Consider the following 55,835-nt stretch of genomic DNA (forward strand, 5'->3'; position numbering starts at 1 on the left):
CGGTGAGCGCGCTGTCGCCCGACAGGCTTTCGAGGCTGCGCCAGTCGGTGGACAGGCCGGAGTTCTCGAGGGCCTTCAGGAAGGCCGCGTGCAGCCGGTCGGAGCGCTCCTTGTTCATCGTCGCCGACACCTGCAGGAATTCGGTGTCGGGAAAGCCCGTGGCGGAGGTGTAGGGGATCGGCAGCGCCTCGGCATGGACGCCCACGAGATGGCTTTCGTGGCGTTTCGCCAGTTCGGTGGCGCAGGCAAGCGCGCGCTCGATGTCCTGCTCGCTCTGGAGAATGGTAACGATGGTCTTGAAACGCATGGGATACCCCTCCCTGCCCGGACACGCTTCCGGCTGACAGAATAAACGCCGGGCCGCCGTTTCGGTTCCGGTCGTGGCCGGGCGGGGTGCGTTGTCAGCCGGCCTCGGCGAAGCCCGCCACCATCGCCTCGACGGCGGCGCGTCCGGCATCGAGTGCCTCCTGGGTCCTGGCCCGCACCACCAGTTCGGTCCAGAACTTGCCGTCGCCGTATTTGGGATAGGAGCCGATGATGGTGTCGGGATGCGCCTTCTGGATTTCGGCCAGCGGCCCGCCGATCAGGCCTTCGCCGAACAGGCAGGGGACCATCGCCGACAGCATCCTGGTGCCCGTCTTCAGCGTCGGCACGACGTTGTCGAGCATGGCCTGGAAGATCGACGGCACGCCGGCCATCACATGCACATTGCCGATGCGGAAGCCTGGCGCCACCGAAATGGGGTTGTCGATGTGCTCGGCGCCGCGCGGCATGCGCGCCATGCGCTTGCGTGCCTCGGTGAATTCGAGGTCGCGCCTGGCGTAGCTCTCCTCCAGCATGGCGTAGGCCTTCGCGTCGTATTCACACGGCACGCCAAAAGCCTTTGCGATCGAATCGGCGGTGATGTCGTCATGCGTGGGGCCGATGCCGCCGGTGGTGAAGACGTAGGTGTAGCGGGCGCGCAGCGCATTCACGGCGGCGACGATCTCGTCCTCCTCATCGGGGACGATGCGCACTTCCTTCAGGTCGATGCCGATCGCCGTCATGATGTCGGCGAGATGGCCGATGTTCTTGTCCTTGGTGCGCCCGGACAGGATTTCGTCGCCGATGACGAGCATGGCGGCGCTGACGATCTCGGTCATGAAGGCACTCCGGCTGGACAATGGCAGAGCCATACTCCCGCACCGCAAAGCGGGCAATGGTTCCGGTATTGTGAACGAACTGTGCTCCAATATGCCACTTTCGATGAACGGCCTGATCGCTAGATAGGCGGTGACGGCGCGTTGCGCCGACTGGTTTGCACATCGAGACGATCAAGGAGATGAAAATGGCGAAGGTGCTGGTACTTTATTATTCGAGCTTCGGGCACATGGAGCAGATGGCCAAGGCCGCGGCCGAGGGTGCCCGTGAAGCCGGCGCCGAGGTGACGATCAAGCGTGTCCCGGAACTGGTGCCGGAGGCGGTGGCCAAGGCTTCCCACTACAAGCTCGACCAGCAGGCCGAGATCGCGACGCCGGCCGAACTTGAAAACTACGATGCCATCATCATCGGTTCCGCCACCCGCTACGGCGCGGTCGCCTCGCAGATGAAGAATTTCCTCGACCAGACGGGCCCGCTGTGGGCGCGCGGCGCGCTGCTCAACAAGGTCGGCTCGGTCATGGTCTCGACGGCCACCCAGCACGGCGGCGCGGAACTGGCGCTGCTTTCCACGCAGGCCGCGTTGCAGCACCACGGCATGATCATCGTGCCGCTGTCCTATGCCTATCAGGGCCAGTTCGGCAACGACGTGGTGCGCGGCGGCGCGCCCTATGGCATGACCACGACCGCAGACGGCGACGGTTCGCGCCAGCCTTCGGCGCAGGAACTGGAAGGCGCGCACTTCCAGGGCAAGCGCGTGGCCGAAATCGCCGCGAAACTGCACGGCTGATTTTCTGTGGGATAGTAGCGAAAGGGCGGCCCGCGGCCGCCCTTTCTTTTCAGGCGCTCGCCAGCGCGGCGCGGATTTTCTCGGCGTTGGCGGCCAGCACTTCCGGCTTTTCCATGGCGCCCGTATGCGGCTTCAGCGGCACGCCCTCGAAGCGCGGCAGGACGTGGACATGCAGGTGGTAGACGCTCTGGCCGGCGGCCGGCTCGTTGAACTGCTGGATGGTGACGCCGTCGGCCGAAAACGCCTTCTTGACCGCCACCGCGATCTTCTGGACCACCGCAAACAACGCGCCGAAAGTCGCCGGGTCGGCGTCGAGCAGGTTGCGCGACGGCGCTTTCGGCACCACGAGCGTGTGGCCTTCGCCCTGCGGCATCACATCCATGAACGCCACTACGGCATTGTCTTCATAGACTTTCTGGGACGGGATTTCGCCGCGCAGGATCTTGGCGAAAATGTTGTCGGTGTCGTAGCTCATCATTGTCCTTTCCAGGCGATCCGGCGCATCATCGCCCTGCCGGCAGCGGCGAATCAAGAGGCGCCTTCATGTTTTGGAACTATCTCTACCTGGTGATCGCCGTGCTGTTCGAGGTGATCGCGACCACCGCGCTGAAAGAGACGCAGGGCTTCACCCGGCTGATACCGTCGCTGGTGGTCGTCGTCGGCTACGCGCTTGCCTTCTATTTCCTGTCGCTGCCCCTGCGCGCGCTGCCCATCGGCATCGTCTACGCCCTGTGGAGCGCCGCCGGCATCGTCCTCATCACCGCCATTGGCTGGATCTGGTTCCGCCAGGCGCTCGACCTGCCGGCGGTCGTCGGCATGGGCTTCATCCTTGCCGGCGTCGTCATCATCAATCTGTTTTCGAGGACGCTGGCTCATTGAGCGCCGGGTCGCCCTTGCGGAAAGGCGTGTGGTCCTCGAGATATTCGCCCATCCGCTCTACCTCGCGGCGCTCGCGCACGAGGTAGTCGGCGATGGCCCGGCGCAGGCCGGGATGCGCGATATAGTGCGCCGAATGGGTAGTGACCGGGCGATAGCCGCGCGCCAGCTTGTGCTCGCCCTGCGCGCCAGCCTCGACGACCTTCAGCCCGCGCTCGATGGCGAAGTCGATGGCCTGGTGGTAGCAGACCTCGAAATGCAGGAAGGGGTGGTCCTCGATGCAGCCCCAGTTGCGGCCGAACAGCGTGTGCGAGCCGATGAAGTTGATCGCGCCGGCGATGTAGCGGCCGTTGCGCTTCGCCATCACCAGGAGGATATCGTCGGCCATGCGCTCGCCGACCAGCGAGAAGAATTCGCGGTTGAGGTAGGGCCGGCCCCATTTGCGGCCGCCCGTGTCCATGTAGAAGGCGAAAAAGTCGTCCCACACGCTCTCGGTAATCGCCTTGCCGGTCAGCTGGTCGATGGTAATGCCGTCGGCGAGCGCCTCGCGGCGCTCCTTCTTCAACGCCTTGCGCTTGCGCGAGGCGAGGGTGGCGAGGAAGTCGTCGTAGCTTGAAAAGCCCTCATTGAAGAAATGAAACTGCTGGTCGGTGCGGTGCAGGAAGCCGGCCGCCTCCAGGCCCGGCACGTCGTCTTCCGGCAGGAAGGTGATGTGCGCGGACGAGACGCCGAGCTTGTCCGTGACCAGCTTCAGCCCGGCGGCGAGCCCCGCCTTCACCGCGCCCGCGTCTTCGCCCTTCGCCACCAGCAGCCGCGGGCCGGCGGCGGGCGTGAAGGGAATCGAGCATTGCAGCTTGGGATAGTAGCTGCCGCCGGCGCGCTCGAAGGCGTCGGCCCAGCCATGGTCGAACACATATTCGCCCTGGCTGTGCGATTTGACATAGCAGGGTGCCGCCCCCAGCAGGCGGCCGTCCGGTGCTTCCAGCCGCAGGTGCTGGCCCTGCCACCCGGTCGCCCGCACGGCGCAGCCGGAGTCTTCCAGGGAGGTCAGAAAGGCGAAAGAAAGGAACGGGTTATAGTCGGTTTCTGAAGCCGCAGGCGTGGTTCCGCCGAGGCTTTCCCACTCCTGTTCGGTGAAGGCGCCGATGCCGGTGGCGATGCGCACCGCGTACTGTGCCTGTGTTCCGCTCCCGCCTGCGCCACCCTGATCCATGGGGCTTACTTAAGGTACGAGGGGGCCGGTGCAAGGCCACCGTCGGTGTCAGGCAAGGCGCGTGGCAGCATCGGGTTCGAAGCCTTCGAACGTCATCTGGTCGGCATAGCGGAACGTCAGGTCCACCGCCGGCTGGTCGAGGACCGTCCAGGTGATGACCGGCATCTTCAGCTTTTCGCGCACGAAGCTGACGAAAGGATTGGGCAGGTCGCCGGCGGCATAGGATGTGAAGGCGATGTCGTGGGCGAGCATGGAGAAATGCGCCTCGATCAGCGCGTTGTCGCGGCCATAGGCGGTGAGGCCGCCGGGAATGCCGGGAGCATATTTTGCGAAATCGCGGATCAGCCAGTGATCGAACGACATGATCGCCGCCTTGCCCTGGTAGCGCGTCAGCTGCTTGCCGACGCGCTCGACCAGTCCGGCATCCCGGCCGGGCGTGCCCTTGACCTCGACGACGACCGGCACCCGCCCGCCAATGCGCGCCAGCACTTCCTCCAGCGTCGGTACGTGGTCTTCGGTGCCGCCGATGCGCATCGCGCCGAGTTCGTCTGCCGTGCGCTGCCACACGAAACCGTCCTCGCCGGTCAGCCGCTTGAGGTCGTCGTCATGGATGACGACCGGCACGCCGTCGGACGACAGATGCGCATCGCACTCGATGGCATAGTCGCGCTCGATGGCAGCATCGAACGCCGACAGCGTGTTTTCCCACCGCGTCCTGTTCTTGTCGTGGAAGCCGCGGTGGGCGATAGGCCGGGCGATCAGCCAGGAAAGGTCGGTCATAGAGGGCTCGCTTACTCGACTTCGAAGATCGACTCGACCTCGACCGCCGCGTTGAGCGGCAGCGACGCCATGCCGACCGCGACGCGCGCATGCTTGCCGCGCTCGCCCAACACCTCAGCGAACAGGTCGGAAGCGCCATTGCCGACCAGGTGCTGCTCGGTGAAGTCGGGCGAGGAGGCCACATAAATGTTGATCTTGACCAGCCGGCGGATCTTTTCGAGGTCGCCGAGCGCGGCCTTGGCCTGGGCCAGCACGTTGATCGCGCAGTATTTCGCGGCTTCCTTGCCGGTCGCGGTGTCGAGGTCGCGGCCGAGCAGCCCGGTGAAGGCGAGCTTGCCGTCCTTTATCGGCAACTGGCCGGACGGAAACAGGAGGTTGCCGCTGCGCACGTAAGGCACGTAGTTGGCGGCAGGCGCGGCTGCCACCGGAAGCGTGATGCCGAGGTTGCTCAACCGGTTTTCGATTGTTTCGCTCATTTTATTTCCCTATTGCTGAATGGTGACGAAAGGTTGGGGCGAAAGTGCTATTTTTGCCTCGCTTCCGCCACGACTTTTTTCTAGCTGGACCATCTTTCCCCGGCGGCTGCCCCCAGCCGTTCCTGATCGGAGCCTGCCCATGCGCGTCAAGCGCCTAGCATTTTGTGCCGTCCTGGTGTCAAGCACTGCCCTGGCGGCTCCGGCCTTCGCGGTTCCGATCCTCCAGGCGCACCGCGCCGTCTACGACCTGTCGCTGGACAAGGCGTCGGACCGCTCTGGCATCACCGGCATCACCGGCCGCATGGTCTACGAGTTCAACGGCTCGCCCTGCGACGGATACACGGTGAATTTCCGCTTCGTCACCCAGATCGCCACCGGCGACAGCAGCCGCGTCAGCGACCAGCAGACGACGACCTACGAGGACGCCAAGGGCAAGACCTTCTCCTTCGTCACCAAGTCCTTCATCGACCAGGCGCTGGACAAGGAGGTGAAGGGCACCGCGACGCGCACGGATAAGGGCGTCGAGGTCGATCTCGACAAGCCGGATAAAAAAGTCGTCCAGCTTGCCCCGACCCAGTTTCCGACGCAGCACCTCGAGGAACTGATCGGCAGGGCCGAAAAGGGCGAGCATTTCTACGAGACGAACCTGTTCGACGGCTCCGAGGACGCCGACAGGGTGATGACCACCTCGATCGTCGTCGGCAACAAGGCCGAGGTCGACAAGGACGATCCGGAACTGCCGGCGCTCGCCAAGCTCGGCAAGGACAAGTACTGGCCGGTCGACATCGCCTATTTCGACCTTTCCCAGAAGGAGAGCGGCGAAGAGGTGCCGCAGTACCGCATCAGCTTCAAGCTGCATGAAAACGGGCTGACACGCGACCTGACGATGGACTACGGCGAATTCTCCATGACCGGCAAGCTGGTCAACCTGGCGCTGTTCGACAACGCGCCCAAGAAGGCCTGCAACAACAAATAGCGGCGCCATGGCCGTCTATGTCGATGCCGCGATCTGGAAATGGGCTGGCAAGCTGTGGTGCCACATGCTGGCCGACGAGGTCGAGGAACTGCACGGTTTCGCCCACAAGCTGGCGATCAAGCGCTCGTCCTACCAAGGGCCGCCGAAGACGTCGGCGCCGCATTACGACATCACCGGGCTGGAGCGGGACCGGGCGGTGAGGCTGGGCGCGGTCGAATGCAGCCGCGAGGAGATCGTCGCGGTGTTTCGCCGGGTGCGGGTGAAAAACGGCAAGGTGCCGCAAGGGTAGGGCGATATAAAGCTGTCCTGGGTTCCCTGCGGTGCTAAAGCCATGATCGGTATATTTTAAGCGGGAGATTGAACGATGTCGGGTGAGAAGGTTGCGGTCATTACCGCCGGTGGTTCGGGCATGGGAGCGGGTGCGGCGCGAAGGCTTGCGGCCGACGGCTTCAAGGTCGCCATCCTGTCGTCGTCCGGCAAGGGGGAGGCGCTTGCCGCGGAATTGGGCGGGATCGGCGTCACCGGCTCCAACCAGTCGAACGACGACCTGAAGCGGCTGGTCGACCGCGCGGTCGAGACATGGGGCCGCATCGACGTGCTGGTCAACAGCGCCGGCCATGGGCCGCGCGCGCAGATCCTCGAGATCAGCGACGAGGACTGGCACAAGGGCATGGACACCTATTTCATGAACGTGGTGCGCCCGACGCGGCTGGTGACCCCGCTCATGCAGAAGCAGAAATCCGGCTCGATCATCAACATCTCCACCGCCTGGGCGCTGGAGCCGTCGCCAATGTTCCCGACCTCGGCCGTGTTCCGGGCCGGGCTCGCCTCCTTCACCAAGCTGTTCGCCGACACCTATGCGGCCGACAATATCCGCATGAACAACGTCCTGCCGGGCTGGATCGACAGCCTTCCCGGGACCGAGGAGCGGCGCGAATCGGTGCCGATGCAGCGCTACGGCACGACGGCCGAGATTGCCGCGACCATCGCCTTCCTGGCGTCGGACGGGGCGGGCTACATCACCGGCCAGAACATCCGCGTCGACGGCGGCCTGATGCGCTCGGTCTGACGGCGGCTTGCGTTTTGTGCGGCGAGCCTTTATAGGCGCGCTCATTCCACACACGGACATTGGTGTCTGCCCGGGAGAAATCCGGCTGAAACCTCCGGTGGCGAACGGAAAATCCCTTCCTTTCGCCTCTTGTCCGTGGAGGCCAACCGGAAAGGAACTTTTTAGATGGCTCTGCCTGAGTACAGCATGCGCCAGCTTCTGGAAGCTGGTGTTCACTTCGGCCACCAGACCCACCGCTGGAACCCGAAGATGGCGCCCTACATCTATGGCGCGCGCAACAACATCCACATCATCGACCTGTCGCAGACGGTTCCGCTGCTCAACCAGGCGCTGCAGCAGGTGTCCGACGTGGTCGCCCGCGGCGGTCGCGTGCTGTTCGTCGGCACCAAGCGCCAGGCGTCGGATATCGTCGCCGATGCGGCGCAGCGTTCGGCGCAGTACTATGTCAATTCCCGCTGGCTCGGCGGCATGCTGACCAACTGGAAGACGATCTCCAACTCCATCCAGCGCCTGCGCAAGCTCGACGAGCTGCTCTCCGGCGGCGAGGCCCAGGGCTTCACCAAGAAGGAGCGCCTCAACCTCGACCGCGAGCGCGAGAAGCTGGACAAGGCGCTGGGCGGCATCAAGGACATGGGCTCGACCCCGGACCTGATGTTCGTGATCGACACCAACAAGGAAGCGATCGCGATCCTCGAGGCCAAGCGCCTCGGCATCCCGGTGGTCGCCGTCATCGATTCGAACTGCGATCCGGACAAGGTCGATTTCCCGATCCCCGGCAACGACGACGCGGCGCGCGCCATCCAGCTCTACTGCGACCTGGTCGCCAAGGCCGCCATTGACGGCATCGCCCGCCAGCAGGGCGCGCTCGGCGTCGACGTCGGCGCTGCGGTCGAGGCTCCGGTGGAACCGGCGCTCGACGAGACCCCGGCGGACGAAGCTCCGCAGGCGTAATTGCCAGGGCCGGCCCGGCCTTCGCATTTCCTACACCGTGACGCGCTAAGCGTCCGGCATGGCGCATCACCGAGACTTCGGTGGTGCGCATGCCCGTTTTGAACAAAGAGGCAAAAGATGAGCATTACAGCAGCACAGGTCAAAGAGCTTCGCGACCTGACCGGCGCAGGCATGATGGACTGCAAGGCAGCGCTCGCCGAAACCAACGGCAACATGGAAGAAGCGGTCGACTGGCTGCGCAAGAAGGGCATTTCCAAGGCCGACAAGAAGGCCGGCCGCACCGCTGCCGAAGGCCTGATCGGCGTCGATGCCGGCGTGCGCGAGGCCGCGATCGTCGAGGTCAACTCCGAGACGGACTTCGTCGCCCGCAACGCCGCCTTCCAGGAAATCGTCGGCAACGTCGCCAAGGTGGCGCTGGCCTACGGTGCCACCGAGGCGGTTGCCGCTGCCCAGTATCCGGGTTCGGACAAGTCGGTCACCGAGACGATCAAGGACGCCGTCGGCACCATCGGCGAAAACCTCGGCTTCCGCCGCTCGGCCAAGCTCAGCGTCGCCAACGGCGCGGTCGCGACCTATGTCCACAACGCCGTTGCCGACAACCTCGGCAAGCTCGGCGTGCTGGTCGCCATCGAGACGACCGGCGATGCGCACAAGGCCGGCGCCTTTGCCCGCCAGGTCGCCATGCACATCGCCGCGATCAACCCGCTGGCGCTGACGACCGACGAACTGGACCCGGCCGCCGTCGAGCGCGAGAAGGCGATCTTCTCCGACCAGGCGCGCGCCTCCGGCAAGCCGGAAGCCATCATCGAGAAGATGGTCGAGGGCCGCCTGCGCAAGTTCTACGAGGAAGTGGTGCTGCTGAAGCAGTCCTTCGTGCTCAACCCCGACGTCACCGTCGAGCAGGCGCTGAAGGAAGCGGAGAAGGAAATCGGCGCTCCGGCGAAGATTGCCGCCTATCTGCGATTCGCGCTTGGCGAGGGCATCGAGAAGGAAGAGACCGACTTTGCGGCGGAAGTCGCGGCTACCGTTAAAAAGTAACGGCGCTTCAAGCGCTTCGGCGCTGTTGGTCAACATGAACGGGGAGGGCGCCGCGTGACATCGCGGCGCCCTTCGTGTATCGCAACCAGCGAACGATCAGGACGGGCAGGCGTGGGGCGCTCCCGGCCGTCGGCGGCCTGTAACAGCGATGAGAAACCGATGACGTCAAAGCCTCTTTACCGCCGTGTGTTGCTCAAGGCGTCCGGCGAAGCGCTGATGGGCGAGCAGCATTTCGGCATCGACGTTTCCGTGGTCGATCGCATCGCCGCCGACATCGCCGAAGCGCGCTCGCTCGGCGTGGAAGTCGGCGTGGTCATCGGCGGCGGCAACATCTTCCGCGGCGTGGCGGTGGCCTCAAAGGGCGGCGACCGCGTCACCGGCGACCACATGGGCATGCTGGCGACCGTCATCAACTCGCTGGCGCTGCGCACGTCGCTCAACAAGATCGGCGTCGATGCGGTGGTGCTCTCCGCCATCGCCATGCCCGAATTGTGCGAAAGCTTCTCGCAGCGGCAGGCGACCGCCTACATGGACGAGGGCAAAGTGGTGATTTTCGCCGGCGGCACCGGCAATCCTTTCTTTACGACCGATTCGGCGGCGGCATTGCGCGCGGCCGAAATCGGCGCGGACGCCCTTTTCAAGGGCACGCAGGTCGACGGCGTCTATTCGGCCGACCCGAAGAAGGACCCGAGCGCGACCCGCTTCGAGCGCATCACCCATGCCGAGGTCATCAACAAGGGCCTTTCCATCATGGATACGGCCGCGATTGCGCTTGCGCGCGAAAACAACATTCCGATAATCGTCTACTCGATCCACGAGAAGGGCGGCTTCGGTGAAATCCTGAAGGGCGGCGGTCGCTGCACGGTCGTCGCGGACGACTGACGGGACCCGATCAACGATAAAAGCCCGGCAGAGCGGGCCGAGGAGACGAGATGAGCAATTACGACGATCTGAAACGGCGCATGGATGGCGCGATCGCCGCATTCAAGCACGACCTGGCTTCCCTGCGCACCGGGCGCGCATCGAGCAACCTGCTCGACGCTATCCAGGTGCAGGCCTACGGCACGGCGATGCCCATCAACCAGGTGGCCAACGTGTCGGTGCCGGAACCACGCATGATCTCGGTGTCGGTGTGGGACAAGGGCATGGTCAGTGCCGTGGACCGCGCGATCCGTGAATCCAACCTCGGCTTCAATCCCATCGTGGACGGCACGACGCTGCGGATACCGCTGCCGGAACTCAACGAGCAGCGCCGCAAGGAACTGGTCAAGATTTCCCACAGCTATGCCGAGAATGCCCGTGTCGCCGTCCGCCATGTGCGCCGCGACGGCATGGACGCCCTCAAGAAGGCGGAAAAGGACGGCGATATCAGCGAGGACGATCAGCGCAAGCAGTCCGACCAGGTGCAGAAACTGACGGACGAGACGATCGCCACCATCGACAGCCTGCTCGCCGAAAAAGAAACGGAAATCATGCAGGTCTAGGCGCGAGCCTCGGTTTCAGGCTGGCCCGGAAGCGAAGAGATGGCAACGCCCGCGCATGTCGCGATCATCATGGACGGAAATGGACGCTGGGCCAAGGCGCGGGGCCTGCCGCGTCTGGCCGGCCACCGCGCCGGCGTCGAGGCGTTGCGCAATGCGGTTCGCGCCGCGCCCGAACTCGGCATTTCCTACCTGACCGTCTATGCGTTCTCGTCCGAGAACTGGTCGCGGCCCAAGTCCGAGGTCAGCGACCTCATGGGCCTGCTCAAGATTTTCATCCGCCGCGACCTGGCCGACCTGCACCGCAGCGGCGTGCGCGTGCGCATCATCGGCGACCGCGAGGGCCTGGAGCCGGATATCCGCGCCCTGCTGGAGGAAGCGGAAACGCTGACGGTCGCCAACCGGGCGCTGACGCTGGTCATCGCCTTCAACTATGGCGGCCGCGACGAGATCGCGCGCGCCGCGCGCCGGCTGGCCATGGCCGTGCAGCGCGGCGAGCTCGATGCCGAGGCGATCACCTCCGACCGTTTTGCCGCGGCGCTCGACACCGCCGGGATTCCCGACCCGGAACTGGTGATCCGCACCAGCGGCGAACTGCGTCTGTCGAATTTCCTCCTGTGGCAGGCGGCCTATAGCGAACTGGTGTTCCTGCCGTGCTTCTGGCCCGATTTCAGCCGCGAGCATTTTGTCGAGGCGTTGCGTGTTTTTGCCGGGCGCGAGCGGCGCTTCGGCGGCATCGAGCCACAGGAAGCGGTGTCATGAGCAACCTGCAACTGCGCATCGTCTCCGCCATCGTGCTGGCGGCGGTCGTGCTTTCCCTGGCCTTTGTCGGCGACTGGCCGTTCAGGGTGCTCAGCGCGCTGATCGCCGGCGCGGTCTTTTATGAATGGTCGCGCATGGCGCGGCCGGCGCCGGCCTCCGGCCTCGACCTGTTTCCCGAGGCGCTGCTGGCTGCGTTCCTGGTCGCCCTTGTTGCCGGGCTGTCGGCGACGATTCTTTTGCCGTTGCTGCTCGCCATGGTCATTGCCACCGGTGTAATCGGCATCGCGCGCGGGGCAGGGCAGTGGGATTCGACGGGCCTTGCCTATGCGGGGCTGTCGGGGCTGACGCTGGCGCTGCTGCGCGACAGCGACCATTCCGGCCTTGTCGCCATCCTGTTCTTGTTCGCGGTGGTGTGGGCGACCGACATTCTCGCCTATTTCGTCGGCCGCGCCGTGGGCGGGCCGAAGTTGGCCCCGTCGATCTCGCCCGGCAAGACGCAAAGCGGGGCGCTGGGCGGCACGATCGGCGGCGTGGCGGCCGGGCTCCTCGTGGCGATCGCCTTCGGGGCGACGAACCTCGGCACGCTGGCCGTGGCGGCGCTCATCCTGTCCGTCGTTTCGCAGGCGGGCGACCTGTTCGAATCCTGGGTCAAGCGTCGGCACGGCCGCAAGGATTCGGGTGCGCTCATCCCCGGCCATGGCGGCGTCATGGATCGGGTCGACGGGCTTGTCGCGGCGGCACTGGCCATGTACGTGATCGGCGGCATCCTTGCCTCGGCCGATCATCCGGCGCAGGGACTGTTTCCGGTTTGACGGGAAGATTGGCCGGAAACCCGGCCGCAAAGGCCATCGATTTGCCCGCTTTGGCTCCGAAGCCACGGGGAAAGCGGTACCGCAAGGGCGTCAGGGGCTAGGAATTGAACGAGATTTTGCACGCTCTGGTCAGCCCGCAAGGCATTGTCGTGGGAACGCTGGTGCCTTTCCTGTTCGTGCTGATGGTGGTCGTGTTCGTGCACGAAATGGGCCACTACCTCGTCGGGCGGCTGTGCGGCATCGGCGTGCAGGCGTTTTCGGTCGGCTTCGGCCCGGAGCTTGTCGGCTTCAACGACAGGCATGGCACCCGCTGGAAGCTGTGCGCCATCCCGCTCGGCGGCTACGTCAAGTTCGTCGGCGACATGAGCGTGACCTCGAGCCAGGTGGATGCGCAGGCGATCGAGGCGCTGAGCGAGGCGGAGCGCAAGATCTCGTTCCATACGCAGCCGGTGTGGAAGCGCGCCGCCACGGTGTTTGCCGGCCCGCTGTTCAATTTCCTTCTGACCATCGTCGTCTTTGCCGTGCTGTTCGTAGCCTATGGCCGCTACGTGTCGGAACCGGTGGTGGCTGAAGTGACCGCCGGCAGCCCCGCCGAGGAGGCAGGCATCCGCCCCGGAGACCGCTTCGTCAGCGTGGATGGCTCGAAGGTGGAGAGCTTTTCGGATGTCCAGCGCCTGGTTTCGGGCCGCGCGGGCGACGCCATCACCTTCGTCCTGCTGCGCGACGGCAAGGACGTCACCGTGACGGCTACGCCGCGGCTGATGGAGCAGGAGGACGCCCTCGGCAACAAGATCAAGGTCGCGATCATCGGCGTCGTCAACAACCAGGAAGCGGGCCAGCCGAGGCTCGTCACCTACGGCCCCGGCGGCGCGCTGGTGGCGGCGGTGGAGGAAACCGGGCACATCATCGAGCGCACCGGCCAGTTCCTGACGCGGTTCGCGGTCGGGCGCGAGGACAAGTGCCAACTTGGCGGTCCGGTCAAGATCGCCGGCATGGCCGGGCAGGCCGCAAAGCTCGGTTTCGAATGGCTGGTGCAACTGGTGGCGCTGCTCTCGGTCGGCATCGGCATCCTCAACCTGTTGCCGATTCCACCGCTCGACGGCGGCCACCTGGTTTTCTACGCGGCCGAGGCCGTCATGCGGCGCCCGCTATCCGAGCGGGTGATGGAAGCGCTCTATCGCACGGGGATGTTCCTCGTTCTCGCCTTCATGGTGTTCGTGTTCTGGAACGATCTGTTTGGGTGCTGAAATCATGAACAAATTCGGCTCAGGCACCGTCTCGTTGAGAGCGCGTTTACCATGACGGGGCAATTGCGTGACGCGAATGCCACGCGATCGGGCGAAGTAAATACAAATTAACCAGAAGCCTTGCGTGTAGGGAAAATCCGGTTAATACGGTACGAGAAAATCATCCGATGGTCCGGCTTTCTCGCCGTGGGGACTTCGAGAAAAAAGGTTTTGTAGCCCGATGAAGGCAACATCCAAGTTCAAGAGCGCCGCGTCCGCGGTGGCTTTGTCTGCCGTGCTGGTGGTACCTGCCGCTTTCGCCGTTCAGTTCGTGGCGACCTCCGCTGCCGAGGCCGCGGTCGTGCGTAACATCGTGGTCAGCGGCAACCAGCGCATTGACGCCGACACCATCCGCAACTACATCGCCATCAAGCCGGGCAAGCCTTTTTCCAGCGCCGATATCGATGCGGCGGTGAAGGCCCTGTTCGGAACGGGCCTGTTCTCGGACGTGCAGATCAACCAGTCCGGCTCCTCGCTGGTGGTCAAGGTCTCGGAATACCAGGTCGTCAACCAGGTCCTTTTCCAGGGCAACAAGAAGGTCAAGGACGCGCAACTCGCGGGCGCGGTGCAGCTGAAGCCGCGCGGCGTCTACTCGCAAGCGGCGGCGGATGCCGACGTCGAGGCGATCAAGGCGGCCTACCGGCATGTCGGCCGCGACGATGCGACCGTCACCACCCAGGTCATGGATCTGGGCGACAACCGGGTGAACGTCGTCTTCAACATCAACGAGGGCGGCCGTACCAAGATCGCTGCGATCAACTTCGTCGGCAACCACGCCTATTCCAGCGGCCGCCTGGCCGACATCATAAAGACCAAGCGCTCGAACGTGCTGTCGTTCGTTATGCGCGACGATATTTACGACGAGCAGAAGCTGCAGGCCGACCAGGAACTGCTGCGCCGCTTCTACTTCAATCACGGCTATGCCGATTTCCAGATCGTTTCGGCCGGGGCCGAGCTCGATCCGGCGACCAACCAGTACACCATCACCATCACGGTGGATGAGGGCGCTCGCTACACCTTCGGCGATATCAGCGTCGACAGCACCATTCCCGAGGTCGACAGCAAGTCGCTGCAGTCGGTGGTCGAAACGCATCAGGGCGATGTTTACAACGCCAAGGATGTCGAGGATTCGATCATCAACCTCACCGAAAAGGTGGCGGATTCGGGCTATGCCTTCGCGCAGGTGACGCCGCGCGGCGACCGCAATTTCGAAAACCACACCATCTCGGTCGTCTACACCGTCGACCAGGGCGCCAAGGCCTATATCGAGCGCATCGAAATCCGCGGCAATTCGCGGACGCGCGACTATGTCATCCGGCGCGAGTTCGACCTGAGCGAGGGCGACGCCTTCAACCAGGTCATGGTCAAGCGCGCGAAGAAGCGGCTGGAAGACCTGGACTTCTTCCAGTCGGTTGATATTTCGACGGCGCCGGGCTCCGAGCCCGACCAGGTCGTCCTGATCGTGGACGTGGTCGAGAAGTCGACCGGCGAATTCTCGATCGGCGCTGGCTACTCGACGGGCGGCGATACGCCCGGAGCGTCGGTGCAGGGCTCGATCACGGAGCGCAACTTCCTTGGACGCGGCCAGTTCATCCGCCTCTCCGCCGGCGGCGGCAAGCGCTCGCGCGACTACGGCCTGTCGTTCACCGAGCCCTATTTCCTGGGTCGCCGCATCGCGGCCGGCTTCGATATCTTCAAGTCGACGCGCCAGTACAGCAAGTACGATTCGGAGACGACGGGCGCGACCGTGCGGTTCGGCTTGCCGATCACCGACAGCCTCTCCACGCAGCTTGCCTATAATATTTCGCGGGAGAAGTATAAGTTCGACAAGGGATGCGTTCCTCCGTCCGATGGCGGGACTTGCGATGTCTCGCAGGCTATTATCGATGGTGTGGAAGAGAGCCCGTGGATCAAGTCGTCGATCAGCGCCGGCCTGACCTACAACACCATCGACGACATGAAGAACCCGCGAAGCGGTATCTATGCGAACTTCAATACGGAGTTCGCCGGTCTTGGCGGTGACGCCAAGTTCGTGAAGGTTACCGGCCGCGCGTCCTATTACCAGATGCTTTCGGAGCAGCTTGACCTTGTCGGCCTGATTTCCGGCGGAGGCGGCTACGTCTCGAGTTACGGATCGGGTGATTTGCGCGTGTTCGACCAGTTCCAGAGCAACGACCGCATGATCCGTGGCTTCGAGTACAATGGCATCGGTCCATACGCGCTTACGCCGAAGGGTAAGTTCGACCATTTGGGCGGCACCACCTACTTCAATGCCTCGGCCGAGGCGCAGTTCCCGCTGCCGCTGATCCCCGAAAGCATCGGTCTCCGCGGTGCAGTATTTGCCGATGCGGCGACGCTGTATGGCAGCGGTATTAACCGCCACGTCGGTGAAGCAGATGAGTTCCAAGTTCACTCGTCTGGCCTGGAATGGCGCGCTTCGGTCGGTGTCGGCCTGATGTGGGCCTCGCCGTTCGGACCGCTGCGTATCGACTACGCGGTGCCGGTCAAGAAGAGCAAGGGCGACAAGGTCCAGGAATTCAACTTCGGCATGTCGACCCGTTTCTGATGCCGCTCACGGTTCTTGCGGGTCCCGAGTGGCCCGCAAGACGTTTTTCTCACTTGCTGGATAGCGCCCAGGTATGACTGATCCGGTGTTTTTCGTGCCTTCACGCCGGTATACGGTGGGCGAGGTCGCGAATCTTACCGGGGCCGTTCTGGCGGATTCCGGTCATTCGCACATCGTGATCGAGACGCTGGCTCCGGCGAGCGAAGGTGGCGAGGGCGCGCTCGTCTTCGTCGAGGGCAAGCGCAATTTCGCGCTGATGCAGGCGCTGAAGGCGGCGGCCATCATCTGCCCGCCCGAGGCTGCGGGCATGGCCCCCGCCGACGTGGCGGTGCTGGTCCACTCGCGTCCCCAGCAGGCGTTCGCGCTGGTCGGCCGGCTGCTTTTCCCGGTCGCGGCCACGCCCGGGCCGATGACATCGGAAACTGGCGTTTCGCCGGGTGCCCATGTGGATCCGACCGCCCATATCGAGGAAGGCGCGATCATCGAGGCCGGTGCGGTCATCGGACCGCGCGTCGGCATCGGGCGAGGCACGGTCGTCGCGCCGAACGCGACCATCGGCCAGTCCTGCCAGATCGGCCGCGACGGCTATATCGGGCCTAACGCCAGCGTCCAGTATGCGCTCGTCGGCAACCGCGTTATCGTTCACGGCGGCGCCAAGATCGGGCAGGACGGCTTCGGCTTCGTTCCCGGCGCCAAGGGGCCGGAGCGCATGCCGCAGATCGGCCGGGTCGTCATCCAGGACGACGTCGAGATCGGCGCGAATTCCACGGTCGACCGGGGTGCCATGTCCGACACCGTCATCGGCGAGGGCACCAAGATCGATAACCTGGTGCAGATCGGCCATAATGTGCGCATCGGGCGCGGCTGCATCATTGCCGGGCATTGCGGCCTTTCCGGTTCCGTGACCCTGGGCGACTTCGTGATGCTGGGCGGGCGCGTCGGTGTCGCCGACCATGTGTCGATCGGCACGGGGGCCCAGGTGGCGGCGTCGTCCGGGCTGATGCACGACATTCCCTCCGGCGAGCGCTGGGCCGGCCTGCCGGCGCAGCCGACGCGGGAGTTCTTCCGCGAGCTTTCGCTGATCCGTTCCCTGGCCAAGAGCAAGAAGGGCGACAAGAATGGCTGACACGGTCCACTCCACGCTCGAGACGGTCGACATTCTCGGCCTGATGAAGCTTTTGCCGCATCGCTATCCGCTCCTGCTGGTCGATCGCATCGTCGAGATCGACGGCAACGATTCCGCCATCGGCATCAAGAACGTCACCGTCAACGAGCCCCATTTCACCGGCCATTTCCCCGAGCAGCCGGTGATGCCGGGCGTGCTCATCATCGAGGCGATGGCGCAGACGGCCGGCGCCATCTGCATTCGCGCCGCCGGTGGTGCAAAGCCCTCGCTGGTCTATTTCCTCACCATCGACAACGCCAAGTTCCGCAAGCCGGTGGTTCCCGGCGACCAGTTGCGGATCCACGTCCGCAGGGTCAAGACGCGCGGCAATATCCACCGCTTCGTCTGCGAAGGCATGGTGGACGGCGCCAAGGTTGCCGAGGCGGAAATTTCGGCGATGATGGTCGGCAGCGACTGAGTTCAGAGTACTGATCCTTATGACAATCGAGACATCCATCCATCCCTCGTCGGTGATCGAGCCCGGCGCGCAGCTCGGTGCCGGCGTGCGGATCGGGCCGTTCTGCCATGTCAGCGCCGACGCGATCCTCGGCGATCACGTCGAACTGGTCAGCCATGTCTCGATCATGGGCGCGACGACACTGGGCGCTTCCAGCAAAGTCTTCCCGATGGCGACGCTCGGCGCGCCGCCGCAGAACACCAAGCACAAGGGCGGCCGCACCACGCTTGTCATCGGCGCCAACTGCACCATCCGCGAAGGGGTGACCATGCACCTCGGCACCGACGGCAGCCGCGGTACGACGACGGTCGGAGACAACGGCAATTTCCTCGCCTATACCCACGTTGCCCACGATTGCGAGGTCGGCGACAACGCGATCTTCGCCAATGGCGCGACGCTGGCCGGCCATTGCGAGCTTGGCGACAATGTCTATGTCGGCGGGCTGACGGCGGTTCACCAGTTTGTCCGCATCGGCGACAACGCTTTCCTGGCCGGCTGCTCGGCGATTACCGGCGACGTCATTCCCTTCGGGTTCGCGGGCGGCAACCGGGCCAGCCTGCGCGGCCTCAACATCATCGGCCTGAAGCGGTCGGGCATGTCGCGCGCCGAGATTCATGCGCTGCGCCGCTGCTACAACCTGATCTTCGACCGTTCGCGCACCGTGGCGGAGAATCTCGAACTGGCGCGGGCGGAGTTTTCCGACCTGCCGCGCGCCATGAAGATCATCGATTTCATTTCCCATCGCGGCCATCGCCAATATACCGTCCCCCGACTGAAGGGGACGGCGATCGACGATGACGACGACGAAGACTGAGAGCCGGCTACCGGTCCGTTTCGGGGCCGATTCGCGGGTCGGCGTCGTTGCGGGCGGGGGCAGGTTGCCGGAAGCCGTCGCCGACGCGTTGGAAGCGCAGGGAGCCCGGCCGTATGTCGTTCTCGTCGCTGGCGAGGCAGACCCCGCCGGCCCGCTTGCCGCCCACGACCACAGCTCGATGGAACTCGAGCATTTCGCCTCGCTGGTTCCCCTCCTGAAGCGCAACGGCGTGACCCATGTCGTGCTCGCGGGCGAGATCAAGCGGCGGCCGCGTCTGTCGAAGATGCGCATGAATTTCAGCCTTCTGGCCACGCTTCCGCGCATCGCGCTCGAACTCACGCTGGGCGACGACGGCCTGCTGCGCGCCGTCCTGCGCTACATCGAGCGGCGCGGGATCAAGGTCGTGGGCGCGCATGAGGTGGTGCCGGAACTGGTAGCGGCCGAGGGCTGTCTCACCAAGGCCCAGCCGCAGAAGCCGGACTGGCGCGACATCGACACGGCGCGCGAGGCTGCCGAGGCCATCGGAGCGCTCGACATCGGGCAGGGGGCGGTCGCCATCGGCGGCCGCGTGATTGCGCTGGAAGGCATCGAGGGAACGGACGGCCTGCTTGCCCGCGTCAAGGATCTGCGCAGCCATGGCCGCCTCGCGGGCAGGATGCGCGGCGCACTGGTCAAATGCGCCAAGCCCGGCCAGGAAGCGCGGGCTGATTTGCCGTCCATCGGCCCGAACACGGTAGAGATGGCGCATGCGGCCGGTCTGGCGGGGATCGCCGTGGAGGCGGGCCATTCGCTCGTCCTCGATGGTCCCGCCATGATCGAGCGGGCCAACGCGCTCGGCCTTTTCGTGATCGGCCTGCCGGCGAAAGGAAGTACGCCGTGAGCGACCAGCGTCCTCTCCTCATCGCGGTGGTGGCCGGCGAGGAATCGGGCGATCTGCTCGGCGCCGACCTGGTGCGGGCGCTGCAACGGTCGACCGGTCGCGACATTCGCCTGGTCGGCGTCGGCGGCAGGCACTTGCAGGAACTCGGGCTGAAGTCGCTGTTCGACGCCGGAGAGATCGCGCTGATGGGCATCAGCGCCATCGTGCGCGACCTGCCGCGGCTGATCCGCCGGATCGGCCAGGCGGCGAGCGCGATCGCCGATGCCCGGCCGGATTGCCTGGTCACGGTCGACAGCCCGGATTTCTGCCTGCGGGTGGCGAAGAAGGTGCGCGCCGCCGCTCCCTCCATCCCCATCGTCCACTATGTATGCCCGAGCGTGTGGGCATGGCGGTCGGGCAGGGCGGCGGCCATGCGCCCCTATATCGACCGTATCCTGTGCGTACTGCCGTTCGAGGTGAACGCGCTTGCCCGCCTCGGCGGGCCGCCGGGCACCTATGTCGGCCATCGCCTGACCCACAATGCCGGGGTGCTGGCCGCCGCCAAAGCGCAGGCTTTGCCGCGCAATCTTTCCGGCGAGCGGGAAAAGACGCTGCTCATCCTTCCCGGCTCCCGGCGCAGCGAAGTGCGCAAGCTGATCGCCCCCTTCGGCGATACCGTTTCCCTGCTCCTGGAGCGCGGACACCGGCTGCGCCTGCTTTTGCCGACCGTGCCGCATGTCGCCGACCTGGTTCGCCAGGCCGTGGCCGGCTGGAAGCAGCAGCCGGAAATCACCGTGGACCAGGAACGGAAATGGCAGGCCTTCGGCGAGGCCGACGCGGCGCTGATCGCGTCGGGCACGGTATCGCTCGAACTGGCGCTTTCCGGCGTGCCGATGATTTCGTGCTACAAGCTGGACCCGCTCGGCCGCATGATCTTGCGCCGCACGATCACCACATGGTCGGGCGCGCTGCCCAATCTCATCCTGGACAGCCCGGTGGTGCCGGAGCGCTATGACGATTTCGTCGATCCCGGGCCGCTGGCGCGCGAACTCGAAGCGCTGTGGTCGCAGACCCATTTGCGGCAATGGCAGAAGCAGGGCTTCGCCGAGGTGGCTGCGCGCATGGCCACGGAAAGGCCGGCCGGTGAAATGGCGGCCGGTGCGGTGGTGGAAGTGATGGAAGGGAGTAAGGGAGTAAGGGAGTAAGGGAGTAAGGGAGTAAGGGAGTAAGGGAGTAAGGGAGTAAGGGAGTAAGGGAGTAAGGGAGTAAGGGAGTAAGGGAGTAAGGGAGTAAGGGAGTAAGGGAGTGGTTTCCGTTGCGGCAGGCTGCTGTCCGTGCTGTTACCTATTCCCCTATTCCCCTATTCCCCTATTCCCCTATTCCCCTAGATTCCCTTATCGCTTTGCGATCGGCACGTAGTCGCGCTCGGTGGCGCCGGTGTAGAGCTGGCGCGGACGGCCAATCCTCTGGTGCGGATCCTCGATCATTTCCTTCCACTGTGCGATCCAGCCGACGGTGCGGGCCACGGCGAACAGCACGGTGAACATGGCGGTGGGGAAGCCCAGCGCCTTCAAGGTGATGCCGGAATAGAAGTCGACGTTCGGGTACAGCTTCTTTTCGATGAAGTACTCGTCCGTCAGCGCGATCTTTTCCAGTTCGACGGCGATGTCGAGCAGCGGATCGTCCTTGATGCCGAGTTCGCCCAGCACTTCATGGGCGGTCTTCTGCATGATCTTGGCACGCGGATCGTAGTTCTTGTACACGCGGTGGCCGAAGCCCATCAGCCGGAACGGATCGTTCTTGTCCTTGGCGCGGGCGATGTATTCCGGGATGTGGTCGACATGGCCGATCTCGCCCAGCATGTTCAGGGCCGCTTCGTTGGCGCCGCCATGGGCAGGCCCCCACAGGCAGGCGATGCCGGCGGCGATACAGGCGAACGGGTTGGCGCCCGACGAGCCGGCAAGCCGCACCGTCGAGGTCGAGGCGTTCTGCTCATGGTCGGCGTGCAGGATGAAGATGCGCTCCATGGCGCGCGCCAGCACCGGGTTGACCTTGTATTCCTCGCACGGCACCGCAAAGCACATGCGCAGGAAGTTGGCGGCGAAGTTGAGGTCGTTCTTGGGATAGATGAACGGCTGGCCCACATGGTATTTGTAGGTCATCGCGGCGATGGTCGGCATCTTGGCGATGAGGCGCATGGAAGCGACCATGCGCTGGTAGGGGTCCGAGATGTCGGTCGAGTCGTGGTAGAAGGCCGACAGCGCGCCGACCACGCCGCACATCACCGCCATCGGGTGCGCGTCGCGGCGGAAGCCGGTGAAGAACTTCGACATCTGCTCGTGCACCATGGTGTGGCGCGTGATGCGGTAGTCGAAGTCGTCCTTCTGCGCCTTGGTCGGCAGTTCGCCGTACAGCAGCAGGTAGCAGACCTCGAGGAAATCGCCCTGCTCGGCGAGCTGGTCGATCGGATAGCCGCGATGCAGCAGGATGCCCTGGTCGCCGTCGATGAAGGTGATGGCCGAATCGCAGCTTGCCGTCGAGGTGAAGCCGGGGTCGTAGGTGAAGGCGCCGGTCGTGGAATAGAGCGCGCCGATGTCGATGACATCCGGCCCCAGCGTCCCGCTTCGCACCTTGAGATCGTGAGTTTTGCCTTCAAATTCCAGTTTTGCGGTTTTGTCCGTCATTGCAAACTCCTTCATTTCTCAAATGCGGGCGTATCGTTCTCAGGCTTCTTATGGCGTCGGCGGGCAACCGGGATTGCCAGCAAGGGTTTGTGCCGAAAGGGCTCTCCGGCCTCACTATGTCAGCGCGCAATGTTGCACCGCAATAGAACTGTTTCAATCGACAATTAGGGCAGCATGGCTGCCCTAATCGATTTGATCTCCTATGCGTGCAAGGCTTTCGTCGCGCCCGAGCACGGCAAGCACGTCGAACACGCCGGGCGAGGTGCTTTTGCCGGTAAGGGCGGCGCGCAGCGGCTGCGCGACGGCGCCGAGCTTGTGGCCGCCGGCGGTGGCGAACTCGCGAATCGCGGCCTCCGCGCCGGCTGCGTTCCACTCGCCGGAAACGCCGCTCAGGGCGGCATGCGCGCCGCGCAGGATCGTTTTTGCCTCGCCGCCCAGCAGGGTCGCGGCCTTCTCGTCGAGGGCAAGCGGGCGCTGCGCGAACAGGAAGGCGGCGCCGTCGGCCAGTTCGACCAGCGTCTTGGCGCGCTCCTTGAGGCCGGGCAGAGCAGCCAGGAGCCGCGCCTTGCCGGCCGCGTCGAGGCGCTCGGCGATTGCCGGGCCGCCCTCGAGATAGGGCAGGGTATCGACGAAGATGTCGAACAGCTTCTGGTCGTCCATGGCGCGCATGTGGATGCCGTTCAGCGCTTCCAGCTTGGCGAAATCGAAGCGCGCCGCACCCTTGTTGACGTCGGCTATGTCGAACCACTTGACCATGTCCTCGACCGACATGACCTCGTCGTCGCCATGGCTCCAGCCCAGCCGCGCCAGATAGTTGAGCAGCGCCTCCGGCAGGTAGCCCATGGCGCGGTAGGCCTCGACGCCTAGCGCGCCGTGGCGCTTGGAAAGCTTGGCGCCGTCCGCGCCGTGGATGAGCGGGATGTGCGCCATCTTCGGCACGTCCCAGCCCATGGCGTTGTAGATCACTGTCTGGCGCGCCGCGTTGGTCAGGTGGTCGTCGCCGCGGATGATGTGGGTGACGCCCATGTCGTGATCGTCCACCACGACGGCATGCATATAGGTGGGCACCCCGTCCGAACGCAGGATGATGAGGTCGTCCAGATCCTTGTTGGGAAAGCGCACCTCGCCCTGCACCAGGTCGTGGACGACGGTTTCGCCCTCGAGCGGGGCCTTGATGCGCACGGCACCGGGAACGCCTTTCGGCGCCTCCGACGGGTCGCGATCACGCCACTGGCCGCTGTAGCGCGGCGGGCGGCCTTCGGCGCGCGCCTTTTCGCGCATCGCCGCCAGTTCCTCCGGCGTCTCGTAGGCGTAGTAGGCCTTGCCCGCGCGGACCAGTTCCTCGGCGACCGCGCGGTGGCGCTTGGCCCGCTCGAATTGCGAGATCGCCTCGCCATCCCACTTCAGGCCAAGCCAGGAAAGCCCGTCGAGAATGGCGTCGGTCGCCGCCTGCGTGGAACGTTCGCGGTCGGTGTCCTCGATCCTGAGCAGCATCTTGCCGCCGACATGGTGCGAGTAGAGCCAGTTGAAAAGCGCCGTACGCGCGCCGCCTATGTGCAGGTAGCCGGTGGGCGAGGGGGCGAAACGGGTGACGACCTTGTCGGACATGCGATTTCTCGAACGGAGAGGTGAGTACCAAGCGGGCTTTTCCAACCCGCGCGTTCATGTAGCATAGGAGGTCTGGGGCGCAAGGGGCAGACCCGATGGCTGGACCGGGCCGGGCGGAAAACGACGGCGGGGGCGTAAGGGACGACGTCAACGAGCGCTCGCTGTTTACGCCTGTGGCCGAGGTTCAGGCGCTGCCGGTGGGCCGACCGGCCGGGACGGCTCCAGACAATCCCGCGACACGGGATGCCGCCCCACACGGGAAAGCCCCGCGGACGCGGCTTGCGACGGTGCGGCAGCGCTTGCGCCGCGTCTCCCCGGCCACAATCAGAAACGGCGTCACGGCCGCTGCCCGCACCGAACTCGACCGGGGCGCCGCCTTCCTGCTGGTGCCGGTGTTCCTTTCGGTCGGCGTGGTCGGCTATTTTTCGCTTGCCGGCGAACCGGATTTTTATCGGCCGGCAGCGCTGGCGCTGCTGCTGGCCCTCGTGGCCTGGGTTGCCCGGAACCGGCCGAAGACGCATCTGTGCCTGCTGGCGGCTCTCCTGTGCGTGCTCGGTTTCCTCGCGGCCAAGGCCGAGACCTGGCGCGCGGCGACGCCGATGCTCGGGTCGGAAATCTCGACGCGCCTGACGGGACGGGTCGTTGCCATCGACCACATGGAAAGCGGCCGCGTGCGGCTGACCCTCGACGTGCTTTCGACGGCGAGGCCGACCTTGCGCTACGCTCCCGAACGCGTGCGCGTTTCGGCGCGGGCGCTGCCCAAGGGAGCCCGCGCCGGCTCGACGATCAGCGGCACCGTGCGGCTGCTGCCGCCGACCGGGCCGATCCGCCCGGGAAGCTACGACTACTCGTTCCAGAGCTATTTCGACGGGATCGGCGCCAGCGGGTTTTTCATGAGCAACCCCAGCCTGGCCGAGGAGCGGCCGATGCCGTTTTCTGCGCGGCTGTCGGCGATGGTGGAAAATGCGCGCGAGGCGATCGCCGGCCATATCCGCGAAAGCGTCGGCGGTGCGGAAGGCGAGATTGCGGCGGCACTGATCGTCGGGGTACGCGCCGGCATTCCCGAAGCCGTCAACGAGGCGATGCGCAAGACCGGCATCTATCACATCATCTCGATTTCCGGCCTGCACATGGCGCTGGTGGCCGGCATCGTCATGGCGATGATGCGCGGGGCGTTCGCGCTGTTTCCGGATTTTTCCTCGCGCCACGCGGTGAAGAAGATCGCCGCCGCCGTCGCGCTGCTGTCCGTCGCCGCCTATCTGGTGATTTCCGGCGTGGTGGTGGCGGCCGAGCGCAGCTTCATCATGCTGGCGGTCATGCTCACGGCGGTGCTGTTCGACCGGGCGGCCCTGACCATGCGCAACCTGGCGATCTCGGCCATCGCCGTCATCGCCGTATCCCCGCATGAGGTGGTCGGGCCGAGCTTCCAGATGTCGTTTGCGGCAACGGCCGCGCTGGTGGGCGCCTATGCCGGCTGGTCTGATTACCGCGCCGGCAAGACGACCGCTTCGCCGCCGCGCCGCTCGCTCCCCGGCTGGCTGTCGCGCAAATTCGCTGGCGGCATGGCCGGTCTCGCCGTGACCTCGATCGTCGCCGGGGGTGCTACGACGCTTTACGCCATGTGGCATTTCCAGCGCGTGGCGCCGCTCAGCCTGCTTGCCAACCTTGCCATCATGCCGATCGTCTCGGCGGTCGTCATGCCGTTCGCCGTCCTCTCCTCGCTGGCGATGCCGTTCGGGCTCGACTGGCCGTTCCTCTACGTGATGGGCAAGGGGCTTTCCGCCATGATCGTTCTCGCCGAATGGATCGCGGCGCGCTCGCCCGTCGATGCGGTCGGGCTGGTGTCGGGGGAGGCGGTGCTTTTCGTCACCATCGCGCTGGTCATCGCCACGATGGCCACGACATGGCTGAGGTGGGCGGCGCTTCCCTTTGCGCTTGCCGGCTTGCTCGCGATCCCGGCCGTGCGAACGCCCGATGTCCTCGTTTCGGAAGACGGCCGGTTGGTCGCGCTACCGATCGGCGGCGGCGAACTGGCGCTCAACCGGCCGCGCGCCAGCGAATTCACCATCGACAACTGGCGCCGCGCGCTCGACGCCGAAACCGTGATTGCGCCAGCACCGGCCAAGGCCTCAGCTTTTGACCTGGAAGACAGCATCGAATTGCCGGAAGGAACGCCGTTCCTGTGCGCGGACGGCCTGTGCGTGGCCAGGCACGGCAACGGCCCGATCGTCGCCCATGCCGACAGTGCGGCCGCCGCCAAGCCGGCCTGCGCTTTCGCCGCGCTCATCGTTATCGCCGACGCCACGGCCGCCGATCCCTGTCGCGATCCGCTGGTCGCGGTCGTCACCGCGCGCGACCTCGCACGCTCCGGCAGCGCCGAGATTTTCCTTGATCGGCAGTCTGCCGCGGCGCCCGCCGAGATCCGCTATGCGGTCGAGGAAAACTACCGGCCATGGCATCGCCAGCGGGCTTTTTCCCGCGAGGCGCGCGGCCGGCCGCCCTACGATGCGAAAGCCGGGCGCAAAACGCCGCGACGCCAAGGCATTAAAGGCACGGGATCCAGCCAGAAACCGTAAGGCGGCGCCAGATGCCAGCGCCTAACCGCACAACGGTCAGTAGCGGCGGATCAGCCCGACCAGCTTGCCCTGGATCTTGACCCGGTCCGGACCGAAGATCCGCGTCTCGTAGGCCGGGTTGGCGGCCTCGAGCGCGATGGAGGCGCCCTTGCGGCGGAAGCGCTTCAGCGTCGCTTCCTCCTCGTCCACAAGGGCCACGATGATTTCGCCGGGATTGGCGGTGCTGGCGTTGCGGATGATGACCGTGTCGCCGTCGAAGATGCCGGCCTCGATCATCGAGTCACCCTTGACCTCGAGCGCGTAATGCTCGCCGCCCATGATCATGTCCGGCGGCACCGAGATGGAGTGGGTCTTGTGCTGGATGGCGTCGATCGGCACGCCGGCGGCGATGCGACCCATGACCGGGATCGATACGCTGGCGGCTTCGTCGTCATTGCCGGCCGTCTGCATCCGCGAGGGCCTGGAAAGCTTGCCGGCGTCGCCTGCACGCTGGCTGGCGGAAGCCGGGGCGGGCTGGCCCAGGCTGCCCTGGATGACGCTCGGCGAGAATTTGCGGGCCGCATTGAAGCCGGGAGTCAGCGAATCGGGCAGGCGCAGCACCTCCAGCGCCCGCGCCCGGTTGGGCAGGCGGCGGATGAAGCCGCGCTCCTCCAGTGCGGTGATCAAGCGGTGGATACCGGATTTGGAAGCAAGATCGAGCGCCTCCTTCATCTCGTCGAAGGAAGGGGGAATGCCGCTTTCCTTGAGCCGTTCATTGATGAAAAGAAGCAGTTCATGTTGCTTACGCGTCAGCATCGCGGCCCCCGGTGCCGTTCGAATCCGGAATCGAAAAACAAACCATGAACAGACACTATCTGTTCCAGTTGTGTTCCGCAACCGTTTAAATTTTAATGAATATGTTGGTGATTTGTTCAGCGTAGCATGAGGACGCGGCAGTTGGCGCCGGCCTCTGCGGCGGGCGCGAAGGGCTCGCGCACGATCAGGCCCTCGGCGTCGGCCAGGCGCCGCAGCATCGAGGAATCCTGCAGGCCGAGCGGCGTGGCGGTGAGAAGGCCGGCCTCCTCGCGAACGCAGGCGCGGACGTAATCCTGCCGCCGGTCGTTTGCCGCCATCGCCGCGCCGAGCCGCGCCTCGCGCATGTCGGGGCGGTACCGGCGGCCGCCGAGGCGGGCCAGCAACGGTTTCAGGAACAGCTGCGAGCAGACCAGGCTTGCCACCGGGTTGCCGGGCAGGCCGATGCAGCGCATGGCGCCGAGGCGGCCCGACATCAACGGCTTGCCGGGACGCATCGCCACCTTCCAGAAGTCGAGCGTCATGCCTTCGCCGGTAAGCACGTCGTGGATGAGATCGAGGTCGCCGACGGAAGCGCCGCCGAGCGTCACCAGCACGTCGGCCTTTGCTGCCACGGCCTGCCTGACGCGCGCAGCGATGTCTTCCTTGCGGTCGGCCGCGATACCGAGGTCGATCGCGCGAGCGCCGACCGAGTGCGCGACTGCGGCCACGCCATAGGCGTTGGAGGAAATGATCTGGCCGGGCGCCAGTTCGCTGCCGGGCGTACGCAGTTCGTCGCCGGTGGCGATCACGGCGACCAGCGGCCGCCGCACCACGCTGAGGTAGGGGTGGTTGGCCGACGCCGCCAGCGCCAGGGCGGCGGGATCGAGCAGGCGGCCCTTTTCCAGAAGCAGGTCGCCCTCGGCAAAATCCAGCCCGGCCTTGCGGACATTGGCGCCATGGGCCGTCGCCTCGACCACTTCGATCGCACCATTGCCGAGGTCGCGGGTGTCTTCCTGGATGACGACGGTGTCGGTGCCGGCGGGCAACGGCGCGCCGGTGAAGATGCGCACGGCCTCGCCCCCGGCCGGGGTGCCGGTAAAGCCATGTCCGGCGGGAGCCGTGCCGATGACCGACAGGCGTGCCGGCAGCGTGCCGATGTCGGCGGCGTGCACCGCATAGCCGTCCATGGCGGAAGCGTCGAAAGGCGGCTGCGTGCGCAGCGCGCGGATCGGCTCGGCCAGCACCCTGTCCATCGCTTCGGCCAGCGGCACGCTTTCGCCCGGCAGCGGTGCCGCGCCCGCAAGCAGCCGGTCGAGGGCGTCGGCGACCGGCACCAGCGCCATGTCAGCGCTCCGCCTTGTAGGTGCCGGACTTGCCGCCGGTCTTTTCCATCAGCCGGATGCCGGAGATCACCATGGCGCGGTCCACGGCCTTGGCCATGTCGTAGATGGTGAGGCAGGCGACCGAAGCCGCCGTCAGCGCCTCCATCTCCACGCCGGTCTTGCCGGTAACGCGCGCCAGCGCCGTGACCCTCAGGCCGGGCAAAGCGTGGTCCGGCTCGATGTCGACCGAAACCTTGGTCAGCAAGAGCGGATGGCAGAGCGGGATCAGTTCATGGGTGCGCTTGGCCGCCATGATGCCGGCGATGCGCGCGGTGGCCAGCACGTCGCCCTTCTTGGCGTTGCCGTCGAGGATGGTTTTCAGCGTCTGCGGCTGCATGGTGACGCAGCCTTCGGCGATCGCGGTGCGCGTCGTCTCGGCCTTTTCGCCGACATCGACCATGTGCGCCTCGCCGTCGGCGCCGAGATGGGTCAGGGCAGGGCCTGCCGGATGTGCCTTCGGGTCAGACATTTTCCGTCGCGGCGGTCGCTCCGGTCAGCAGCAGCCTCGTCGCCTGCGTCACGTCGGCCTGCCGCATCAGGCTTTCGCCGATGAGGAAGGTGCCGATGCCGATCGCCTCCAGCCGCTTGCAATCGGCATGGGTGAAGATGCCGCTTTCGCTGACCAGCAGCCGGTCGGCCGGTACATGGGCTGCCAGGCGCTCGGAAACGTCGAGGCTGGTTTCGAAGGTGCGCAGGTTGCGGTTGTTGATGCCGATCAGCCGCGATTCCAGTTTCAGCGCGCGTTCCAGTTCCGCCTCGTCGTGAACCTCGATCAGCGAATCCATGCCAAGGGTTGCAGCGGTTTCTTCAAGTTCGCGTGCAAGCGCATCGTCGACGCTGGCCATGATGATGAGGATGGCGTCGGCGCCCCAGGCGCGCGCCTCGTAGACCTGATAGGGATCGAAGAGGAAATCCTTGCGCAGGGCGGGCAGGGCGACGGCCTGGCGGGCCTTGGTGAGGAATTCCGGAGCGCCCTGAAAGGAAGGCGCATCGGTCAGCACGGAGAGGCAGGCGGCGCCGCCTTTCTCGTAGGCCTTCGCCAGCCTCGGCGGGTCGAAATCGGCGCGGATCAACCCCTTGGACGGGCTTGCCTTCTTGATCTCGGCGATCAGGCCGAAGCGGCCCGCCTGGCGTTTTGCTTCGAGTGCTGCGAGGAAGCCGCGGGGCGCGTCGCTGTCCGCCGCCCGTGCCCTGATCTCGCCCAGCGGCACGCGCGCCTTGGCGGCGGCGATTTCCTCGCGCTTATAGGATTCGATTTTACGCAGGATGTCGGCCATGGCTCTTTATAGGGGCTCGTTCGACACCTTGACCAGCCTGTCGAGCACCGCGGTCGCCTTGCCGCTGTCGATGGCGTCGGCGGCGATGACAATACCTTCCTCGAGGCCCGCCGCCTTGCCGGCCACAACCAGGCCGGCGCCGGCGTTCATCAGCACCGTCTCGCGGAATGCGCCGGGAGCGCCGCCGAGCATGGCGCGCAAGGCTTCCGCGTTGTAGGCGGCTTCGCCGCCGCGCAGGTCCTGCTTCGTCCAGCGCTTGAAACCGACCTGCTCGGGCGTCAGCGTAAACGTGCGGATGTGCCCGTCGGACAACTCCGCCACCTTGGTTTCGCCGGTGGTGGTGATCTCGTCGTAACCGTCGCCATGGACGACCCAGACATGGTCGGAGCCGAGCGCTTTGAGCGTCTCGGCGACCGGAACGACCCATTCCGGCGCGAACACGCCGACGAGCTGGCGGGTGACGCCGGCCGGATTGGACAGGGGCCCGAGGATGTTGAAGATGGTGCGGGTGCCGAGCTCGACCCGCGTCGGGCCGACATGCTTCATGGCCGGGTGATGCGCCGGGGCGAACATGAAGCCGACGCCGGCCTGCTCGATGCAGCGGCTGATCGCTTCCGGCGGCAGCTCGATATTGACGCCGAGCGCGGTCAGCACGTCGGCCGTGCCGGTGAGCGAAGAGGCGCCGCGATTGCCGTGCTTGGCGATCGGCACGCCGGCGGCGGCGGTAACGAAGGCCGAGCCGGTGGAGATGTTGAAGCTGTGCGAGCCGTCGCCGCCGGTGCCGACGATGTCGATGGCGCCCGCCGGCGCCTCCACGCGCAGCATCTTGGCGCGCATGGTGGCGACCGCGCCGGAAATCTCGTCGACCGTCTCGCCGCGCACCCTGAGCGCCATCAGGAAGCCGCCGATCTGGCCGGGCGTGGCATTGCCGGACATGATGATGTCAAAGGCCTCGCGCGCCTCCTCGAAGGAGAGCGCGGAGCCGGCTGCGGCCTTGGCGATATGGGCTTTCAGCGTATTCATCGTGTCAGGGCTTGTGAGATGGCTACTTGGTCGATCTGGATCTTGTATTGGGTCTGCAGCTGCGCCACCAGCTGGTCGAGCAGGTCGTTCGAAATGCTGGTGGCGATGGCCTTCTGCTGGCCCTCGGGAACGGAGCTTGCGTCCGCCCCGGCAGGCTCGATCGCCTCCACGACCTTGAACAGGATCTCCGCGTCGCCGGTGGGGGCGGGGAACAGGCCGACGCCGCCTTCGCCGACGTCGAAGGTCGCGGCAGCGCCGTCACGGCCGAAATCGGCATCCTCGGCATCGCGCTTGACGCCGCGCTTGGTCTGCTTCTCTATCTTCAGCTCGCTGGCGATCGCGTCGAGCGTCTCGCCGGACTTTACGCGCTTTTCGAGCGAGTCCGCCTTTTCGGAAAGCTGCTTGGTCGTTTCCGCTGCGGTCCAGTCGGCGACCACCTTCGGGCGAACCTCGTCCAGCGTGCGGTCGCGCGCCGGCGTGATGCCTTCCACCTCGTAGAACAGGTAGCCGTCGGCGTCCGTCGGCAGGCCGTCGTTTTCCGTCCCGACTTCCGCCTCGAACACGGCCTTGATGAGCTGGGCCGACTGCGGAAGGTCCTTGACGATGGTGCCGTCCGGCGTCTGGCCGTTGCGATCGATCGCCTCGACGGTGACGACCTTCAGTTTCAGCTTGGCGGCGGCTTCGGCGAAAGTGTCGCCGCCTGCGCGCGCATCCTCATAGGCATCGTGGGTATCGAGCAGGATGCGGTTGGCCTCGTCGAGCGCCAGGTCCTTGCGGATTTCCTCGGCGACATCGGCTTCGCTCTTGACGACCTCCGGGTTGATCTTGGTCACGCGCAGCAGCACCGGGCCGAAACTGCCGTCGACCACCGGGCTGACCTCGTTGAGGGCGAGCGCGAAGGCGGCGTCGGCCACGGCCTTGTCGGCGATCTTGTCCTTGGCGAGCGTGCCGAGTTGCGTATCGGCTTCGGTCTTGCCCTCGGCCGCGGCGATCTTGTCGAAGGTGGCGCCGGCCTTCAGCGACGCCAGCGCGGCATCGGCCGCTTCCTTGGACTTGAACACCAGTTGTTCGATGGCGCGCGTCTCCGGCGTGGTGAAGCGGGCCTTGTCCTTCTCGTACGCGTCCTTGACCTGCTGGTCGCTGACGCTGCTCAGGTCCACGATGTCTTCCGGATTGAGCCGCGTGTAGCTGAACTTGCGGTATTCGGGGGCCGCGTAGGTCTTCTTGTTTTCCTCGAAATAGCTGGACAGGACGCTGTCGGAGGGAGCCGCGATCGGCTCGACCAGCGACTTGGGCAAGGTGAGGTAGTCGACGGTCCTGTCCTCGCCACGATAGAGCGCCACCGCCTTCAGAAAGGTGTCCGGCGCCTTCAGCCCGTCCGAAACGGCCTCCACGATCTGCTGGCGCACCGCCACCTGGGCGCGGTTGGCGATATAGTCCTCCGGGCGCATGCCCATCTGGGTCATGATGTAGTCGAACGTCCGGCGGTCGAACTTGCCGTCCGGGCCCTTGAAGGCGTCGTCGTCGCGGGTCAGTTCGGCGAGCTTGTCCTTGGAGACGCCGAGGCCCATCTGGCGCGCCTGCTCGTCCAGCAGGGCGCCCGACACGAGTTGCGCCAGCACCTGGCTGTCGATGCCAAGGCCCTTGGCCTGCTCCTGCGTGATGCGCTGGCCGTATTGCTGCGACAGGGCGTTGACCTGGCGGTCGTAGGCGAGGCGGTATTCGTTCACCGAAACGGAAGTGCCGCCGACGGTGATGACCGATTCGTGGCCGGCAACGCCGGCTATGCGGCCGGAAATGCCCCACACCGCGAAGCTCAGCACCAATATCGACAGCAGGCCCTTGGCCAGCCACGATCCCGCTGCGTCTCTCAAGCTACCAAGCATCGTCACTTCCGGTCTGGGAGGCGCGCCTTTGCAGCGCGCGTCATACATGGAACAAGGGCAATAGCGTCCTTCCGCCGACCTGTCGATTGCTTTGTGACCTGTTTTTGATAGGGAAGGGGCGAGGCCCAGCCGATCTGGAGAACAAACGCATGACCCCCGGAATTCGCCCGCTCGTCGCCGGTAACTGGAAAATGAATGGCACGGGCGCGTCCCTGAACGAACTCAGGATGATCGGCAACGGCTTCCTCGGCGGGCTCGACGCGGAGACCGAGGCGCTGGTGTGCGTGCCCGCGACCCTACTGACGCGGGCGAGCGAAATCCTGTCGCGCACGCCGGTCAAGGCCGGCGGGCAGGATTGCCATGTTCGCGAAAGCGGCGCCTTCACCGGTTGCATCTCGGCCGAGATGCTGAAGGATGCCGGCGCCTCCCATGTCATCGTCGGCCACTCGGAGTGCCGGGCCGACCGGGGCGAAGAAGATGCCGAAGTCTGCGCCAAGGCTTCCGCCGCGTGGCGCGCCGGGCTGACGGCGATCATCTGCATCGGCGAATCGAACGAGCAGCGCCAGCGCGGGCAGGCGCTCGACGTGTTGTCGCAGCAGATCGCCGGCTCGGTCCCGAACACGGCGACGCCGGCCAATGCGATCGTCGCCTACGAGCCGATCTGGGCGATCGGCACCGGGCTTACGCCGACCGCCGCCGACGTGGCCGAGGCGCACGCGCATATAAGGGCGAGGCTCACCGAAAAGCTCGGGCCGGTTGCGGCGAAGATGCGTATTCTCTATGGCGGATCGGTCAAGCCTTCCAACGCCGTGGAACTGCTCGGCGTCGAAAATGTCGACGGCGCGCTGGTCGGCGGCGCCAGCCTCAAGGCCGCCGATTTCCTCGGCATTGCCGAGGCCTATCAAAAGATGTGAGGCCCGGCTGGCGCGGTTGGCAAACAGCCGGCCAGTTCCCATATTGCGCCGGTGGGCTTGGAAATGCCTAGAAAGCCATGTATTGAGCCGCGCAATCGATGGCCATTCCTCAGGCCGCGCTAGGCCTTGCCAGGGTAAACAATGGAAACCTTACTGATCGTCATCCACCTCATGGTTGTGCTCGCCCTCGTCGGCGTCATCCTGCTTCAGAAGTCCGAAGGCGGGGGCCTTGATGTCGGCGGCGGCTCCGGCTTCATGACGGCGCGCAGCGCCGCCAATACGCTGACGCGGGTGACAGCGATCCTGGCCACGATCTTCTTCGTAACCTCGCTCGGGCTGTCGCTGCTGGCGCGCTATGGCGAAAAGCCGATCGACATTCTCGACCGCGCCCCGGTCACCAACCAGGGCCAGAGCCAGACGCAGGGCAAGGGCGTGCTCGACCAACTGCCGGGCAGCACCGCGCCGGCCGCGCCGAAGGCCGACACGAATGCGCCTTCCGTTCCGACCGGTACGGAAGAGACCGCGCCGGCGAACCCGCCGGCTTCCGGCACGACGGCGCCGGCCGCCAACGGCACCACCGAACCCGCGGCTCCCCAGGTTCCCAACCAGTAAGCTCGTGGCCCTGATGCCACGACTGTGATCGTTTCGACACAGTCGTGGCAAATGGTAGCCGATCACGAAGATTCGAGCCGGAGCGGACGGGCTCTCGGCTTGAGGCTTCCAGCGCTAATCGATTATAGCTGAGGCGCGGCATATCGGTATCCTCTCGGGGATGCCGGGCGGCCCCTTGGGCAACTTTCTTTGAATGATCGGATTTTCGACATGCAGCTTCGCAGCTTCATTTTCGTAGGATTTTGCGCGGCACTCGCCATGAGCTCCACCGCCATCGCGGCGACGCCGGCGGGTACGGCCGCGCCGCAGTCGGTCGGCGAGACCGATGTCGTGCAGGTCGCGGCCAAGAGCGCCACGGCCGAGCTGCGACAACTCAAGAAAAAGAAGAAGCCGACCGATGCGGATCTGAGCCGCATCAAGGAGCTGGAAGCCAAGATCGTGGCGGATCGCGCGGCCGCCAAGGCCAAGGCGATCGAGGCCAAGAAGCAGGCGATGCGGGACGCGGCCAAGGCCAAGGCGGATGCCGCGCGCGAAGCGTTCCTGAGCCAGAGGGGCCAGAAGGCGAAAGTCGCCGAAGCGGCCCCCGACAAGAAGAAGCTGGTCAAGCAAGTTGAGCTCGCCGATCCGGTCGTCGCCAACGACGCGCCCATTCCGGCCGAGGTCATGAACATCGCCGTCACCGGCAACAACGGCGAGCTGCGCAGCGAGCCGCGTCCGGGCGAAAAGCCGCGCAGCACCGGCGGCGGCCTGTTTGGCGGCCTGTTCGGCGCCACCTCCGCATCGTCCATCAACCTGTTGCCGGAGACGCGCGCGCTCGACGCCGCGCTGGCCCAGCGCGAGGCCAAGAAGCCGTTCAAGGTCAAGCCGGAGTTCGTTCCCCAGGAAGTCGAGTTCCGTGGCTATGAGCCGGGCACCATCGTCATCGATACCAGCGCGCGCCGCCTCTACCTGGTCGAATCCTCCTCGACGGCCCGCCGCTACGCCATCGCCGTCGGCAAGGAAGGCCTGCAGTACAAGGGCGCCGTCACCGTCGGCGACAAGCAGGAATGGCCGCGCTGGATTCCGACCAAGGAAATGCAGCAGCGCGAGCCGAAGCATTACGGCCAGTACAAGGACGGCATGCCCGGCGGCGGCATGAACCCGCTCGGCGCGCGCGCCATCTATCTTTACGACGGCAAGAAGGATACCCATCTGCGTATCCACGGCACCATTGCGCCGCAGACGATCGGCACCAGCGCCTCCAACGGCTGCTACCGCATGATCAACGAGCATGTGATGGACCTTTATCGCCGCGTCAAAGTCGGCACCAAAGTCGTCGTCCTCTAAGGGCTGACGCAGCATAATCCAGGGGCCGGCTTGCGCCGGCCCTTTCGTTTTGCCTTGTCCAACGCGAGGCAAAGCCGGGAAAAACCGGGAGCGGCGGTTTTTTCACTGGCAGAATCGATCTGGCCGCGTTAAGCGATGGTTCCCATGGCGCGATATGTATTCATCACCGGCGGCGTGGTTTCTTCCCTTGGAAAAGGCATAGCATCGGCGGCCCTCGGGGCGCTTTTGCAGGCGCGCGGCTATCGCTGCCGCCTCAAGAAACTCGACCCCTATCTCAACGTCGATCCGGGCACCATGTCGCCTTACCAGCACGGCGAGGTGTTCGTGACCGATGACGGCGCGGAGACCGACCTCGACCTCGGCCACTACGAGCGCTTTACCGGCCGTTCGGCCAACCGCCAGGACAACATCACCACCGGCCGCATCTACCAGAACATCATCGAGCGCGAGCGTCGCGGCGACTATCTCGGCGCCACCGTGCAGGTCATTCCGCACGTCACCGACGAGATCAAGAACTTCATCCGTGAAGGCAATGAAGAGTTCGACTTCGTGCTGTGCGAGATCGGCGGCACCGCCGGCGACATCGAGGCCATGCCTTTCCTCGAAGCCATCCGCCAGCTTGGCAACGACCTGCCGCGCAACAACGCCGTCTATGTGCACCTGACCCTGATGCCGTTCATCCAGGCGGCGGGCGAACTCAAGACCAAGCCGACCCAGCATTCGGTGAAGGAACTGCGCGGCATCGGCATTGCGCCGGACATTCTCCTGGTGCGCTCGGACCGGCCGATCCCGAAGGAAGAGCGCCGCAAGCTGTCGCTGTTCTGCAATGTGCGCGAATCCGCCGTCATCCAGGCGCTCGACGTCGGCCACATCTACGACGTGCCGATGGCCTATCATAAGGAAGGGCTGGATTCGGAAGTGCTGGCGGCCTTCGGCATCGAGCCGGCACCGAAGCCGCGCATGGAGCCCTGGCAGGGCGTGACGCATCGCATCCACAACCCCGAAGGCGAGGTGTCGATCGCCATCGTCGGCAAGTATACCGGGCTGAAGGACGCTTATAAGTCGCTGATCGAGGCGCTGTCGCATGGCGGCATCGCCAACCGCGTCCGGGTCAAGCTGGACTGGATCGAAAGCGAGGTCTTCGAGAAGGAAGATCCCGCGCCCTACCTGGAAAAGGTGCACGGCATCCTGGTTCCGGGCGGCTTCGGCGAGCGTGGCTCGGAAGGCAAGATCCTCGCGGCCAAGTTCGCGCGCGAGCGCAAGGTGCCGTATTTCGGCATCTGCTTCGGCATGCAGATGGCCTGCATCGAGGCGGCGCGGTCGCTGGCCGGTGTCGAGCACGCCTCGTCGACCGAGTTCGGCCCGACCAAGGAACCGGTCGTCGGCCTGATGACCGAATGGCTGAAAGGCAACATGCTGGAGAAGCGCCGCGAGGCAGGCGACCTCGGCGGCACGATGCGGCTCGGCGCCTACGAAGCGCGGCTTGCGGAAGGCTCGAAGATCGCCGAGATTTACGGCAGCACCGATATCCACGAGCGCCATCGCCACCGCTACGAGGTCAATATCGACTACAAGAAGCGGCTGGAGGAGTGCGGGCTGGTGTTTTCCGGCATGTCGCCGGACGGCGTGCTGCCGGAAACCGTCGAATATGCGGACCACCCGTGGTTCATCGGCGTGCAGTATCACCCGGAACTGAAAAGCCGGCCGCTGGAACCGCATCCGCTGTTCGCTTCCTTCATCGAGGCGGCGATCGCCCAGAGCCGGCTTGTGTGAGGACGGCTCTTGCGGGATGGAAATTGCCTGACTAAAGTCAGGTAATGGATCGCGAGCACGTCACAAAAGTCCGTTTGTTCAGCCGTCAGGTCACGCAGCGCATCGGCGTGTTGCAGGAGAGCTATCTCAGCCGCGGTAGGCCGCTCGGCGAGGCGCGGCTTCTGTTCGAGATCGGCGTCGATGGGCGCGAGGTGCGCGACCTGCGCAGCGCACTGAACCTCGATTCCGCCTATCTCAGCCGCCTGCTGCGCTCGCTCGAGGCGCAGGGGCTCGTCACCGTCGAGCAGCAGGCCGGCGACGGCCGGGTGCGCCGCGCCACCCTGACGGCCAAGGGCAGGATAGAGTTCGACAGCTATGACAGGCTGTCAGACGAACTCGCCCAGTCGCTTCTTTCCCCGCTGACCCCGGCGCAACGGTCCCGCCTGATCGCAGCGATGGACGAGGTGCGCAACCTGCTTGCCGTGGCGCCGATCGAGATCGCGGTCGTGCCGCCGCAGGAGCCGGACGCGCGCTGGTGCCTGGACCGCTATTTCGAGGAGTTGGCGCAGCGGTTCGAAAGCGGCTTCGACCGGGCGCTCGGCAAGTCTCCGTCCGATGCCGAGATGACGCCGCCGGCCGGCTTTTTCCTGGTCGCGCGCAGCGACGGCGCGCCGGTCGGTTGCGCGGCGTTGGTCAGGCTGTCGGCGGAGACGATGGAGATCAAGCGCATGTGGACGGCGCCGCTCGCACGCGGGCGAGGCGTGGCGCGGCGCATGCTGGGCGAATTGGAAAGGCTGGCGCGCGAGGCCGGCTGCCGCAAGATACTCCTCGACACCAACCGCTCGCTCACCGAAGCGCAGACGCTTTATCGAAGGCAGGGTTTCGTTGAAACCGCGCGCTACAACGACAATCCCTATGCCGACTTCTGGTTCGAGAAGGATCTGGCCGGGTAGGCCGGGAACCGGGCCGCCGTCTTTTGCGGCCCGGGATGGGCGGTTCAGGCGCGCGCGGCTTTCGCGCCGGAACCGACGGCGGCCGAGCGCAGCGCATAGTAGATGACGCCGGCGATGGCGACGCCGAAGAACCAGCCGTAAACGCCCCACCAGGCCGGCAGCCAGTTGGTGAAGGCCGGCAGGATCGACGAGAACAGCGCGCCGATGCCGGCGGCGATGAAGGCGTTGACGTGCCAGCCGCTCTGGAAGCGGAACTCGCCGTTTTCGTTGTAGAGCGCCTCGACGTTAATCTCGCCTTTGCGGATCAGGTAGTAGTCCACCATCATGACGCCGAAGATCGGGCCCATGGTGGCGCCGATGGCGCTGACGAAGGCGGCAGCCCCGGTTTCCCACGGCGCGAACGGATAGAGCACCAACGCGATCAGCGCCGCTATATAGCCGCCCTTCTTGAAGTCGATCTGGTGGGGGAACACGTTGGCGAAGTCGAACGCCGGCGACACGAAGTTGGCGACGACGTTGATGCCGAGCGTCGCCACGGCGAAGGTCAGCGCCGCCAGCAGGGCCAGGAACCAGCTATCGAACTTGGCCGAGATATGCTCGGGATGGAGCAGGACCTCGCCATAGACGTCGTAGGCGGCGATCGTGGTTACGCCGGCGACCAGCGAGAACAGGATCAGGTTGATCGGCAGGCCCCAGATGTTGCCGGTGCGCACGGCCTTCGTGGTCGGCGCGTAGCGCGAGAAATCGCAGAAGTTCAGGTAGAGCGCCGCGAAATAGGTCACCCAGATCGCCGCGACCGCCGCCAGGGCCTCGAAGGAGCCGGGCAGGCCGGGCACGCCGGCGTCCTTGGTTTCGGCCAGCAGTACGTCCATCGGGATGTCGCTGGTGAAGGCGAATTTACCTGCCTTGACGCACAGGTAGACGGCAAGGATCAGCATCATGATCCATACTGCGGGACCAGCCCAGTCCTGGAACCGGCGCACCGTTTCCATGCCGCGCTGGATAATGAGCAACTGCGCGCCCCACATGAGCAGGAAGCAGATCACCTCGAGCGTGGAATGGCCGAGGAAGTGATAGTTCTGGTGGAACTGCAGGAACCAGTCCGTGCGGACGAGCAGGGCCACCAGCGCGCCCGATGCCAGCGCCGTCTGCGCGCCGTACCAGAAGCAGGCGACGACGGCCCGCACCAGCGCCGGGATGTTGGCGCCGAAGGTGCCGAAGGAGGCGCGCGCCAGCACGGGGAAGGGCACGCCGGTCTTCGCGCCGGCGTAGCCGACCATGTTCATCAGCGCGTAGATGATGAGCGAACCGATGCCGATGGCGATGATGAAATTGACGAAACCGCCGCAGAACAGAAAGAGACTGGCGGCGAGATAATAGCCCCACAGGCTGTGCACGTCCGATGTCCAGACGTTGAAGATGGAAAACGGCCCCCAATTGCGGACCGTCGCGGGCGCGAGGTCCTCATTGTATAGGCGCGGTGAAGCTCCCTGCATGGTCATCGTGTTCTCCCCTTGTCCTCCCTTCGCGCCCTCCTGCGCGAAATGGTATAGGATACGCCCGGCTCGGCGAGAGTCGCAAGGAAACGATTCCCATGGGTTCCGAGGAAAGATATTCAATGTAAAGCGAGGCAATGCAGCGGGCTCGCCTGCCGCCACACGCAGGAATGCCAGCGGTTTTTGAGGGTGGCTCAGGGTGAGTGACATGCCATCGGGCGACCGGCTCGTGCTTCTGGGATGCAAGGGCGGCCCGGCGATTCGGCCGGGCGGTCCCTCGCCGACATCCTCGCTGCTGGAAATCGCCGGCCGCCGGGTCGTCGTGGATTGCGGCCTCGGGGTCACGCGCGGCCTGGTCGATGCCGGCTTGCACCTGAAGTCGCTCGACCTCGTCTTCATCACCCACCTGCATTCCGATCACGTGCTGGAACTGGGGCCGCTCGTGCATACGGCCTGGACCGCTGGCCTGTCGCGCCCGGTCACGGTGTTCGGCCCTGTCGGAACCGGTGACTACTGGCGTCATTTTACCCGTTCGCTGGCGTTCGACATCGATACCCGCATTGCCGACGAAGGCCGGCCGGATCTCCGGGATCTCGTGCGCGTGCGCGAATTCGGCGAGGGCATGGTGATGGAGGAGGGCGGGTTGCGCGTTTCGGCCCTGCGCGTCGACCACCCGCCGGTGACCGATTGCTTTGCGCTGCGTTTCGAATATCCGGGGCTGAGCGTGGTGTTCTCGTCTGACACCGCCTTCTTCCCGCCGCTCGCCGATTTCGCACGCGGCGCCGATATCCTGGTCCACGAGGCGATGCTGGGAGAGGGGATCGAACGGCTGGTGGCCCGTACAGGCAACGGCGCGCGCTTGCGCCAGCACCTCGTTGCCAGCCACAGCTTTGCCGAGCAAGCCGGCCGCGTCGCCACCGAGGCCGGCGTCGGGCGGCTGGTGCTCAATCACCTGATTCCGGCCGACGATCCGGCAATCGGCGAGGCGGACTGGATCGCCGCCGCGCGAAAAAGCTGGTCGGGTGCCTTGACGATCGCGCGCGATGGGCTTGTGGTGGAGCCGGACGCCGGAGTCGCGTCGCGAGGGGAAACCGCATGAAGCTTGCAACCTTGAAGAACGGGAAGCGCGACGGCAGGCTGGTCGTCGTTTCCCGCGACCTGACGCGCTATACCGACGCCTCCTTCCTCGTGCCGACCCTGCAAGGCGCGCTGGACGACTGGCAAAGGCTGGCGCCCCACCTCGAAGCGCTCGGGCATTCTCTGGAGGCGGATGCGGTGCCATCGGGGCGCTTCCACGAGAACGACGCGCGCTCGCCCTTGCCACGCGCCTATCAATGGGTCGGCGGTTCGGTCTATGGCAGCCATGTCAAGCAGATGAGCAAGGCGCAGGGCGACAAGGCGCCGGAAAATTTTCTCACCGAACCGCTGCTCTATCAGGGCGGCTCGGATTCCTTCATCGATCCGCGTGGCGCGCTGCTCGCCGCCGACGAGGCTGACGGCATCGACATGGAAGGGGAAGTGGCCGTCGTCGTCAGCGACGTACCCATGGGCGCCAGCCTCGACGAGGCGCGCGCGGCGATCCGTCTGGTCATGCTCGCCAACGACGTTTCCTTGCGCGAACTTATTCCGGGCGAGCTGGCGAAAGGCTACGGCTTTTTCCAGGGCAAGCCGTCCACCGCCTTTTCGCCGGTGGCGGTCACGCCGGACGAGCTGGGCGTGGCCTGGGACGGCGGCAAGCTCAGCCTTCCCCTACTGGTGGAAGTCAACGGCAGGCCGTTCGGTCGGGCCAATGCGGGGGTCGACATGAATTTCGATTTCCCGGCGCTGATCGCCCATGCCGCGAGAACCCGGTCGCTGTGCGCCGGCACGATCGTCAGCTCGGGCACGGTGTCGAACCGCCATGGCGGCGGGCCGGGCAAGCCGGTTTCGGCTGGCGGCGCAGGCTTTTCCTGCATCGCGGAGCAGCGCATCGCCGAGACGATCAAGGGTGGCGCGCCGAAAACGCCGTTCCTGTCCTTCGGCGACAAGGTGCGCATTGAGATGAAGGACGCCGCCGGCCGCTCCATCTTCGGCGCCATCGAGCAGACGGTCGAGAAATACGAGCGGTAGCTACGCCGGTCCCTCGAAGAATTCCGGATAGTTTTCGATCGCGGCGGCGATGATGCGCAGCGATACCGCGACGTTCAGGGAGTTCGCGTCGTTGCCTGCGGCGGCCAGCGCCGCGGCATCGTTCCGTATCCCGGCGATGGCGGCGGCCCAGCTTTTCGCCGGATGCCCGCCGAGGAGATCGCGGGTCAGTTTTGCCAGGAAATCCGTGATTTTCTGCGAGACATCGACCGGTGTCGCTGAAGCACGCTGGAGATTGCGCAGCCGCAGGATTTCGAGGCCGAGCGTGACGGCGGCAATGCCGCCGCCGAGGAAAGCCTCGCCACGGCGCCCCAACCGGCGAACGAGCGGCATCAGCTGGTTGATGCGATCATAGGCCAGGCTTTCGAAAGCCGAGCGGCGCGGAATTCTTTCGTGCAGGCAAAGCCGGGCGAGGTCCTGGCGCATCGCCGCTGCGATGCGGTTTGCGGTCGCCCACGGATCGGCCGGCAGGACGACGAGGTAGACGCCGATGGCAAGCAGGATGCCGACCAGGATCGAAGCCGAACTGCCGAAAAACTCGGCCGGGTTATAGGTCATGACCTGATGCGGGCTGAGGAAGGCGAGGAAATTGATGGCGAACGCCGTTGCCACGCCCACCAGGCGCGGATTGGCCATCGCCAGCGCGGCCGGAACGAGGATCGGCACCACGAAGACGATGAACCAGCCGAAGCCGGGCAGGGCCGGCAGCGCGATCTGCCCGACGAGATAGGCGAAGGGCAGCGCCAGCAGGGTTCCCTTGAAGAAGCCCCAGGCGATCTCCACGGGCGAGGGGCGTGGCGCAAAGAGGCTCGCCACCACCGCCACGATGATGACGATGCCGGCGGCCTCCGACCATTTGGTCGCCAGCCAGAACGCGGCCACCAGCATGGTGGCGATCGCCGCCCGCAGGGCGTTGCGCCACGCCGCATGGCCGTCGCGGTGGATGACAAGCGCCGGCTGGCGCCGTGAATCCGCCCGCCCCGCCGGGGGAGCACGCAACGCATCGAGGCCGCGCAGGACCTGGTTCATGGCGTCGGCGAACTCGCCGGCGATCGTGACGCGGGTCAGCGTATCGACGCTGTCGGCGTGTTCGGTGGCGGTCTGCGCCGCATGGCTGGAGATGGCGTCGAATTTCGCAACCCACGGCCGGATGTCGTCGAGCGACGGCACCGCTGCCATCTCGTCGACGACGGTTTTCAATTCGCGCCGCACCGGCATCAGCGCGAGGTTCTGCGGCGCCGTGTAGGTGTGCAGCACGCGCGCCGCCGAGAGAGCCGACAGCAGGTAGCCGATGGTGCGCCGCAGCGGATGGGCGCGCGTCGTCATGCTGGGCGCTTCCAGCCGCGCATAGGTGCGCATCTCGCCGAGCGCCTGCGTCTCGGCGACCAGCTTGCTATACTGCATGTCGAGCGGAGCCGGGTCGCCGCCGAACGCTCCGCCCGCATAGGCGGCAAGATCGAGGATGCAGCGTTCCAGCCGCGAATGCATCGCATCGCGCGCAAGCTGCGGCAGCAGCAGCCGGCTGGTCAGCCCCGCGCAGGCGATGCCGATGATGATCTCGCCGCAGCGCGCCATTGCCAGTTCGAGCACAAGGTGCGGATGGCCGAAGGCGGGCAGGGCGATGATGGTTGCCGTATAGCCGGCGAGCGCCGCGCCATAGGCCTCCGGGTTGCGCAGGAGCGACGAGACATAGGTGCAAAGGCCGATCCAGAGGGCGAGCGCGGTAACGAACAGCCAGGGATCGGTGCCGAGAAGGGCGGTGAGGCCGATTGCAGCCACCGCGCCGACCAGCGTGCCGAGCAGCCGGAAGAAGCCTTTGGCCAGCACCATGCCGGCGACCGGCTGGGCCACGATGAACACCGTCATCATCGCCCATTGCGGGTGGTCGAGGTTGAGCGCGTAGGCCGCGAGAAGGGCGATCAGCCCGGCCGAGGTGGTACGCAGCGCAAAAATCCAGTCGCTGCGCGTCGGGCGCGGAAGGCTGGCCGCGCGGGCGGCTAGATGTTGTCGCACCCACGCAAAGCCCACGCGCCCGCTCCGCATCCGGGGTTGCAGAAAGTCAGATGTCCAGCGCGTCGGCTTCCGCGAACTCGGCGCGTTCCTGGATGAAGCGGAAGCGCGCTTCCGGCTTGGTGCCCATCAGCGCTTCCACCGCTTCCTTGGTTTCCTTTTCGGCGTCGATCACGTCGACCCTGAGAAGCGTGCGCTTCTTCGGGTCCATGGTGGTTTCCTTCAGCTGGCCGGCCATCATTTCGCCGAGGCCCTTGAAGCGGCCGATTTCGACCTTGCCGCGCCCGGTAAACTCCGTGCGCAGCAATTCGTCCTTGTGGGCGTCGTCGCGCGCATAGGCGATCTTGCCGCCCTGGCGGATCGAGTAGAGCGGCGGCACCGCCATGTAGAGGTGGCCGCCGCGGATCAGCGCCGGCATCTCCTGATAAAAGAAGGTGATGAGCAGCGAGGCGATATGCGCGCCGTCGACATCGGCGTCGGTCATGATGATGACGCGGTCGTAGCGAAGGTCCTCGTCGCGGTACTTGGAGCGCGTGCCGCAGCCCAGCGCCTGGATCAGATCCGAAATCTGCTGGTTGGCCGTCAGCTTGTCGTGGCCGGCGCTGGCGACATTGAGGATTTTTCCGCGCAATGGCAGCACCGCCTGGCTGGCGCGGTCGCGCGCCTGCTTGGCCGAGCCGCCGGCCGAATCGCCCTCGACGATGAACAGTTCGGCGCCGGCGGCCGCGTTCTGCGTGCAGTCGGCGAGCTTGCCCGGCAGGCGCAGCTTGCGCACCGCGCTCTTCCTCGACACTTCCTTTTCCTGGCGCCGGCGCACCCGCTCGTCGGCGCGCGCCACCACCCAGTCGAGCAGCTTCGAGGCTTCCTGCGGGTTGGCGGCCAGCCAGTGGTCGAACGGGTCGCGGATGGCGTTCTCGACGATGCGTACCGCCTCGATGGTCGCCAGCCGGTCCTTGGTCTGGCCGACGAACTCCGGCTCGCGGATGAACACCGACAGCATGCCTGCCGCCGAGATCATCACGTCTTCCGAACTGATGACGGAGGCGCGCTTGTTGCCGATCAACTCGCCATAGGCGCGCAATCCGCGCGTCAGCACGTTGCGGAAGCCGGCCTCATGCGTGCCGCCTTCGCCGGTCGGCACGGTGTTGCAGTAGGAAAGCAGATAACCGTCGCCGCCGTACCAGCTCACCGCCCATTCGAGCGAGCCGTGGCCACCCTGCTTTTCCGTCTTGCCGGCAAAGATTTCCTGCGTGACCTGGAATTCGCTGCCGAGCGAGGAGGCGAGGTAGTCCTTGAGACCGCCGGGGAAGTGGAAGGTCGCCCTGGGCGGCGTCTCGTCCTTTTCCTTGAGCAGCGAGGGGTCGCAGGCCCAGCGGATTTCGACGCCGCCGAACAGATAGGCTTTCGCGCGCGTCATCTTGTAGAGGCGCGCCGGCTCGAAGGCCGCGCCCTTGCCGAAAATCTGCTCGTCGGGGTGAAAGCGGATTTTCGTGCCGCGCCGGTTGTGGATTTCGCCGAGCTGTTCGAGCCCGCCGGTAGCGACGCCGCGCGAAAAATTCTGGCGATAGAGCTTGCGGCCGCGCGCCACCTCCACTTCCAGGCTGTCGGACAGCGCGTTGACCACGGAAACGCCGACGCCATGCAGGCCGCCGGACGTCTCGTAGACCTTGGAATCGAATTTGCCGCCTGAATGCAGCGTCGTCATGATGACTTCGAGCGCCGGCTTTTTGAACTTCGGGTGCATGTCGACCGGGATGCCGCGGCCATTGTCGGTGACGGACAGAAAGCCGTCCGCCGAAAGCTCGACCTCGATGAAGGTGGCGTGGCCGGCCACCGCCTCGTCCATCGAGTTGTCGATGACTTCCGCGAACAGGTGGTGCAGCGCCTTGGCGTCGGTGCCGCCGATATACATTCCGGGGCGGCGGCGCACCGGCTCCAGCCCTTCCAGAACCTCGATGTCGGCGGCGCTGTAGCCGTCGCTGCCATCGGCGACGGGGGCGGTTTTCTTCAGCGTCGACTTCTGCAGCGCCAGCACCATCGGGTCCAATGGGCGCGCGGCCGGCTGCGGCCGCTTGTCGAGACTGCCGAAAAGATCGTTGGCGTCATCCATCGAGATCAGATTTCCAATATTTCGAATCACTGCCGATACTGCCATGCTTTGCAAGGCAAGGCATCCGGGTTCGTGTTCTGTTCATGGGAGAGCGGCGGGTCAAGCCCTATCGGGGGATTTGTCCCGCTTTGTGGCCGATGCGGCACGCGGCGGTGGTCCCACCGCTCGCCCAAGGCGCCGAGTTTGAAACGTTACTTTGAATATATGGTGCGGCATTCTTGATAGATGACACATCAATATGGAGGTGATAATGATCGTTCTGATAATTGAAAGCGGTTCAATCTCGTGATTACCGGTGGCCAGATGAAGGCGGCTCGCGCGCTGTTGGGGATCGACCAGAAGCAACTGGCGGAACTCGCCGGGCTTTCGGTGCCGACCATCCAGCGCATGGAAGCCAGCGAAGGCACCGTTCGCGGCGTCGTCGAGAGCCTGACGAGGGTCGTCGAGGCGCTCAGCCGCGCCGGCGTCGACCTGATCGGCGAGGGGGCCGCCAGCACCGGCGGCGGGCGCGGCGTGCGGCTGAAGGAACCGGCACCGACGCCGGGTGGTTGAGCCGCGGTTTTTCCTGACGGCGAGCGCCGACCTGTGCCGACGATCCGCCGCCTCCGATGAGGTAGCAGAGCTCAAATGACCACACAGACGTTTTCCTCGCAGTCGGCGCGGCCGAGCTTTGCGGAGCTCTATACGCCCAAGCTCGTCACCGTCTTGCGCGAGGGCTACACGTTCGGTCACTTCCGCGCCGACGTCATGGCCGGGCTGACGGTGGCGATCGTGGCGCTGCCCCTGTCCATGGCGATTGCCATCGGCTCCAACGCTTCGCCGGCGCAGGGACTCTATACCTCGATCGTCGGCGGCTTCTTCGTCTCGCTGCTCGGCGGTAGCCGCTTCCAGATGGGCGGGCCGGCCGGCGCCTTCATCGTACTGGTGGCGGCCACCGTGCAGCAGCACGGCACGGACGGGCTGATCCTGGCCACGATCATAGCGGGCTTCATGCTGATGGCCATCGGCTACCTGCGGCTCGGCACCTATATCAAGTTCATTCCCTATCCGGTCACCATCGGCTTTACCGCCGGCATCGCGCTGACGATCTTTTCGGGCGAGATCACCCATCTGTTCGGCCTTTCCTTCAGCGGGACGGAGCCGGGGCCGCTGACGCAGAAGATCCCTTTCCTGTGGGAACACCTGCCGACGTTCTCGCCGGCCACGCTCGCCCTTTCGGTGGCCAGCATCGTCGCCCTCGTCGTGCTGCGCATGGTGCGGCCGCGCTGGCCGGGCATGCTCATCGTCGTGGCGCTGGCGGCGGTTGTGACGGCCGTCCTCAAGCTTCCCGTGGAGACCATAGGCACGCAGTTCGGCGGCATCCCGCGCTCGCTGCCGCTGCCGGCTCTGCCCGCGGTCAGCCTGGAGAAGTTGCAGGCGGTGCTGCCCAATGCGGTGTCCTTCACTCTTCTCGGAGCCATCGAGTCGCTGTTGTCGGCCGTGGTCGCCGACAGCATGACCGGACGGCGCCATCGCTCGAACTGCGAACTGGTCGGGCAGGGGGTTGCCAACATCATGTCCGGCCTGTTCGGCGGCATCTGCGTGACCGGCACGGTGGCGCGCACCGCCACCAATGTGCGGGCCGGCGCACATGGCCCCATCTCGGGCATGATGCACTCGGTGTTCCTGCTCCTGTTCATTCTGGTTGCCGCGCCGCTGGCCAGCTACATTCCGCTGGCGGTGCTGGCGGCGGTGCTGGCGGTGGTGTGCTGGAACATGGTCGAGCGCCACGCCTTCGCAACACTGCTGAAAGCCTCGCACGGCGACGCCGCCGTTCTCCTGGCGACGCTCGGCATCACGCTGTTCCGCGGGCTGACCGAGGCGATCATCGTCGGTTTCGCGCTCGGGTCGGTGCTGTTCATCCATCGCATGTCGCAGACAACGGCGGTGGAAGCCAACCTGCCGCTGGTGGGCGAGGACACGCCGGACGACGGCTCGCGCGGCTCTTATGACGAGCGGGCGCAGCAGGACCCGAGCGTCGTCGTCTACCGGATTTCGGGCGCCTTCTTCTTCGGCGCCGCATCGTCCATCGGTGCGGTGCTGGAGCGGATCGGCGAAGGCCACCGCAACCTCGTGGTCGATTTCACCGCCGTGCCGTTCGTGGATTCCACCGGCGCTCAGACCATCGAGAACCTGGCGCGCAAGGCTGCCGGCCGCAATGTCGGTGTCTACCTGACCGGCACCTCGGCCAACGTCAAAAGGGAACTGGCTGCGCACGGCATAAGGCCGCCGCTGGTGCATCTCGCGCCGACCATCGAGCGGGCGTTGGCGGAGATACACAAACGGGAGCCGGCGCTTGCGGCACCGGCCCCCACCGAAGGGTAGGGCTATTGTTTATGCGGCTCGCCCCCCACTCCGCCGCGCTTCGCGCGCCACCTCTCCCCACATGCGTGGGGTAGAGGAAACACTGGCTGCAAGCACAGCGCCCTTCCTCTACCCTTTTGAGGGGGAGAGGTGGTTTGCGGAGCAACCCGGAGTGGGGGTCTGCCGCACCATAGGCGATGGCCTTGCGTCGAGGTTTGAAAGACTGGCCCTTACTCCGCCGCGCCCAGATAGTTGCTGAGCGGCGGGCAGGAGCAGATCAGGTTGCGGTCGCCGGCGACATTGTCGATGCGCGAGACCGGCGGCCAGTATTTGGCGGCCGTATCGACATTGCCGGCGGGATAGGCCGCTTCCAGCCGCGAATAGGGATGCGCCCATTCCGCCGCCAGCGTTTCGGCGGCCGTATGCGGGGCATTGACCAGCGGGTTGTCGCCGGCCGGCCATTCGCCGCCGGCCACCTTCGCCGCCTCGCCGGCAATCGCGATCATCGCCTCGCAGAAGCGGTCGAGTTCGCGCTTCGGCTCGGATTCGGTCGGCTCCACCATCAGCGTGCCGGCGACCGGGAACGACATGGTCGGGGCATGGAAGCCGTAGTCGATCAGCCGCTTGGCGATGTCCTCGACGCCGATGCCGGCGCTTTCCTTGAGCACGCGGGTGTCGAGGATGCACTCATGCGCCACGCGCCCGCCGCGCCCCTTGTAGAGAACGGGGTAATGCGCCTCCAACTGGTGGGCGATGTAGTTGGCCGACAGGATTGCGGTTTCGGTCGCTTCCTTGAGCCCGTCCGCCCCCATCATGCGGATATACATCCAGGTGATCGGCAGGATCGAGGCGCTGCCGAAGGGGGCCGCCGCCACCGCATGTGCGGTGCCTTCGGCGACGTGGCCGGGCAGGTAAGGCTTCAGATGCGCCTTGACGCCGATCGGCCCGACGCCGGGGCCGCCGCCGCCATGCGGGATGCAGAAGGTCTTGTGCAGGTTCATGTGGCAGACATCGGCGCCGATGTCGCGCGGCCGCGCCAGCCCAACCAGCGCGTTGAGGTTGGCGCCGTCGAAATAGACCTGCCCGCCCTGTTCATGGACGATGGCGCAGATATCTTTCGCACCTTCCTCATAGACGCCGTGGGTCGAGGGATAGGTGAACATCAGCGCCGCCAGTTCGGCGGCATGCTCTGCAGCCTTCGCCTTCAGGTCGTCGATGTCGATGTTGCCGTCCTCGGTGCAGCGCACCACCACCACCTTCATGCCGGCCATGGCCGCACTTGCCGGATTGGTGCCGTGGGCGGAGGAGGGGATGAGGCAGACGTTGCGGTGGCTTTCGCCGCGCGAGCGGTGATAGCCGCGAATGGCGAGCAGGCCGGCGAATTCGCCCTGGCTGCCGGCATTCGGCTGCAAGGTCACGGCGTCGAAGCCGGTGATTTCGGCAAGCCAGCCTTCCAGTTCGTCGATCATGCCGCGCAGGCCGGCCGCATGGGCTCTCGGCGCGAACGGATGCAGGTTGGCGATTCCCGGCCAGCTTACCGGCATCATCTCGGCGGCGGCGTTGAGCTTCATGGTGCAGGAGCCGAGCGGGATCATGGTGCGGTCGAGCGCCAGGTCCTTGTCGGCCAGCCGGCGCAGGAAGCGCATCATCTCGGTTTCCGAGCGGTTCTCGTGGAACACAGGCTGCGTCAGGAACTCGTTGCCGCGCGGCTTGCCGGGCATCGCCCGTGCCGCCTTGGCGCCTGCCTTGGCCCCGAAAAGCGCGGCGATGGCTTCGAGATCGGCCTCGTTCGAGGCTTCGTCGAAAGTAATGCCGATGCGGTCGGCGTCGATCAGGCGCAACAGCAGACCGGCCTTCTCGGCAGCCGCGGCAATGTCCGCAGCCTTGCCCTTGGTATCGACCGTCACCGTGTCGAAGCGCTGCGTTCCCTCGACGGCGAGGCCGGCCGCGCGCAGGCCTTCGGTGAGGCGGCCGGCCAGCGCGTGGACCTGCGCGGCGATCGCCTGCAGGCCTTCCGGACCGTGCCAGACGGCATAGGCGGCCGCCATGTTGGCCAGCAGCGCCTGCGCGGTGCAGATGTTGGAGGTGGCCTTGTCGCGGCGGATGTGCTGCTCGCGCGTCTGCAGGGCAAGGCGGTAGCCGGCGCGCCCCATGGTGTCGATGGACTGGCCGACGAGGCGGCCAGGCATCAGCCGGGTCAGCTTTTCGGAGACCGCGCAATAGGCGGCATGCGGACCACCGTAGCCCATCGGCACGCCGTAGCGCTGCATGGAGCCGACGGCGATGTCGGCGCCGAGCTTTGCCGGCGCGTCGGTAAGCGTCAGCGCCAGCGGGTCGGCGACGAAGACGACCAGGGCGCCCTCCGCGTGTGCCTTTTCGATGGCCGCCTTGTGGTCGCCATAGACGCCGAAGGTGTCAGGCCACGAGACGAGAAGGGCGGCGGTGTTCTCATCGATGCTGTCGCCGTCGATCTCGATGCCGAGCGGCTCGGAGCGGGTGTGCAGCACGTCGATCGTCTGCGGGTGCGGCGTGCCGGCCAGCGCGATCTTGTTGCGCTTGTCGCGGTGGTGGCGCACCGCAATGCCGACCGCTTCGGCCACGGCGGTCGCCTCGTCCAGCAGTGAGGCGGAAGCGACGGGCAGGCCGGTGAGTTCCGTCACCAATGTCTGGAAATGGAACAGGAGTTCCAGCCGGCCCTGGCTGATCTCGGCCTGGTAGGGCGTATAGGCCGTGTACCAGGCAGGGTTCTCGAACAGGTTGCGCTGGATGACCGGCGGCACGTTGACGCCATGATAGCCGGTGCCGATGAAGCTCTTCAGCACGGTATTCTTTGAAATCCGCGCCGAAAGTTCGGCGAGCGCTTCCGCCTCGGTGGCGGGGGCCGGCAGAGCGAGCGCGCGATCGAGCCGGATCGACTTCGGCACCGCCTGGGAAACCAGCGTTTCGAGGGAGGGGACGCCGAGCGTGGCGAGCATGGCGCGCGTGTCGGCCGCAGAGGGGCCGACGTGGCGTGCCAGGAACGGGTTAGGTGCCGTAGTCATGTTTTCGTGCCTTGATCTCAACCGATATGGGAATTGTAGGCGGCTTCGTCCATGAGGCCGTTGAGCTGGCTTTCGTCGGCAAGCTTCATCTTCCACAGCCAGCCGTCGCCGGCCGCGGCCGAGTTGACCAGCGCCGGGTCGGCGGAAAGCGCCTCGTTGGCCTCGGTGATCTCGCCGTCGACCGGCGCGTACACGTCGGAGGCGGCCTTGACCGATTCGACCACGACGGCGGTGTCGCCCTTGGCGAGCTGCCTGCCGATTTCCGGCAGCTCGACGAAGACGATATCGCCAAGCTGTTCCTGCGCGTAGTCGGTGATGCCGATGGTGGCGACGCCGCCCTCGACGCGGATCCATTCATGGTCTTCGGTGAAATAGGTCTTGGTCATCGAATTCATCCTTTGCGATAGCGGTGTGGCGTGAAGGGCAGAGGGTGGATGGCAACGGGAATTTTCGTGCCGCGCACTTCGGCGAACAGCGGCGTGCCGGGCGAGGCCAAAGCAGCCGAGACATAGCCCATGGCGACGGGATGGCCGGCCGAGGGGCCGAAGCCGCCGGAAGTGACGGTCCCTGCCGCGCTGCCGTCGGCGTCGAAAAGCGGGGTGCCGGCGCGCACCGGCTGACGGCCTTCGGGCTTGAGGCCGACGCGCTTGCGGGCCGCCCCGGCCGCAATGGCCGCACGCAAGGCCGGCGCGCCGATGAAGGTGCCGGAAGCGCGGATTTCCTTTGGGATCGCCCACATCAGCCCGGCATCGACCGGGTTGGTGTCGGGGCCGATGTCCTGTCCGTGCAGGCAAAGCCCGGCTTCCAGCCGAAGGCTGTCGCGGGCGGCAAGGCCGATCCACTGCACGCGCTCGTCCTCGAACAGCCTGGCGATCAGCTCGCGGGCGTCGGCTTCCGGCAGGCCGATCTCGAAGCCGTCCTCGCCGGTGTAGCCGGAGCGGGTCAGGAACCAGTCCTTTTTCGGCTCGATTCCGTGCATGAACACCAGCGATCCCGCGTCGATGCCCGCGTGCGAAAGCACGGCCGCCGCATCCGGCCCCTGAAGCGCCAGGAAGACGCGGTCGAGCGGGGTGATACGTACGTCGAAGCCAGCTGCGACAGCCTTCAGATGCGCCTCGTCGGCGACCGCGTTGCCGGCATTGGCCACCACCATGAAGCGGTTGTCGCCAAGCCGGGTGACGATGAGGTCGTCGAGGATGCCGGCCTTTTCGTCCAGAAGCAGCGTGTATTTGGACTGCGAAGGCGCGAGCGCGCCGGCATCGAGCGGGCAGGCGCGGTCGAGCAGGCCAACCGCGTCCGGCCCTTCCACCTCGAACAGCTTCATGTGCGAGATGTCGAACAGGCCGGCGTGCTCGCGCACGTGAAGGTGTTCCTTCATGACGCCGGCCGGATAGGTCAGCGGCATCGACCAACCCGCGAACGGGCCGAACTTGGCGCCGGCGGTTTTGTGGATATCTTCTAGGGGGAGGTGTCTTGCGTCATCGCCCGTCATGTCGTCTCCAGAAAAAGCACGTGATCAGCCGCACGGTGGCGACCGGTTCGTGCCCCTCTGTCTGAAGCCTGAGAGACTGGCACTGCCGGAAATCCGGCTGCGCTTACACCTTCGGCGCGAGGCATTCGCGCCTCGACTTTCCAGAGCGTCGTTTCCCGTCGACGGTTCTTTTGCCTGAGAGATTTCGGGCGATTTCCCCTTCGGCGGCAGCTTTCGCTGCTCTCTCCCGCAAACGGTAGGGCCGGTGAAGGCCCCTGACGCGCTCTCCATAGCCCAGGGGCGACGCTTTGTCACCTAGGGGCGACACGGGCGGCGAAAATTATTCACGAAGCTATGGAGAGCACGCTTTCAGCGGCCGTAGGCGGGGACTCGCCGATCCAGTTCGCTTTCGATCTGGCCGATCAGATGGCCAGTTTCGACATGCAACTGCTTGAGGCGGGTCAACCGATTCTCGAACGCGTCGTCGAAGGCGCTCGATTCGGTTTCCTTCGGGCCTATGCCGATGCCATGGAGCAGCCAGGACAGGCTGACACCCAGGATGCCGGACAGCAGCGACAACCGCCGCGACCCGGGCTGGGAACGATCGGTTTCCCAGGCATTGATGGTTGCGCTCTTTACGCCGAGACGCCAGGCCAGTTCCTTGGTGGTTAGCCCGGCAGCGTCGCGGGCTCGCGAAAAACGGCCGCCGAACGTATCGTTATCCGGCTTTTGTTCGAAAATATTCGGTGTGTCGGACACCCGAGGCACCTCCTGATGGCTTGTGTTTGATTGACCCCGCCGAGCGGATAAGCATAAGGGCGGGGGCCCCAGGTGCAAGGTTCAGGTCAAGGGTTTTCCCTAAGCTGTTGGAATCGCTTGCAAGTAAATGCCGTTTCGGGCCGTTCAGCCGCCCAGGCTGACGGCGAGGTTGACGGCAGCGGCCACGATCACGGTGTTGAAGAAGAACGCGACGACGGAGTGCAGCAGCGCGATTCGGCGCATCCGCGTCGTGGTGATCGCGGTGTCGGCGGTCTGGGCCGTCATGCCGATCACGGTCGAGAAATAGAGGAAATCCCATCCCTTCGGCCGCTCGGTTCCGGGAAACTCGAGGCCACCGACCGGAACCTTCCTGCCCGGCTTGCCTTGCGTGGCCGCCTTTTCGCCGTCCATCCAGTAGATATGGGCGTAGTGCAGGGCGGCCATGGTATGGATGGTGAACCAGCCAAGCGGGATCGAAAGCAGCGCGAAGGTGAGCGCCACAGCGCCGGCGCTTTCCTTGCTGTTGATCAGCTGGAACAGCGAGACGGTGGCTACGCCTACGACGACCAGCGTCACCAGGAAGATCACCATGACCGGCTGATCGGTGGCGCGGGCGTTGCGGCTCAGATAGTCGGCGCTGAGCAGCGGCATGTGCCACAGGACCAGCACGATATAGGCGAGGAAGAAGGCGTTGGCGCCGATCGAATAGGCGAGCGGCGCGTGGAAAAGCAGCGCCACCAGCAGTGCAAGCACGCCGATGCAGGCCGAGACGGCGAACTGCATGTGGCGATGCAATGGTTTCTTTTGCGGCGCCGCAACCATGGTCACGAAGCTGTGGCGGATTTCAGCGCGCGCCGCAAGATGGGGTCCAGTTCGCCGAGAAAGCGGGAGCGGTCCTGCGGGGAAAAGCCGGCATTGTAGCCCTTGCTCTCGCCGGTCTCGCGCAAATGCTGCTTCAGGTTGCGCATGGCCACCGCCATGCCGATGGTTTCCGGGGTGAAGGGGCGTCCGGTCGGCCCCAGCACATGCGCGCCGAGCGCTACCGCGCGGGCGGCGAGCGGAATGTCGGCCGTGATGACGACATCGTTTTCCCGGGCGTTTTCGACGATCCAGTCGTCGGCCGCATCAGCACCCTTCGAGACGACGACGTTGCGGATCATCGGATCGCGCGACGGTCGCAGGCCGCCGTTCGCGACATAGGTGATGGCGATGCCGTGGCGCTCTCCCACCTTCTCCACCTCGGCCTTCACCGGGCAGGCGTCGGCATCGACGAAGATGGTGGGCAGCGCCACGGGCAAGTAACCTCAGTAGACGACGACGGAGCGGATCGACTTGCCCTGGTTCATCAGGTCGAAGCCCTTGTTGATGTCCTCCAGCGGCATGGTGTGGGTGATCATCGGGTCGATCTGGATCTTGCCCTCCATGTACCAGTCGACGATCTTCGGCACGTCGGTGCGCCCGCGCGCGCCGCCGAAGGCCGTGCCCATCCAGCTACGGCCGGTGACCAGCTGGAACGGGCGCGTCGAGATTTCCTGGCCGGCGCCGGCGACGCCGATGACCACCGACTTGCCCCAGCCGCGATGCGAGGCTTCCAGTGCCTGGCGCATGACCTTGGTGTTGCCGGTGCAGTCGAACGTGTAGTCGGCGCCGCCGATCTGGTCGGCACCGCGCTTGGTCATGTTGACGAGGTAGGGGACGATGTCGCCGTCGACCTCCTTCGGGTTGACGAAATGCGTCATGCCGAAGCGCTCGCCCCATTCCTTCTTGTCGTTGTTGAGGTCGACGCCGATGATCATGTCGGCGCCGGCAAGCCTCAGGCCCTGGATGACGTTGAGGCCGATGCCGCCCAGTCCGAAGACGATTGCCGTCGCGCCGATCTCCACCTTGGCGGTGTTGATGACCGCGCCGATGCCGGTGGTGACGCCGCAGCCGATGTAGCAGATCTTGTCGAAGGGCGCGTCCGGATTGACCTTGGCCAGCGCGATCTCCGGCAGCACGGTGAAATTCGAGAAGGTCGAGCAGCCCATATAATGGAACAGCTTTTCGCCGCCGACGGAGAAGCGGCTGGTACCGTCCGGCATCAGGCCCTGGCCCTGCGTGGCGCGGATGGCGGTGCACAGGTTGGTCTTGCGCGACAGGCAGGACGGGCACTGGCGGCATTCGGGCGTGTAGAGCGGGATGACGTGGTCGCCTTTCTTCAGCG

General features: G+C 65.6%; 52 protein-coding genes and 1 riboswitch (2 of these 53 cut by a window edge). Of the genes, 28 read left to right on the top strand and 24 right to left on the bottom strand.

Going from position 1 to position 55,835, the window contains the following annotated elements:
• On the bottom strand, positions 1 to 307 hold the 5' end (the start) of the coding sequence (locus ACFOHJ_RS16055; protein WP_378222155.1) for a universal stress protein. It extends 530 nt beyond the left edge of the window; the window shows 307 of its 837 coding nt (coding positions 1-307); its start codon is at positions 305 to 307; its stop codon lies off the left edge, out of view.
• Between the two features lie 94 nt (positions 308 to 401).
• Entirely contained in the window at positions 402 to 1,142 is a 741-nt protein-coding gene (locus ACFOHJ_RS16060) for a competence/damage-inducible protein A (protein ID WP_378222157.1), read from the bottom strand.
• A gap of 185 nt (positions 1,143 to 1,327) precedes the next feature.
• On the opposite strand from ACFOHJ_RS16060, the gene wrbA reads away from it, so the two are divergent.
• Positions 1,328 to 1,927 (top strand): NAD(P)H:quinone oxidoreductase type IV, encoded by a 600-nt coding sequence (wrbA, locus tag ACFOHJ_RS16065; protein ID WP_378222158.1) that lies wholly within the window; start codon positions 1,328 to 1,330, stop codon positions 1,925 to 1,927.
• A gap of 49 nt (positions 1,928 to 1,976) precedes the next feature.
• Here the strand turns inward: wrbA and ACFOHJ_RS16070 are convergent, their stop codons facing one another.
• Complete coding sequence (locus ACFOHJ_RS16070) at positions 1,977 to 2,405, bottom strand: HIT family protein (RefSeq protein ID WP_378222160.1); 429 nt, start codon at positions 2,403 to 2,405, stop codon at positions 1,977 to 1,979.
• A 65-nt stretch (positions 2,406 to 2,470) separates the two neighbouring features.
• On the opposite strand from ACFOHJ_RS16070, the gene ACFOHJ_RS16075 reads away from it, so the two are divergent.
• Positions 2,471 to 2,806 (top strand): DMT family transporter, encoded by a 336-nt coding sequence (locus tag ACFOHJ_RS16075; protein ID WP_378222162.1) that lies wholly within the window; start codon positions 2,471 to 2,473, stop codon positions 2,804 to 2,806.
• On the opposite strand, the gene ACFOHJ_RS16080 is transcribed toward ACFOHJ_RS16075, so the two are convergent.
• The 3 genes from ACFOHJ_RS16080 to ACFOHJ_RS16090 are packed head-to-tail and all read right to left on the bottom strand — an operon-like array spanning position 2,775 to position 5,272.
• On the bottom strand, positions 2,775 to 4,016 hold the full coding sequence (locus tag ACFOHJ_RS16080) for a GNAT family N-acetyltransferase (RefSeq protein ID WP_378222164.1): 1,242 nt from the start codon (positions 4,014 to 4,016) through the stop codon (positions 2,775 to 2,777). The two genes, ACFOHJ_RS16075 and ACFOHJ_RS16080, sit on opposite strands and share 32 nt — an antisense overlap.
• A gap of 48 nt (positions 4,017 to 4,064) precedes the next feature.
• Entirely contained in the window at positions 4,065 to 4,796 is a 732-nt protein-coding gene (locus ACFOHJ_RS16085) for a glycerophosphodiester phosphodiesterase (protein ID WP_378222166.1), read from the bottom strand.
• Between the two features lie 11 nt (positions 4,797 to 4,807).
• A complete protein-coding gene (locus ACFOHJ_RS16090) occupies positions 4,808 to 5,272 on the bottom strand; it encodes a RidA family protein (RefSeq protein ID WP_378222168.1) in 465 nt (154 codons plus the stop codon).
• A gap of 139 nt (positions 5,273 to 5,411) precedes the next feature.
• Between ACFOHJ_RS16090 and ACFOHJ_RS16095 the strand changes: the two genes are divergently transcribed.
• The 16 genes from ACFOHJ_RS16095 (at position 5,412) to lpxB (ending at position 20,713) form a co-directional block, all read left to right on the top strand.
• Positions 5,412 to 6,248: a cell envelope integrity EipB family protein gene (locus tag ACFOHJ_RS16095; RefSeq protein WP_378222170.1), complete on the top strand. Its 837-nt coding sequence runs from the start codon at positions 5,412 to 5,414 to the stop codon at positions 6,246 to 6,248.
• Positions 6,249 to 6,255: 7 nt separating this feature from the next.
• Positions 6,256 to 6,537, top strand: coding sequence for a DUF4031 domain-containing protein (locus ACFOHJ_RS16100; protein WP_378222172.1), 282 nt, complete (start codon positions 6,256 to 6,258; stop codon positions 6,535 to 6,537).
• Positions 6,538 to 6,612: 75 nt separating this feature from the next.
• Complete coding sequence (locus ACFOHJ_RS16105) at positions 6,613 to 7,317, top strand: SDR family oxidoreductase (protein ID WP_378222174.1); 705 nt, start codon at positions 6,613 to 6,615, stop codon at positions 7,315 to 7,317.
• A gap of 165 nt (positions 7,318 to 7,482) precedes the next feature.
• Positions 7,483 to 8,268, top strand: coding sequence for a 30S ribosomal protein S2 (gene rpsB / locus ACFOHJ_RS16110; protein ID WP_378222176.1), 786 nt, complete (start codon positions 7,483 to 7,485; stop codon positions 8,266 to 8,268).
• Positions 8,269 to 8,385: 117 nt separating this feature from the next.
• Complete coding sequence (gene tsf, locus ACFOHJ_RS16115) at positions 8,386 to 9,306, top strand: translation elongation factor Ts (protein ID WP_378222178.1); 921 nt, start codon at positions 8,386 to 8,388, stop codon at positions 9,304 to 9,306.
• A gap of 159 nt (positions 9,307 to 9,465) precedes the next feature.
• Positions 9,466 to 10,188, top strand: a complete 723-nt coding sequence (gene pyrH, locus ACFOHJ_RS16120) for a UMP kinase (RefSeq protein WP_378222180.1) — start codon at positions 9,466 to 9,468, stop codon at positions 10,186 to 10,188.
• Between the two features lie 50 nt (positions 10,189 to 10,238).
• The gene (gene frr, locus ACFOHJ_RS16125) at positions 10,239 to 10,790 is read left to right on the top strand and encodes a ribosome recycling factor (protein ID WP_378222182.1); all 552 of its coding nucleotides are present in this window, start codon (positions 10,239 to 10,241) and stop codon (positions 10,788 to 10,790) included.
• Between the two features lie 39 nt (positions 10,791 to 10,829).
• The gene (locus ACFOHJ_RS16130) at positions 10,830 to 11,549 is read left to right on the top strand and encodes an isoprenyl transferase (RefSeq protein ID WP_378222184.1); all 720 of its coding nucleotides are present in this window, start codon (positions 10,830 to 10,832) and stop codon (positions 11,547 to 11,549) included.
• A complete protein-coding gene (locus tag ACFOHJ_RS16135; RefSeq protein WP_378222186.1) occupies positions 11,546 to 12,361 on the top strand; it encodes a phosphatidate cytidylyltransferase in 816 nt (271 codons plus the stop codon). The genes ACFOHJ_RS16130 and ACFOHJ_RS16135 overlap by 4 nt, the downstream gene beginning before the upstream one ends.
• Positions 12,362 to 12,465: 104 nt before the next feature.
• The gene (gene rseP / locus ACFOHJ_RS16140; RefSeq protein ID WP_378222188.1) at positions 12,466 to 13,608 is read left to right on the top strand and encodes an RIP metalloprotease RseP; all 1,143 of its coding nucleotides are present in this window, start codon (positions 12,466 to 12,468) and stop codon (positions 13,606 to 13,608) included.
• Positions 13,609 to 13,828: 220 nt separating this feature from the next.
• On the top strand, positions 13,829 to 16,213 hold the full coding sequence (gene bamA / locus ACFOHJ_RS16145) for an outer membrane protein assembly factor BamA (protein WP_378222190.1): 2,385 nt from the start codon (positions 13,829 to 13,831) through the stop codon (positions 16,211 to 16,213).
• 73 nt (positions 16,214 to 16,286) lie between these two features.
• The gene (lpxD, locus tag ACFOHJ_RS16150; protein WP_378222192.1) at positions 16,287 to 17,339 is read left to right on the top strand and encodes a UDP-3-O-(3-hydroxymyristoyl)glucosamine N-acyltransferase; all 1,053 of its coding nucleotides are present in this window, start codon (positions 16,287 to 16,289) and stop codon (positions 17,337 to 17,339) included.
• Positions 17,332 to 17,796 (top strand): 3-hydroxyacyl-ACP dehydratase FabZ, encoded by a 465-nt coding sequence (fabZ, locus tag ACFOHJ_RS16155; RefSeq protein ID WP_378222194.1) that lies wholly within the window; start codon positions 17,332 to 17,334, stop codon positions 17,794 to 17,796. Before lpxD ends, fabZ begins: the two co-directional genes overlap by 8 nt.
• A gap of 19 nt (positions 17,797 to 17,815) precedes the next feature.
• Positions 17,816 to 18,649, top strand: a complete 834-nt coding sequence (gene lpxA / locus ACFOHJ_RS16160; protein ID WP_378222196.1) for an acyl-ACP--UDP-N-acetylglucosamine O-acyltransferase — start codon at positions 17,816 to 17,818, stop codon at positions 18,647 to 18,649.
• Positions 18,630 to 19,529: an LpxI family protein gene (locus tag ACFOHJ_RS16165; RefSeq protein ID WP_378222198.1), complete on the top strand. Its 900-nt coding sequence runs from the start codon at positions 18,630 to 18,632 to the stop codon at positions 19,527 to 19,529. Before lpxA ends, ACFOHJ_RS16165 begins: the two co-directional genes overlap by 20 nt.
• Positions 19,526 to 20,713, top strand: a complete 1,188-nt coding sequence (lpxB, locus tag ACFOHJ_RS16170) for a lipid-A-disaccharide synthase (protein ID WP_378222200.1) — start codon at positions 19,526 to 19,528, stop codon at positions 20,711 to 20,713. The genes ACFOHJ_RS16165 and lpxB overlap by 4 nt, the downstream gene beginning before the upstream one ends.
• A 189-nt stretch (positions 20,714 to 20,902) precedes the next feature.
• Here the strand turns inward: lpxB and gltA are convergent, their stop codons facing one another.
• Both gltA and gltX read right to left on the bottom strand, forming a co-directional pair.
• Positions 20,903 to 22,207 carry a citrate synthase gene (gene gltA, locus ACFOHJ_RS16175; protein WP_378222202.1) on the bottom strand — a complete coding sequence of 435 codons (1,305 nt, stop codon included), beginning with the start codon at positions 22,205 to 22,207 and terminating at the stop codon, positions 20,903 to 20,905.
• A 168-nt stretch (positions 22,208 to 22,375) separates the two neighbouring features.
• Positions 22,376 to 23,800 carry a glutamate--tRNA ligase gene (gltX, locus tag ACFOHJ_RS16180; RefSeq protein ID WP_378222203.1) on the bottom strand — a complete coding sequence of 475 codons (1,425 nt, stop codon included), beginning with the start codon at positions 23,798 to 23,800 and terminating at the stop codon, positions 22,376 to 22,378.
• A 95-nt stretch (positions 23,801 to 23,895) separates the two neighbouring features.
• Between gltX and ACFOHJ_RS16185 the strand changes: the two genes are divergently transcribed.
• Positions 23,896 to 26,376: a ComEC/Rec2 family competence protein gene (locus tag ACFOHJ_RS16185; RefSeq protein WP_378222205.1), complete on the top strand. Its 2,481-nt coding sequence runs from the start codon at positions 23,896 to 23,898 to the stop codon at positions 26,374 to 26,376.
• Positions 26,377 to 26,412: 36 nt separating this feature from the next.
• Here the strand turns inward: ACFOHJ_RS16185 and lexA are convergent, their stop codons facing one another.
• The 6 genes from lexA to ACFOHJ_RS16215 form a co-directional block, all read right to left on the bottom strand.
• The gene (gene lexA, locus ACFOHJ_RS16190; protein WP_378222207.1) at positions 26,413 to 27,171 is read right to left on the bottom strand and encodes a transcriptional repressor LexA; all 759 of its coding nucleotides are present in this window, start codon (positions 27,169 to 27,171) and stop codon (positions 26,413 to 26,415) included.
• Between the two features lie 116 nt (positions 27,172 to 27,287).
• Complete coding sequence (locus ACFOHJ_RS16195; protein WP_378222209.1) at positions 27,288 to 28,493, bottom strand: molybdopterin molybdotransferase MoeA; 1,206 nt, start codon at positions 28,491 to 28,493, stop codon at positions 27,288 to 27,290.
• Position 28,494: 1 nt separating this feature from the next.
• Positions 28,495 to 29,001: a cyclic pyranopterin monophosphate synthase MoaC gene (gene moaC / locus ACFOHJ_RS16200; RefSeq protein ID WP_378222211.1), complete on the bottom strand. Its 507-nt coding sequence runs from the start codon at positions 28,999 to 29,001 to the stop codon at positions 28,495 to 28,497.
• Positions 28,994 to 29,809, bottom strand: a complete 816-nt coding sequence (gene trpC / locus ACFOHJ_RS16205; RefSeq protein WP_378222213.1) for an indole-3-glycerol phosphate synthase TrpC — start codon at positions 29,807 to 29,809, stop codon at positions 28,994 to 28,996. The genes moaC and trpC overlap by 8 nt, the downstream gene beginning before the upstream one ends.
• A 6-nt stretch (positions 29,810 to 29,815) precedes the next feature.
• Positions 29,816 to 30,832 (bottom strand): anthranilate phosphoribosyltransferase, encoded by a 1,017-nt coding sequence (gene trpD / locus ACFOHJ_RS16210; protein ID WP_378222215.1) that lies wholly within the window; start codon positions 30,830 to 30,832, stop codon positions 29,816 to 29,818.
• Positions 30,829 to 32,718: a peptidylprolyl isomerase gene (locus tag ACFOHJ_RS16215; protein ID WP_378222217.1), complete on the bottom strand. Its 1,890-nt coding sequence runs from the start codon at positions 32,716 to 32,718 to the stop codon at positions 30,829 to 30,831. Before ACFOHJ_RS16215 ends, trpD begins: the two co-directional genes overlap by 4 nt.
• Positions 32,719 to 32,867: 149 nt before the next feature.
• Between ACFOHJ_RS16215 and tpiA the strand changes: the two genes are divergently transcribed.
• From tpiA to ACFOHJ_RS16240, 5 genes are all read left to right on the top strand, one after another.
• Positions 32,868 to 33,632: a triose-phosphate isomerase gene (gene tpiA / locus ACFOHJ_RS16220; protein ID WP_378222219.1), complete on the top strand. Its 765-nt coding sequence runs from the start codon at positions 32,868 to 32,870 to the stop codon at positions 33,630 to 33,632.
• 141 nt (positions 33,633 to 33,773) lie between these two features.
• Positions 33,774 to 34,244 (top strand): preprotein translocase subunit SecG, encoded by a 471-nt coding sequence (gene secG / locus ACFOHJ_RS16225; protein WP_378222220.1) that lies wholly within the window; start codon positions 33,774 to 33,776, stop codon positions 34,242 to 34,244.
• 210 nt (positions 34,245 to 34,454) lie between these two features.
• The gene (locus ACFOHJ_RS16230) at positions 34,455 to 35,570 is read left to right on the top strand and encodes a L,D-transpeptidase (RefSeq protein WP_378222221.1); all 1,116 of its coding nucleotides are present in this window, start codon (positions 34,455 to 34,457) and stop codon (positions 35,568 to 35,570) included.
• 135 nt (positions 35,571 to 35,705) lie between these two features.
• Positions 35,706 to 37,343, top strand: coding sequence for a CTP synthase (locus tag ACFOHJ_RS16235; RefSeq protein WP_378222223.1), 1,638 nt, complete (start codon positions 35,706 to 35,708; stop codon positions 37,341 to 37,343).
• A 44-nt stretch (positions 37,344 to 37,387) separates the two neighbouring features.
• A complete protein-coding gene (locus ACFOHJ_RS16240) occupies positions 37,388 to 38,275 on the top strand; it encodes a bifunctional helix-turn-helix transcriptional regulator/GNAT family N-acetyltransferase (protein WP_378222225.1) in 888 nt (295 codons plus the stop codon).
• A 44-nt stretch (positions 38,276 to 38,319) separates the two neighbouring features.
• Here the strand turns inward: ACFOHJ_RS16240 and ACFOHJ_RS16245 are convergent, their stop codons facing one another.
• Positions 38,320 to 39,777, bottom strand: a complete 1,458-nt coding sequence (locus tag ACFOHJ_RS16245; protein WP_378222227.1) for an NCS1 family nucleobase:cation symporter-1 — start codon at positions 39,775 to 39,777, stop codon at positions 38,320 to 38,322.
• 202 nt (positions 39,778 to 39,979) lie between these two features.
• Between ACFOHJ_RS16245 and ACFOHJ_RS16250 the strand changes: the two genes are divergently transcribed.
• A complete protein-coding gene (locus ACFOHJ_RS16250; RefSeq protein WP_378222229.1) occupies positions 39,980 to 40,870 on the top strand; it encodes an MBL fold metallo-hydrolase in 891 nt (296 codons plus the stop codon).
• Positions 40,867 to 41,880, top strand: a complete 1,014-nt coding sequence (locus ACFOHJ_RS16255) for a fumarylacetoacetate hydrolase family protein (protein ID WP_378222231.1) — start codon at positions 40,867 to 40,869, stop codon at positions 41,878 to 41,880. The genes ACFOHJ_RS16250 and ACFOHJ_RS16255 overlap by 4 nt, the downstream gene beginning before the upstream one ends.
• Here ACFOHJ_RS16255 and ACFOHJ_RS16260 read toward each other — a convergent pair whose 3' ends face one another.
• Positions 41,881 to 43,941, bottom strand: a complete 2,061-nt coding sequence (locus ACFOHJ_RS16260) for an FUSC family protein (RefSeq protein ID WP_378222233.1) — start codon at positions 43,939 to 43,941, stop codon at positions 41,881 to 41,883.
• A gap of 16 nt (positions 43,942 to 43,957) precedes the next feature.
• Positions 43,958 to 46,018, bottom strand: a complete 2,061-nt coding sequence (parE, locus tag ACFOHJ_RS16265; RefSeq protein ID WP_378222234.1) for a DNA topoisomerase IV subunit B — start codon at positions 46,016 to 46,018, stop codon at positions 43,958 to 43,960.
• Between the two features lie 285 nt (positions 46,019 to 46,303).
• On the opposite strand from parE, the gene ACFOHJ_RS16270 reads away from it, so the two are divergent.
• Both ACFOHJ_RS16270 and ACFOHJ_RS16275 read left to right on the top strand, forming a co-directional pair.
• Positions 46,304 to 46,570 carry a helix-turn-helix domain-containing protein gene (locus ACFOHJ_RS16270; RefSeq protein WP_378222236.1) on the top strand — a complete coding sequence of 89 codons (267 nt, stop codon included), beginning with the start codon at positions 46,304 to 46,306 and terminating at the stop codon, positions 46,568 to 46,570.
• Positions 46,571 to 46,645: 75 nt separating this feature from the next.
• Positions 46,646 to 48,382: a SulP family inorganic anion transporter gene (locus tag ACFOHJ_RS16275; protein ID WP_378222238.1), complete on the top strand. Its 1,737-nt coding sequence runs from the start codon at positions 46,646 to 46,648 to the stop codon at positions 48,380 to 48,382.
• Positions 48,383 to 48,591: 209 nt separating this feature from the next.
• Here ACFOHJ_RS16275 and gcvP read toward each other — a convergent pair whose 3' ends face one another.
• The 7 genes from gcvP to ACFOHJ_RS16310 all read right to left on the bottom strand — a co-directional run.
• A complete protein-coding gene (gcvP, locus tag ACFOHJ_RS16280) occupies positions 48,592 to 51,402 on the bottom strand; it encodes an aminomethyl-transferring glycine dehydrogenase (protein ID WP_378222239.1) in 2,811 nt (936 codons plus the stop codon).
• Between the two features lie 17 nt (positions 51,403 to 51,419).
• A complete protein-coding gene (gene gcvH, locus ACFOHJ_RS16285) occupies positions 51,420 to 51,788 on the bottom strand; it encodes a glycine cleavage system protein GcvH (RefSeq protein ID WP_378222241.1) in 369 nt (122 codons plus the stop codon).
• Between the two features lie 5 nt (positions 51,789 to 51,793).
• Positions 51,794 to 52,894: a glycine cleavage system aminomethyltransferase GcvT gene (gcvT, locus tag ACFOHJ_RS16290; protein WP_378222243.1), complete on the bottom strand. Its 1,101-nt coding sequence runs from the start codon at positions 52,892 to 52,894 to the stop codon at positions 51,794 to 51,796.
• 152 nt (positions 52,895 to 53,046) lie between these two features.
• Positions 53,047 to 53,133: riboswitch (glycine riboswitch) on the bottom strand.
• A 109-nt stretch (positions 53,134 to 53,242) separates the two neighbouring features.
• Complete coding sequence (locus ACFOHJ_RS16295; RefSeq protein ID WP_378222245.1) at positions 53,243 to 53,632, bottom strand: helix-turn-helix domain-containing protein; 390 nt, start codon at positions 53,630 to 53,632, stop codon at positions 53,243 to 53,245.
• 144 nt (positions 53,633 to 53,776) lie between these two features.
• The gene (locus tag ACFOHJ_RS16300; protein ID WP_378222247.1) at positions 53,777 to 54,415 is read right to left on the bottom strand and encodes a DUF1345 domain-containing protein; all 639 of its coding nucleotides are present in this window, start codon (positions 54,413 to 54,415) and stop codon (positions 53,777 to 53,779) included.
• Positions 54,416 to 54,456: 41 nt separating this feature from the next.
• Positions 54,457 to 54,924, bottom strand: coding sequence for a YaiI/YqxD family protein (locus tag ACFOHJ_RS16305; RefSeq protein WP_378222249.1), 468 nt, complete (start codon positions 54,922 to 54,924; stop codon positions 54,457 to 54,459).
• A gap of 12 nt (positions 54,925 to 54,936) precedes the next feature.
• Positions 54,937 to 55,835: the 3' portion of an S-(hydroxymethyl)glutathione dehydrogenase/class III alcohol dehydrogenase gene (locus tag ACFOHJ_RS16310; protein WP_378222251.1), read on the bottom strand. 229 nt of this gene lie beyond the right edge of the window; 899 of the gene's 1,128 nt are visible here — the last part of the coding sequence; the start codon falls outside the window, past its right edge; its stop codon occupies positions 54,937 to 54,939.

Source organism: Aquamicrobium soli, from assembly GCF_042646345.1.
Taxonomy (GTDB): domain Bacteria; phylum Pseudomonadota; class Alphaproteobacteria; order Rhizobiales; family Rhizobiaceae; genus Mesorhizobium; species Mesorhizobium soli_A.

Bases quoted from the DNA above. Each gene is read 5' to 3' on its own strand.
- ACFOHJ_RS16085 (WP_378222166.1), bottom strand. From the start codon at position 4,796: ATGACCGACCTTTCCTGGCTGATCGCCCGGCCTATCGCCCACCGCGGC.
- bamA (WP_378222190.1), top strand. From the start codon at position 13,829: ATGAAGGCAACATCCAAGTTCAAGAGCGCCGCGTCCGCGGTGGCTTTG.
- trpD (WP_378222215.1), bottom strand. From the start codon at position 30,832: ATGAATACGCTGAAAGCCCATATCGCCAAGGCCGCAGCCGGCTCCGCG.
- ACFOHJ_RS16195 (WP_378222209.1), bottom strand. From the start codon at position 28,493: ATGGCGCTGGTGCCGGTCGCCGACGCCCTCGACCGGCTGCTTGCGGGC.
- tpiA (WP_378222219.1), top strand. From the start codon at position 32,868: ATGACCCCCGGAATTCGCCCGCTCGTCGCCGGTAACTGGAAAATGAAT.
- ACFOHJ_RS16230 (WP_378222221.1), top strand. From the start codon at position 34,455: ATGCAGCTTCGCAGCTTCATTTTCGTAGGATTTTGCGCGGCACTCGCC.
- parE (WP_378222234.1), bottom strand. From the start codon at position 46,018: ATGGATGACGCCAACGATCTTTTCGGCAGTCTCGACAAGCGGCCGCAG.
- ACFOHJ_RS16260 (WP_378222233.1), bottom strand. From the start codon at position 43,941: ATGCGGAGCGGGCGCGTGGGCTTTGCGTGGGTGCGACAACATCTAGCC.
- ACFOHJ_RS16095 (WP_378222170.1), top strand. From the start codon at position 5,412: ATGCGCGTCAAGCGCCTAGCATTTTGTGCCGTCCTGGTGTCAAGCACT.
- ACFOHJ_RS16300 (WP_378222247.1), bottom strand. From the start codon at position 54,415: ATGCAGTTCGCCGTCTCGGCCTGCATCGGCGTGCTTGCACTGCTGGTG.
- ACFOHJ_RS16070 (WP_378222160.1), bottom strand. From the start codon at position 2,405: ATGATGAGCTACGACACCGACAACATTTTCGCCAAGATCCTGCGCGGC.
- ACFOHJ_RS16275 (WP_378222238.1), top strand. From the start codon at position 46,646: ATGACCACACAGACGTTTTCCTCGCAGTCGGCGCGGCCGAGCTTTGCG.
- pyrH (WP_378222180.1), top strand. From the start codon at position 9,466: ATGACGTCAAAGCCTCTTTACCGCCGTGTGTTGCTCAAGGCGTCCGGC.
- gcvH (WP_378222241.1), bottom strand. From the start codon at position 51,788: ATGACCAAGACCTATTTCACCGAAGACCATGAATGGATCCGCGTCGAG.
- moaC (WP_378222211.1), bottom strand. From the start codon at position 29,001: ATGTCTGACCCGAAGGCACATCCGGCAGGCCCTGCCCTGACCCATCTC.
- ACFOHJ_RS16185 (WP_378222205.1), top strand. From the start codon at position 23,896: ATGGCTGGACCGGGCCGGGCGGAAAACGACGGCGGGGGCGTAAGGGAC.
- gcvP (WP_378222239.1), bottom strand. From the start codon at position 51,402: ATGACTACGGCACCTAACCCGTTCCTGGCACGCCACGTCGGCCCCTCT.
- lpxD (WP_378222192.1), top strand. From the start codon at position 16,287: ATGACTGATCCGGTGTTTTTCGTGCCTTCACGCCGGTATACGGTGGGC.
- ACFOHJ_RS16215 (WP_378222217.1), bottom strand. From the start codon at position 32,718: ATGCTTGGTAGCTTGAGAGACGCAGCGGGATCGTGGCTGGCCAAGGGC.
- ACFOHJ_RS16105 (WP_378222174.1), top strand. From the start codon at position 6,613: ATGTCGGGTGAGAAGGTTGCGGTCATTACCGCCGGTGGTTCGGGCATG.
- ACFOHJ_RS16135 (WP_378222186.1), top strand. From the start codon at position 11,546: ATGAGCAACCTGCAACTGCGCATCGTCTCCGCCATCGTGCTGGCGGCG.
- fabZ (WP_378222194.1), top strand. From the start codon at position 17,332: ATGGCTGACACGGTCCACTCCACGCTCGAGACGGTCGACATTCTCGGC.
- gltA (WP_378222202.1), bottom strand. From the start codon at position 22,207: ATGAAGGAGTTTGCAATGACGGACAAAACCGCAAAACTGGAATTTGAA.
- frr (WP_378222182.1), top strand. From the start codon at position 10,239: ATGAGCAATTACGACGATCTGAAACGGCGCATGGATGGCGCGATCGCC.
- ACFOHJ_RS16060 (WP_378222157.1), bottom strand. From the start codon at position 1,142: ATGACCGAGATCGTCAGCGCCGCCATGCTCGTCATCGGCGACGAAATC.
- ACFOHJ_RS16235 (WP_378222223.1), top strand. From the start codon at position 35,706: ATGGTTCCCATGGCGCGATATGTATTCATCACCGGCGGCGTGGTTTCT.
- gltX (WP_378222203.1), bottom strand. From the start codon at position 23,800: ATGTCCGACAAGGTCGTCACCCGTTTCGCCCCCTCGCCCACCGGCTAC.
- ACFOHJ_RS16165 (WP_378222198.1), top strand. From the start codon at position 18,630: ATGACGACGACGAAGACTGAGAGCCGGCTACCGGTCCGTTTCGGGGCC.
- wrbA (WP_378222158.1), top strand. From the start codon at position 1,328: ATGGCGAAGGTGCTGGTACTTTATTATTCGAGCTTCGGGCACATGGAG.
- ACFOHJ_RS16130 (WP_378222184.1), top strand. From the start codon at position 10,830: ATGGCAACGCCCGCGCATGTCGCGATCATCATGGACGGAAATGGACGC.
- tsf (WP_378222178.1), top strand. From the start codon at position 8,386: ATGAGCATTACAGCAGCACAGGTCAAAGAGCTTCGCGACCTGACCGGC.
- secG (WP_378222220.1), top strand. From the start codon at position 33,774: ATGGAAACCTTACTGATCGTCATCCACCTCATGGTTGTGCTCGCCCTC.
- ACFOHJ_RS16075 (WP_378222162.1), top strand. From the start codon at position 2,471: ATGTTTTGGAACTATCTCTACCTGGTGATCGCCGTGCTGTTCGAGGTG.
- ACFOHJ_RS16245 (WP_378222227.1), bottom strand. From the start codon at position 39,777: ATGACCATGCAGGGAGCTTCACCGCGCCTATACAATGAGGACCTCGCG.
- gcvT (WP_378222243.1), bottom strand. From the start codon at position 52,894: ATGACGGGCGATGACGCAAGACACCTCCCCCTAGAAGATATCCACAAA.
- ACFOHJ_RS16255 (WP_378222231.1), top strand. From the start codon at position 40,867: ATGAAGCTTGCAACCTTGAAGAACGGGAAGCGCGACGGCAGGCTGGTC.
- rpsB (WP_378222176.1), top strand. From the start codon at position 7,483: ATGGCTCTGCCTGAGTACAGCATGCGCCAGCTTCTGGAAGCTGGTGTT.
- lexA (WP_378222207.1), bottom strand. From the start codon at position 27,171: ATGCTGACGCGTAAGCAACATGAACTGCTTCTTTTCATCAATGAACGG.
- ACFOHJ_RS16250 (WP_378222229.1), top strand. From the start codon at position 39,980: ATGCCATCGGGCGACCGGCTCGTGCTTCTGGGATGCAAGGGCGGCCCG.
- ACFOHJ_RS16080 (WP_378222164.1), bottom strand. From the start codon at position 4,016: ATGGATCAGGGTGGCGCAGGCGGGAGCGGAACACAGGCACAGTACGCG.
- ACFOHJ_RS16090 (WP_378222168.1), bottom strand. From the start codon at position 5,272: ATGAGCGAAACAATCGAAAACCGGTTGAGCAACCTCGGCATCACGCTT.
- trpC (WP_378222213.1), bottom strand. From the start codon at position 29,809: ATGGCCGACATCCTGCGTAAAATCGAATCCTATAAGCGCGAGGAAATC.
- ACFOHJ_RS16240 (WP_378222225.1), top strand. From the start codon at position 37,388: ATGGATCGCGAGCACGTCACAAAAGTCCGTTTGTTCAGCCGTCAGGTC.
- ACFOHJ_RS16100 (WP_378222172.1), top strand. From the start codon at position 6,256: ATGGCCGTCTATGTCGATGCCGCGATCTGGAAATGGGCTGGCAAGCTG.
- lpxA (WP_378222196.1), top strand. From the start codon at position 17,816: ATGACAATCGAGACATCCATCCATCCCTCGTCGGTGATCGAGCCCGGC.